Source organism: Nonomuraea typhae (genome assembly GCF_009760925.1).
Taxonomy (GTDB): Bacteria; Actinomycetota; Actinomycetes; order Streptosporangiales; family Streptosporangiaceae; genus Nonomuraea; species Nonomuraea typhae.
Genome location: NZ_VRLV01000017.1, coordinates 1 through 57671, shown reverse-complemented (window position 1 = coordinate 57671; position 57671 = coordinate 1). Strand labels below are relative to the sequence as shown.

The window sequence follows — 57671 nt, the reverse complement described above, 5'->3', positions numbered from 1 at the left end:
GGTGTTGCAGGTCCGGGCGTGCTGGTCGGTGACGTGCGGAACGCCCTGGTATCCGGCCAGCAGGATGCCGCCCTCGCGGTCGACGGCCAGTTCGTTGAAGGTGGACGCGCCGCCGTGGTCGCGTAGCGCCCGCCGGATGTCCTCGACGGTCCTGGCCGTGCCGAACTCGGCCACCGCGTTGGGGCCGCGCATGGTCTGCGCGTTGGCGTCGGCCAGGGCGTAGGCGCGCTCCGTGGTCCAGGGGAGGTCCTGGCGCTGCTGGCCGCCGAGCCAGGCGTTGACGGACATCGAGGTCAGGACCGGGCCGTAGCGGGTGTGCCAGACCGAGCGGGTGACGGGAGTCCCCAGGACGTCCACCGTGACGCGGCGTTCTGTCATGCGTTCCGGCTCGCCGTCCACCAGGTAACTGGCCGGGTCGCCCGGGACCAGTTTCAGCTCGAACAGGGAGTAGGTGACCGTGGAGGCGACCGTCCCGGTCCAGGCGGTGTTCCTGGTGTAGCCGGTGGCGGTGATGGGCGCGCCGATCATCTGGACGCCGTCGAGGTCCATCGTGCCGGGGATGGTCAGCCTGGCCTGCCAGAACGAGGCCGGGCCGCGCCACGGGACGTGCGGGTTGGCCAGCAGGAGCCCGCCGCCGCCCCGGGTGGCCTCCGGGCCGGTGGCGATGGCGTTGCTGCCGCGCTCCGGAGGCGGGGCGGGGGTGGCTGTGGGCTGGTCGGGGCGGTTCGGGGGCGTGGCCGCGACGATGCCGGCCAGACCTCGGTTCAGGCCGTCGGTGCCCCCTTGGTACATGTACCGATAAATGTCGATTTCCCGGATGGGCACCAGCCAGCTAGCACCCCCGCATTCCGATGTCCCGCCTTCCACCAGATACCGGTTATATCCGGATACATAACCGCGAACCAGTGCACGCACTTTCGCACTCGGCCCCACCGGCGGCGCCTTGGCCACGATCCTCTCGACGACTCCCCGGTCGATGAGATCCCGGGCCGCCACGTCGGAGGCGAGGTTCTCCCCCGCTGCCCCCGCCCCGAGATGACGTGCCAGCTCACCCCGGACGCCCAGGAAGATCATCCCCAGCTCGCACAGCCGGTCCTTGGCCTGGGCGTACCCGATCCCCCGCCCCAGCCCGGCCTCGTCGCCGGCCACGATGTGCGGCACACCGTCACGGGCGGCGGCCGGCGCGGACATTCCGCCGAGAACCAACGCCACCAGCGCCGTCCCCCAAGTAATTTTTCGCACAGAAAACAAGCCTAGAAAGACGCCTTCCGGCAATCCTCCTGCCGCGGAACGAATCCACCTACACCCTTACACTTACCCCGAAGGATGTACGGCGCCGCCGCCCTCATGGCCGCGCCGTCAGCGGTCCGAGGTGGACGCTGGCCACTCGCCACCCGTCGCCCTGGCGGACCGCGGTGAGCGTGAGCCGGAACCGCCCCGAGTTGTCGGTCCCCCCGAAGGAGGTCTCCTGGGCGTCGACCCCCACGACCACGGCCGCCGGGCCGTGCTCGTGCACCTGCGGCTCCTCGACCGCGACGGACCGGTTGACCAGCCCGTTGCCGAAGCGGAGCAGCCACTGCTCCCGGGTGAGCACGAACCCGAGGGGCCCGACGCCGACGAAGCCGTCGGCCAGGAGCCCGTCGAGCGCCTCGGGGTCGTTGGCCGCCTCGGCGCCGGCCCAGCGGTGCACCAGTTCCAGAACGTCTGCGGACATGTTCTGCCTGCTCGACTAAACTTATAGCTACTATGTGTTTAGAGTAACTCTAAGATTTAGGCAAGGGGCAAGCGTGGGCCTGCGCGAGCGCAAGAAGGAGCTGACCCGGCGGCAGATCGCCGAGGCGGCCTGGCGCCTGTTCGCCGAGCGGGGCTTCGACCGCGTGACGGTGACCGAGATCGCCCGCGAGGCCCAGGTGGGCCCAGCGACGGTCTTCAACTACTTCGCGACCAAGGAGGACCTCTTCTACTCCGGCCTGGACGAGTTCGGCGCCCGCCTGGTCGCCGCGGTCGAGGAGCGCCCGGCCGGGGAACCCGTGATCGCCGCCGTCCGCCGTTTTCTCCTCGGCGCCGGGGGACTCCTGGACGCCATCGCCCAAGGCGACGAGGAGGCACTGTCCCGGGCCCGCACCCTGCACCGCGTGATCTCCGGCAGCGCCTCCCTGCAGGCCCGCGAGGCGCAGGCGTTCACCCGCCTGAGCGTGAACCTCGCCGCGGCCATCGCCGGCGAGGGTGGCGAGGAGGTCACCGCCCGCGTGGCCGCAGGGGCGCTCGTCGGCGTCCACCGCGCGATGGTCGACCTCACCCGCGCCCGCGTCCTGGCCGGCGAGCGCCTGCCCGCCCTGGCCGAGGACGTCAGGCGGTACGGCGAGCGCGCCTTCGCCCTCCTCGGCCGGGGCCTGGACGACTACGCCCGCAAACCCGGCTGAGCGCGGGCTTCACCGGGCAGGCGGGCCGCCCTTGAGAGCGCGGGCTTCACAGGGCGTGCGGGCCGCCCTTGAGCTCGTGGAAGCCGGGCGTCCCGGCTACCACCACGGTGGCGTCCCACAGGGCGCCGGCGGCCTCGCCCGCCGGGACCTGGGAGATGACGGGCCCGAACCAGGCGGGGCCGTTCTCGACGGCGATGATCGGAGTGCCCACGTGGCTGCCCACCTTGGCCACGCCCTCGGCGGTCGAGGCGCGCAGATGGTCGTCGAACTCGGTCGAATCCGCAGCGGCGGCCAGCGCGGCGGGCAGCCCGGCCGCCTCCAACGCCTTCGCCCAGTCCCAGTCCCAGTCGTCCAGCTCGTGCAGCCGCTCGTAGAACCGGCGCAGCGCTTCGGAGCCGTGCGCGAGTTCCACGGCCGCGCACACGCGCGCGGGCAGCCAGAGGTGGCCCTCGGTGTCCCCCTCCGGGTCCACGTCCAGGTGCTCGTTGAGCGCCGACAGGCTCAGCAGCCGCCACGTGATGGAGATCGGCCGGACGGCCGCCGCCTCGACGAGCCACCGCGACGTCAGCCACGTATACGGACATGTCGGGTCAAACCAAAAATAAGCCTGCATGTCTAGAAAAGTACCGACATGAAGGTGTCAACCTCGTGGAAACCGACCTTCCGGTACACCGACCTGGCCGTGTGGTTGAAGTCGTTCACGTACAGCGTCACCACCGGGGCGAAGTACTGCAGCGCGGCCTCCACCACGGCGGCCATCCCGGCCGCCGCGTGCCCGCGCCCCCGCAGGTGGGGATCCACCCAGACGCCCTGGATCTGGCACGCCTGCGGCGTCACGGCCCCGATCTCCGCCTTGAAGACCACGCGCCCGTCGTCGATGCGGGCATAGGAGCGCCCGATCCGGATCAGCTCGGCCACCCGGGTGCGGTACAGGGCGCCCCCGTCACCGACGTTGGGCGAGACCCCCACCTCTTCGGTGAACATCGCCACGCAGGCGGGCAGCAGCCGGTCGAACTGGTCCGGGCGGACCCGCCGTACCAGCGGATCCGGAGGGACGGACGGGCGCTGCGCGGTGGCCATGACCGGCTGCGCCCAGCGGATGGCGCGCGCCCGCCCCCAGTGAGGCTCGAGGCGTTCCCACAGCAGCGACACCGCCTCCTGGGGGCCCACGATCGACGAGCACCGGCGCCCCTGCTTGCGGGCGCGGTCGGCGAAGGCGTGCACGGCCTCGGGACCGGCGTTCACCGGGACCAGGTTGGCCCCGGCGTAACAGAGCGAGACGAGACCGCCACGCGGCCCGAAGCCCCACATCTGACCACCCAGCCGCGCCGGATTGAGCCCGACGGTCCGCACCCGGGAGGCGACGAAGACGTTGGCGACCGGATCGGTGTCGAGCAGGTCGAGCACCTCATCGCGATCGCTGTCATCGAGCACGCGCGACGCCGTTGTACGCAGCATCACACGGTCAGACTACGCGAAGGCCCCCCGAATGGCTCATCTGCCGATGACCTCGGTGAGCCTTTCGTGGCTCTGCGGCAAACCCGACGACATCCGGGCAGCCGGGCGAGGTGACGGCAAAGCAGGGCAGGCGGCTCCCGGACGGGGCAAAGTGCCGTCGGTCAGGTAGTCGGCCAGCGCCCGGTCCACGCACCGGTTCCCGGCCAGCGAGACGCCGTGGTTGCCGCCGGACTCGACGAGCATCCGGGACGTCGGGAACAGGCGGCGCATGTTCAGGCTCCCGACGTACGGCGTGGCCGCGTCGCCCTTGGACTGCACCATGAGGATCGGCGGCAGGTCCCTCGACCCCTGGAGCTTGACCGGCGTGCCCCCGGGCACCGACCAGAAGGCGCACGGCGCGTTGTACCAGGCGTTCGGCCAGGTCATGAACGGCGCCCTGCGGTGCAGCTCGGTCATGTCCTTGCGCCAGTCCGCCCAGTCCAGCGGCCAGGCGGCGTCACGGCACTGCACGCTCAGGTAGACGGCGTAGCCGTTCTCGTCGTCGGCCTCGCGCGCGCCGTGCTGCTTGTAGGCGTTGACCAGTTGCTCCACCTCGCCCTTGCGGACGTACCGGGACCACGCCTGGGCCAGGGCGGGCCAGACCGCGTCGGTGTAGCCGCCGACGGCGAAGGTGTCGTCGAGCTCGCTCGGTCCCACGACGCCTCCGGCGGGCCGCTCACGCAGCCGCGAGCGCATCTGGTACCAGGCGAAGGAGGTCTGCTTGACGGTCCGGCCGAGCTTGTAGACCTTGTTGTTCTCCGCCGCCCAGGTCAGGAAGTCGCGGTGGCGCCGGTCGAAGGAGCGGTCCTGGGCCAGGTTGGCCTCGTACCAGACGGCCTTGGGGTCCACGCTGCTGTCGAGCACCAGGCGCTTGACCCGCTCGGGGAAGAGCGTGGCGTAGGCGGCGCCGAGGTAGGTGCCGTAGGAGTAGCCGAGGTAGCTGATCTGCCGCTCGCCGAGCTCGGCGCGGATGCGGTCGATGTCGCGGGCGGCGTTCTCGGTGTTCATGTGCGGCAGCATCCAGGCCCACAGGTTGCCGCACCGCTCGGCGTAGGTGCGGGCGCGGTCGAGCAGCAGTTGCTCGTCGGCCTTGGTGCGGGGCACGGCGTCGGCGCGCGGCGGCTTGTAGAACTCGGCCGCGTCGACGCAGCGCAGCGCGGGCTCGCTGGCGCCGACGCCGCGCGGGTCGAACCCGACGATGTCGTAGCGGGCGGCCAGCTTGGGCGGCAGCGCGGCGGCGACGTACTTGGTCAGCTCCCGCCCGGAGGCGCCGGGTCCGCCCGGGTTCACCAGGAGGGTGCCGAGGTGGTTGTGGTCGCGGGAGACGCTGCCCTTCACCCGGTTGAGGGCGATCTTGATGGTCTGGCCCATGGGCTCGCGGTGGTCGAGCGGCACCCTGACCATGGCGCACTCGACGGCGGGAGCGGGCGCCTCGGCCCGCGCGGTCCCGCCCGCCTTCGCCCCGCCGAGGGCGTCGTCGGCGGAGGCTTCCTTCTCGCACGGCCCCCATGTGAGGCCCGCGTGCGCCTGTGGCACCGGAGCGGGCGCGGCGAGCGCGCCCTCCGTCCCGGCGGTTCCCACGGCCAGCACCGCCAATGCGGCGACAATCCCGACAATCCGCTTCACCCGGCTGCTCCCCCCACTCCCACTCGTACGGCAGAGCGATGTTCCCTTGTGCAACCGCCCCACTACAGTACGTATGGAAGAAGTCTTACCGTGATGTAACTCCTTGCTTACCACTTGTCACGCCCCCAGAATCAGATCATGGTGATCGGTTCCAGAGCTCCACGACGCGAGGACGCCCGGCTGCTGACGGGCAGGGGACGGTTCGTGGGCACAGTGCGCCTGCCCGGCATGGTTTACGGATTCGTGGTCAGAAGCCCGATCGCGCACGGCCGCCTGCTGGGCCTCGACGTCAAGGCCGCGCGCGCCTGCGACGGGGTCCTCGACGTGATCACCCCCGCGGACACGGCCGGCGTCACCCTGCCCTGCGTCTCCCTCGCCCCCGGCCAGCAGCAGACCTCCTACCCCGTGCTCGACGACACCCTGCGCTACGTCGGCCAGCCGGTGGCCATGATCGTGGCCCTCACCCCGGAGGCCGCCCGCGACGCCGCCGACCTCCTCGACCTCGACCTCGACGAGCTCACCCCCGTCGTGGACGTCGAAGAGGGCAGCGTGATCACCGAGTTCACCCTGGGCGACGCCGGCGCCGCCGACGTCCAGTCCGCCCACGTCGTGGAGATGACCTTCCGGTACGGCAGGGCCGCGCCGTACCCGATGGAACCCCGCGGCGTCGTGGCCGAGTACACCGGCGAGCAGCTCACGCTGTGGACCACCACCCAGGCGCCGCACCAGGCCCGCGACCACCTGGCGGAGGCGCTGGGCCTGTCCATCGACCGGATCCGGGTGGTGACCGGCGACACCGGCGGCGGGTTCGGCGGCAAGGAGCACCTGTATCCGGACGAGACGCTGGCCTGCGTCGCGGCGATGCGGCTCGGGCGGCCGGTGGCCTGGAGCGAGGCGCCGGGCGACAAGCTGGTGGCGACGCTGCCGGCGCGGGCGGCACGCCACCGCGCCCGGCTGGCCCTGGACGAGGACGGCCGGTTCCTGGCCCTGTACGCGGACGTGCTCGGCGACCTCGGCGGGCACCCGTCGAACGTGGGCATCTCGCCGTTCGCGGTGACCGCGTCGATGCTGCCGGGTCCCTACCGGTTCCCGCAGGCCGGGGTCCGGCTGCGCGGCGCGCTGACCAACACCACGCCGACCGGCTCCTACCGGGGCTTCGGCCAGCCGGAGGCGGCGATGACCCGGGAGCGGCTCATCGACGAGGCGGCCAGGCGGCTCGGCCTGGACCCGGTCGAGCTGCGGCTGCGCAACCTGATCGGCCCCGAGGAACTGCCGTACGCCAGCCGCACCGGGCCGGTCTACGACTCCGGCGACTACCCGCGGGCGCTGCGGACCGTGCGGGACCTGGCCGCCGCCGTCGCGCCGGCCGACGGCAGGCGGCGCGGGATCGGGTTCTCCTGCCAGGTCGAGGGCACCGGGCTCGGGCCGTCGGAGGCGATGCGCCAGATGGGCATGCTGGTGGGCGGCTTCGAGAGCGCGATCGTGCGCATGGAGCCGGACGCCTCGGTGGTCGTGCACTCGGGCGTGGCCGTGATCGGCCAGGGGATCGAGACGACGCTGGCGCAGATCGCCGCCGAGCGGACCGGGGTGCCGCTGGACAGCGTGCGCGTGCTGCTGGGCGACACGGCCAGCGCGCCGTACTCGGGGGTCGGCTCGATCGCCAGCCGTTCGCTGGTGGTCGGCGGCGGCGCGCTGGCGCGGGCGGCCGACCGGCTGCGGGAGAAGGTGTTCGCGCTGGCGGCGCACCGGCTGGAGGTGGCGCCGGAGGACCTCGAGCTGCGGGGGCAGGAGGTCGGGGTCAAGGGCGATCCCCGGGCGGCGCTGACGCTCAAGGAGATCGCCACCTCGGCCTGGCGCGGCTGGGACCTGCCCGAGGGCTACTCGCCCGGCCTGGAGGAGCGGGCCACCTACGATCCGCCCGACAGCACCTACGCCTACGCCGCGCACGCCGCCGCCGTCGCCGTGGACCCGGAGACCGGGAAGGTCGAGGTGGAGCGCTACTGGGCCGTGGCCGACTCGGGCGTGGTCGTGAACCCGGCGATCGTGGAAGGACAGCAGGTCGGCGGCATCGCCCAGAGCATCGGCATGGCCTTGAGCGAGGAGATCGTCTACTCGGCCGAGGGACAGCCCACGCTGGACTACCTGCCGCCGACGGTACGCGAGGTGCCCGACATCACCGTGGTCATGCAGAGCACGCCCTCGCCCATCACGCCCGGCGGCATGAAGGGCGCCGGGGAGTCGGGCACGATCGGGCCGCCCGCGGCGATCGCCAACGCGGTCGCCGCGGCCCTGCCCGAGATCGCCGAGCGGGTCAACCGGACGCCGATGACGCCCGAGGTGGTGTGGGGCTGGCTCAACGAGTGAGGGTCAGCCGACCGTGACCTGGGGGCCCGGCGCGTCCTCGTCGTCCAGGTCGATCTCGACGCCCATCTCCTCGGCGATGCGCAGGGCCTCCTCGATGAGGGTCTCCACGATCTGCGACTCGGGCACGGTCTTGATGACCTCGCCCTTGACGAAGATCTGCCCCTTGCCGTTGCCGGAGGCCACGCCGAGGTCGGCCTCGCGGGCCTCGCCCGGGCCGTTGACGACGCAGCCCATGACGGCCACGCGCAACGGCACCTTCATGCCCTCGAGACCGGCCTGCACCTGCTCGGCCAGCGTGTAGACGTCCACCTGGGCCCGTCCGCACGACGGGCAGGAGACGATCTCCAGGCCGCGCTCGCGCAGCCCGAGCGACTCCAGGATCTGGGTGCCGACCTTGACCTCCTCGACGGGCGGGGCCGACAGCGAGACGCGGATGGTGTCGCCGATGCCCTCGGCCAGCAGGGCGCCGAAGGCGACCGCCGACTTGACGGTGCCCTGGAAGGCCGGCCCGGCCTCGGTGACGCCCAGGTGGAGCGGGTAGTCGCACTGCTGGGCCAGCAGCCGGTAGGCGTTGATCATCACGACCGGGTCGTTGTGCTTGACCGAGATCTTGATGTCGCGGAAGCCGTGCTCCTCGAACAGCGAGCACTCCCACAGCGCGGACTCCACCAGCGCTTCGGGGGTGGCCTTGCCGTACTTCTGCAGCAGGCGGGGGTCGAGCGAGCCGGCGTTGACGCCGATGCGGATCGGCACCCCCGCGCCGGCGGCGGCGCGGGCGATCTCGCCCACCTTGTCGTCGAACTTCTTGATGTTGCCGGGGTTGACCCGCACCGCCGCGCACCCGGCGTCGATGGCGGCGAAGACGTACTTCGGCTGGAAGTGGATGTCGGCGATGACCGGGATCTGCGACTTCTTCGCGATGATGGGCAGCGCTTCGGCGTCGTCCTGGGACGGCACCGCGACACGGACGATCTGGCAACCGGAGGCGGTCAGCTCGGCGATCTGCTGGAGAGTGGCGTTGATGTCGGCGGTGACCGTGGTCGTCATCGACTGCACGGACACCGGCGCGTCGCCGCCCACCGGCACACTGCCGACCATGATCTGGCGGGAGTGCCGGCGTCGGGCGAGCGGCTTCGGACGGACCGTCGGAATGCCGAGTGCTACAGAAGTCACGGATAACAGTTTAGGCAACGCCGGTGAGCTCACCGGCACGCGCTCGGGCCCAGGCGTCGGCCGCGAGTACCTCTTCCACCGATTCGGCCGGGGTGACCTGGTGCTCGGCGACCACGTTCGCGACGGTGTCGACGATGGCGAGGAAGGGCAGGGCGCCGCGCATGAACGCGTCCACGCAGACCTCGTTGGCGGCGTTGTAGACGGCCGGGGCGGTGCCGCCCTCGGCGCCGACGTGGCGGGCCAGTTCGACGCTGGGGAAGGCGTCGTTGTCCAGCGGCTCGAACGTCCAGGTGCAGGCGGTGCTCCAGTCGATGGGGCGGGCCGCGCCGGCGATGCGGCGGGGGTGGCCGAGTGCCAGGGCGATCGGCAGGCGCATGTCGGGCGGGCTGGCCTGGCACATGGTCGAGCCGTCGACGTACTCGACCATGGAGTGGACGATCGACTGCGGGTGGACGACGACCTCGATGCGGTCGAAGCCGATGTCGAACAGCAGGTGCGCCTCGATGACCTCCAGGCCCTTGTTGACCAGGGTCGCGGAGTTGATCGTGATGACCGGGCCCATCGACCAGGTCGGGTGCGCCAGGGCCATCTCGGGGGTGACATCGGTCAGCTCCGCGCGCCGCTTGCCGCGGAAGGGCCCGCCGGAGGCGGTGACGATGAGCTTGCGGACGGCGTCGGGGTCGTAGCCGCCCGGCCCGGACGCCCACAGCGACTGCTGCAGCGCGGAGTGCTCGGAGTCGACCGGCAGGATCTGCCCGGGCTTGGCCCGCCGCTTGACCAGCGGGCCGCCGATGATCAGCGATTCCTTGTTGGCCAGCGCGAGCGTGCGCCCGGCGTCCAGGGCGGCCAGTGTGGAGGTCAGCCCGAGCGCCCCGGTGATCCCGTTGAGCACCAGCGGCGAGGCCCCTTCCACCCACGCGGCGCCCGGCAGACTCGCGGTGGCGGATCCAGCCGGGCCGGGCGCGGTCCCGGGCGTCCAGGTGGCCGCCTCGGCGACGCCTTCGGGCCCGGCGAGCACCTCCGGCCGTGCGCCGCGGGCCGCCAGCGCCTCCTTCAGCGCGGGTACGGCTGCCGCGTCGGCGACCGCGACCGCCTCGGCGCCGAAGCGGGCGGCCTGCCCGGCCAGCAGCTCGGCCCGGCCGCCGCCGGCCGCCAGCGCGACCACCTGGAAGCTCGCCGGGTTGGCCGCGATCACGTCGAGCGCCTGGGTGCCGATCGAGCCGGTGGAGCCGAGCACGACGACGGGGCGGGAGATGTCTGCATGCACGGCCCCATTCTCCCGCCCATCGGCCCCGCCCCGGTCACCAGTTGGTGAAAGCACCGTCCGGGCTGCGCAGATGTGGCCGTTCCGCGGCGACCGCCCGGTAGCGCCTGGCCGCCTCCCGATCGATGTCCACCCCGATTCCCGGCAGGTCGGACACCTCCACGCGCCCCGCCCGGATGACCGGGCGGACGGTGAACAACTCGGGCAGCTCCGGCTCGGCCTGGTGCTCCTGGACGGCCACGTTCGGGCAGGCGAGGTTGAGGTGCAGGGAGGAGGCCGCGGTCACGGGCCCCAGCGGGTTGTGGGTGGCGAGCTTGACGTAGTGGGTCTCGCACATGGCGGCGATCTTCTTGGCCTCGGTCAGCCCGGCCGCGACGCCCACGTCGACCCGGGCGTAGTCGATGAGGTCGGCCTCCACCAGCCGCTGGAACTCCCACTTCGAGCCGAACTGCTCCCCGGCCGCCAGCGGCGCCGCCGTACGGGAGCGGAGCATGCGGTAGGCGTCGAGGCCCTCGCTGCGCAGCGGGTCCTCCACGAAGTAGGGCCGCGCCGCCTCGATCTCGCGGCACAGGGTGAGCGCCTCGGGCGGGTCGAGCCGGGTGTGGATGTCGAGGATGAGCTCGACCTCGTCCCCGACGGCCGCCCTGACCTGGTGGAACAGCTCGATTCCGGCCCGCATGGAGGCCCGCTGGTCGAGTGTCCCGTCCGGTGCGTGGGGTACGGCGAAGCGCAGGTGTCCCCAGCCCTCGGCGGCCAGGGCGCGGGCCTTGTCCAGGAAGCGCTCGCGCTCGTGGTAGTCGTCGCCCAGGTGGACGTAGGCGGGCACGTGGTCGCGGACCCGGCCGCCGAGCAGGTCGTAGACGGGGACGCCGAGGGCTTTGCCTTTGATGTCCCAGAGCGCCACGTCCACGGCGGCGATGGCGGCGCTGACGAAGCGGTCGGCGGGGAAGAACCCGCGCCGGAACATGACCTGCCACAGGTGCTCGATCCGGTGGGGGTCCTCGCCGATCAGCAGGTCGCCGAGGTGGTCGAGGGCGCCGGCGACGGCCTTCTGGCGGGAGCGGATGCCCACTTCGCCGATGCCGTGCAGGCCCTCGTCGGTATCCAGGACCAGCAGCATCATGCTGTCGCCGTGGTCGGGCAGGGTCAGCACTTCCCAACCGGTGATCTTCACATCCAGCTCCCATGAAAACGTTCCCGCAACTCTCAGCACCGCATCATGACATCTCATCGCAACGAAGAAAAGATCTGGATTTATCACCCTTGACGGATTCCGGTAACGTTTGCGAGCATCCTGCGTACCAACGACACGGGAGGCCGGAGTGGCGGTAACCATCAAGGACGTGGCGAGCGCCGCCGGCGTCTCCGTCTCGACCGTCTCGCGCGCCTTCACCGCGCCCGACCAGGTGCAGCCGCAGACCCTGCAGCGCATCCTCGACACGGCCGCCAAGCTCGGCTACGCCCCCAACCCCGCCGCCCGCTCCCTGCGCGGCGGCCGGACCGGCTCGCTCGGGCTGATCATCCCCGACATAGGCAACCCGTTCTTCCCGCCGATCTTCAAGGCCATGCAGGCCAGGGCCCGGCGCCAGGGGTACACGATCCTGGCCGCCGACACCGACGAGCGGGAGTTCGACGAGATCGAGACCATCGCCGCCGTCTCCAAGCGGGTGGACGGCATGGTCCTGTGGGCCTCCACGCTGGGCGAGCAGCGGCTGCGCGAACTGGCGGAGGAGATCCCGCTGGTGCTGGTCAACCGGCACCTCGAGGGCATCCCCGAACTGCGCGTCTCGCTGTCGGCCGGCATCTCCCAGGCCGCCGAGCACCTCAAGGCATACGGCCACACCCGCTGCGTGTTCGTCAACGGCTCGCGACCCGAGTTGAGCCGCGGCAAGTCGATAAGAGAGTCGTTCGAGGCGCACGAGCTGGCCCTGGCCGAGCTCGGCCCCTACGAGCCCCGCTTCGAGACCGGCGTGCACGCGGCGACCCTGGTGGCCGCCGGCGAGGCCACCGCCGTGCTCGCCCACAACGACCTGGTCGCCCTCGGCGTGCTGCACCAGCTCGCCAAGCTCGACGTGAAGGTCCCCGGCGACGTCAGCGTGATCGGCATCGACGACACGCTGCTGGCCGCCACCTCCACCCCGTCCCTCACCACGATCAGGATCTCCGCCGACGAGATCGCCACCCAGGCCGCCGACCTGCTCATCGACACGATCGCGGGCAAGGGCGGGGGCCGGGTCGTCGAGATCGGCTCCCGCCTGATCCCCCGCGCGTCCACGGGCCCCGCCCCGCGCTGACCACCCCTCCGGCCAAGGTACGGCGGCGCCGTACCTCTATCCCCCATGCCCGAAAGAGCCCGATAGCGGGAGTCACCATGAAACACACCGCCGCCCTCCTCGGCTGTGCCGTACTGACGACGGCGCTCGCGGCGTGCGGATCGTCCGAGGCCGGAGACGGCACGGTCGTGATCCGCGTCCAGGGCATGCCGCCCGCGACGGACCAGCCCGGCCTGGAGCAGTTCAAGAAGATGGTCGCGGACTTCGAGCGGCAGAACCCCGGCATCCAGGTCGAGGGCTCGACGACCGTCTTCGACCCGCTGACGTTCTCGGCCAGGCTCGCCGGCGGGCGGGCCGAGGAGGTCATCAAGGTCCCGCTGACCGAGCCGCAGGGGCTCATCGCGCGCAAGCAGGTGCAGCCGCTGACCGGCGAGCTCGGCAAATGGGCGCACTACAAGGAGTTCAACCCGCAGGTCCTGCAGCCGCTGAGCGACGCCTCCGGCCAGGTGTACGGCGTGCCGCAGGCGCCCTTCGCGCAGGGCCTGGTCTACAACCGGGAGCTGTTCACCAAGGCCGGACTAGACCCCGGCAAGCCGCCGGCCACCTGGGACGAGGTGAGAACGGCCGCCAAGAAGATCAGCGAGAAGACGGGCAAGGCCGGATTCGTCCACGAGTCGAAGAACAACCAGGGCGGCTGGCAGCTCACCATGCTCACCTACACCCACGGCGGCGAGATCGAGAAGGAGGGCGGCGGCGGATACGTGGCCGCGTTCAACGCCGAGCCGGCGAAGAAGGCGCTGACCCTGCTCAAGGAGATGCGCTGGAGCGACGACTCGATGGGCAGCAACCAGCTCAACGACCAGAACGACGTGATCAAGCGCTTCGCCGCCGGCGAGATCGGGATGTACATGGGCACGCCGGGCACCTATCGGCTGGCCAAGATGACCTACGGCATGGAGAACACCGACGCGTTCGGCATCGGCCCCCTCCCCCAGGCCGGCGGCAACGCCACGCTGACCGGCGGCGACGTCTACCTGGTGCCCAGGTCGGTGAGCAAGGAGAAGGCCGCCGCCGCGGTCAAGTGGCTGCTGTTCGCCTACGCCCAGCCCGCCTACGACGCGACGGCCGCCGCCGAGCGTGCCAGGCAACTGGCCGCCGATCCGAAGTCCGCGGTGGGCGTGCCCACGCTGCCGATGTTCGACGCCGCCCAGCAGGCCAAGATCGACGCGGCGATCAAGCCGTACGTGAACGTCAAGCTGGAGCATTTCAAGCCCTGGCTGGAGGGCACGCCCGCGCTCACGCTCCGGCCCGAGCCGCCCGCGCAGGCCCAGCAGGTCTACGCCGTGCTCGACACCGTCGTCCAGGCCGTGCTCACCGACGCGGACGCCGACGTGGACGCCCTGCTGGCCAAGGCGGAGACCGACGTGAACGCCAAGCTCGCCGCCGCGCGACGATGACCCGCAAGAACGCCCTCACCGCGCTGGTCTTCCTGATCCCCGCGCTGCTCGTCTTCGGCGCCTTCTCGTGGTGGCCGATCGTGCGGGGCCTGCTGATCAGCTTCCAGGACACCAACCTGGTCGACCCCGCGCGGTGGGTCGGCCTGGAGAACTTCACCGCGCTCTTCGCCGACCCGCTGCTCGGCACCGCGATCGGCAACACGCTGCTGTTCGTCGGGCTGGCCCTGGTCATCGGCTTCCCCGCGCCGCTGGTGCTGGCCACCGTCATGTCCACGGTACGGCGGGCCGCCGGCGCCTACCGGTTCCTGGTCTACCTGCCGGTGGTGGTGCCGCCGGTGGTGGCGATCCTGTTGTGGAAGTGGTTCTACGACCCCGGGCACGGGCTGTTCAACGAGCTGCTGGGCCTGGCCGGCCTGGGCCCCTTCCCGTGGCTGGACTCCCCCGACAGCGCGATGCTCAGCCTGGTGCTGCAGTCCACGTGGGCGGGCATGGGCGGGGCGGTGCTCATCTACCTGGCGGCCATCGTCGGCATCCCCTCGGAGTTGTACGAGGCCGCGCAGATGGACGGGGCCACCATCCTTCAGCGCATCTGGCACATCACGCTGCCGCAGCTGCGCCCGGTCATCGGGCTGCTGCTGCTCATGCAGCTCATCAACACGATGCAGGTCTTCACCGAGCCGTACGTCTTCACCGGCGGCGGCCCGGAGAACGCCACGCTGACCGTGCTGCTGCTGATCTTCCGCTACGCCTTCCAGGACGGCGCGTACGGCCAGGCCGCGGCGTTGTCGCTGCTGCTGGCGGTCGTGCTCGGCATCCTGTCGGCCGTCTACCTGCGGGCCACCCGGAGCTGGAGCGCCTCATGATGATCTCGCCGGTCGAGGAGCGGCGGCCCGCCGTACGGGCGGCGCTGCGCTCGATCCAGTGGGCGACGCTGGCCTTCCTGGTGGCCATCGGGATCGGGCCGTTGTACATGACGGTCAAGGGCGCGGTCTCGCCCTCGGCCGACCTGATCGCCCGGCCGCTGGCGCTGTGGCCGGCCGACCCCCGGCCGGAGAACTTCGCCCTGGCCTGGGCCGACCTCGGCGTCGGCGGCTACCTGCTCAACACCGTGCAGGTGGTCGGCGGGGCGTGGGCGGTGCAGCTCGTCGTGGCGGTGACCGCGGGGTTCGCGCTGTCGGTGCTGCGGCCGTGGTTCGGGCGCTGGGTCTACGGGGCGATCCTGGCCACGATGTTCGTGCCCTACACGGTCTCGATGGTCAGCCTGTTCATGACCGTCATCGACCTCGGCATGGTGGACACCTACTGGTCGATCTGGCTGCCGGCCGGGGCGAACGCGTTCAACGTGCTGCTGGCCAAGCGGTTCTTCGACGCGTTGCCGGCCGAGTTGTTCGCCGCGGCGCGCATCGACGGCGCGACCACCTGGCAGTTGCTGACCAGGATCGTGCTGCCGATGAGCCGGCCGATCGTCGCCGTCATCAGCCTCCTGGCCGTCATGCACAGCTGGAAGGACTTCATCTGGCCCCTCGTGGCCCTCACCGATCCGGACAAGCAGCCGATCAGCGTCGCGCTGGCCAACCTGGCCGAGCAGGCGCCGCAGGACGAGCTGATCGCCGCCATGGCGATGGCACTGGCGCCGCCGGTGCTGATCTTCCTGGTCTTTCAGAAGTACATCGTCGCCGGTCTGGGCTTCACCGGCGTCAAGGGCTGACACCTCGCTCGCGAAAGGCACCCCCCAATGCCCGAAATTTCACGCCGTATCGTCATCCAGGCCGCCGCGGCGGCTCCCGCCCTCTCCCTGGCCGCCGCCCTCCCCGCGACCGCTGCTTCGGCGGCGGCGCCCCTCACCATCTCCGCCGACGGCATCACGCTGGCCGCCGAGGCCGACGGCTCGATCGTCATCCGGGACACCGCCGACCGGGTCAGGCTCACCCACTTCATGATCAAGGACAGCGTCCTGGGGCAGCAGCGCACCTTCGGCGGCACGCCGTCCCTGGTCACCGTGGACGGGCAGCAGGCCATCCAGGTCGACTACGTCATGTCCGCCTCGGCCCAGGCGGTCAAGGTGCGCGGGATCTTCACCGTCGCCGCCCGCCGGGCCAAGCTGCGCTGGGAGGTCTCCGGCAGCGCGACCCTGACGCCGACCGGGTACATGTTCGCCCGGTCCGTCCTGGCCCCCTCGGCGCCCGAGCGGTACGTGCCCGCCACCCGCTGGACCCGCGATCCCAGGGGCGGCGTGCCGTACGAGGTCAACGACGGCGCGCTCTACCAGGAGACGTGGAGCGACACGCAGGCGTACTTCCGGCTGGCCAAGACCACGGTCGGGTTCACCAACGCCACCTGGATCCACGCGCCCGCCGGCGCCGACGGCGCGACCGAGGCCGAGCTGGTGCTGGGGGCGATGCGCCCGGCCGCCGCCAACGCGCTCGGCGCCGGCAAGCCGCTCAGCGTGGACGTGTGGAGCGATCAGCCGTTCGGCCTCTACGACAGCGGCGCGCAGATGACGCTGAAGACGCAGGTCGTGAACGGCGCCGCCGTACAGAGACCGGTGACGCTGACGTGGTGGGCCCGCGACTTCGACGGGCGGAAGGTGTGCGGCGGCACGCTGACCCGCACGCTCGCGCCCGGCGCGGTCTGGGACGAGGCGTTCACCGTGCGCGGCGCGCCGCAGGGCATCGTGTTCACCGAGGTCACGGTGGTCTCCGGGAGCGACGAGGCGTTCGCGCGGACCAACCTGGCCACGCTCAAGTCCCATGCCTACCAGGCCGAGGGCCGCTTCGGCATCGCCAACTACACCTGGATGCTCGTGCCGGACAAGGCGGCGGTCGGGCAGTTGATGCGGAAGATCGGCGTCAAGTCGGTGCGCATCGCCTACGACGGCGCCCCCGGACTGTCGCCCGCCGAGCTCGACGCGCTCGGCATCCCCCACAACGTGCAGCTCGGCGGCGTCATCTTCAACGGCGCCCCGGCGCAGATCGCCGCCTGGGCCGAGGAGAAGTCCGCGATCGTCCGCGCCTCCGGCGCCCGCTACTTCGAGGTGGCCAACGAGCTCAACCAGCCGTGGATGTCCGGGCAGAAGGCCGCCGAGTACGTGCGCGACGGCCTCAAGCCCATCTACGACCGGCTCAACGGCTCCGGCATCAAGCTCATGAACTGCGGCCTCGGCGGCATGGACGTCAACTGGACCGCCAACTTCCACAAGGCCGGCGGCTGGCCCATGATCGACGTCTTCGCCTTCCACCCGGGGCGCGGCAACTTCACCCCGGACTACGCGCCGCCGCCCTCGGAGTGGCAGCAGGGCGAGAACGGGACGTACTGGAACTTCCTCGGCGCGCTGCGCGAGGCCCGCAGGACCGTGGACCTGCACGGCGGCGGCAAGGAACTCTGGCTGACCGAGGCGTACGCCTGCACCCGGCCCAACCGCTGGTGGAACGACAACCACCGGCAGGCGGCCGAGAACGTGCTGCTCACGCTGGCCCTGGCGGTGTCGGAGGGCGTGGACGGGGTGAACTGGTACCAGCCCCACGACAGCACCATCCACCACCCGCAGGAGGCCGATCCGGACAACCCCGAATACCACTTCGGCCTGATGAACCGCGACACCAGCGTGAAGGCGGCGCTGCTGGCCTTCGCCACCGCCACCAGGACGCTGGAGGGCGCCACGTTCCTGCGCTGGATGACCTTCGCCGACCCGGACGTCAAGGGCCTGCAGTTCGACACGTTCGCCATCGTGTGGACCCGGAAGGACGGCTACATCCTCAACGCCGACCACGGCCCCGAGCAGTGGTATCCGCACAAGGAGGCATGGGTGGACACCTGGCTCACGAAGACGCAGATCGCGCTGCCCGCCAAGGGATCGAGCGTGCGGGTCGTGGACTGCGTCGGCCGCGAGACGTCGATCCCGGTGAAGGGCGGCAAGGCCCGGCTCACCCTGGACGGCGCGCCCCGGATCTACTACGGATTGAAGTAATGCGACAAGAAACGACAAAGCATGACATCACGGTGATCGGTGGCGGCCTGGCCGGAACGTGCGCCGCCATCGCCGCCGCCCGCCTCGGCCGCACGGTCGCCCTGGTCAACAACCGCCCCGTGCTCGGCGGCAACTCCAGCAGCGAGGTCCGCGTCTGGGTCTGCGGCGCCACCGGCCACGGCAAGAACCACCACGCCCGCGAGGGCGGCATCATGGGCGAGCTGTTCGTCGAGAACCAGTACCGCAACCCGCAGGGCAACCCCTACTTCTGGGACACCACCGTCCTCGACGCCGTCCGGAGCGAGCCGAACATCTCCCTGTTCCTCAACACCGACGTCCGCTCCGTCCAGGCCGGCTCCGGCGGCATCGAGTCGGTCACCGGCTGGATGATGGGCTCCGAGCGCGAGATCACCTTCGCCTCGCCGTACTTCCTCGACTGCACCGGCGACGGCCTGATCGGCCACCTCGCCGGCGCGCGGCACCGCATCGGGCGCGAGGGCTTCGAGGAGTACGGCGAGCCGTGGGCGCCGCCGGTCCCCGACGACATCACGCTCGGCAGCACGCTGCTGTTCTACACCAAGGACGCCGGCGAGCCCGTCCGGTACGTCCCGCCCTCGTTCGCCAAGGACATCACCCAGACCTCCATCCCCGAACGCCGCATCATCAAGGCCGGCGACAACGGCTGCGCCTATTGGTGGATCGAGTTCGGCGGCGAGCTCGACACCGTGCACGACAACGACCGCATCCGCGACGAGCTGTGGTCGGTCATCTACGGCATCTGGGACTACATCAAGAACTCCGGGAAGTTCGCCGCCGACACCATGACCCTCGAGTGGGCGGGCGCGCTGCCGGGCAAGCGGGAGTACCGCCGCTTCCTCGGCGACCACGTGCTCACCCAGCACGACGTGCTCGGCCAGACGCCGTTCGAGGACCGGGTCGCCTTCGGCGGCTGGTCCATCGACCTGCACCCGCCCCAGGGCATGTACGCGACCGAGGCCGGGGCCAAGCAGCGCTACGCCGACGGGATCTACCACATCCCCTACCGCTCGCTGTACTCGGTCAACGTCCCCAACCTGCTCATGGCCGGGCGCAACATCTCCGCCTCGCACGTCGCCTTCGGCTCCACCCGCGTCATGGCCACCTGCGCCACGCTCGGCCAGGCGGCCGGGACCGCCGCCGCGCTCTGCGTCGCCACCGGCGCCCGCCCGCGGGACCTGCCGGTGGCCGAGCTCCAGCGCACGCTGCTGCGCGAGGACGCCTCGGTGATCGGCCTGCCCTACCGGGACCCGGCCGACCTCTGCGGTACGGCTGCCGCCACGGCGTCAAGCACGCTGACCCGGCTCCTGGCCGACACGCCGCACGACCGGTGGCCGCTGACGGCCGACGCCGGGATCGTGCTGCCCGTGGACCCCGTGCTCGGCGGGGTCCGGTTGCTGGTGGACGCGGCCGCCGACACCGTGCTGACCGTCGAGGTGCACGATCCGGTGCTCGGGCAGAACTACGTGCCGCGCTCGCTGGTCGCCACCCGCGAGATCGCGCTGGCGGCCGGGGAGAAGCAGTGGGCCGACCTGGGGCTGGACTGGCGGCCTTCGTCGGCTCGCAACGCCTTCGTCCTGGTCAGGGCCAACCCGGCGATCTCGCTGCACGTGGCCGACCAGGCGGTCCCCGGGGTGCTCTGTTTCACCCGGGTGCCGCTCCGGCCGCAGGACGAGTCCCCCCAGCCGCTCCGGGAGTGGAGTGACAAGGGGCTGCTGCGCCGTACCTTCTGCCTGGAGACCGGGGAGACGGCGGCGTTCGCGCCCGGGAAGGCGCTCGACGGGTACCAGCGGCCCTACGCCGGGCCGCACATGTGGGTCTCGGCCACGCTGCCAGCCGCGCTGGAGGTGCGCTGGCCCGCGCCGGTGGTGGTGGGGCGCGTTGAGGTCATCGCCGATGACGACGTCAACGAGGACCTGATCAACCTGCATCACCATCGCACGCCGTTCGAGGTCATCCCCACCCTGGTCCGGGACTACCGGGTCGAGGTGCTGGCCGATGGGGAGTGGCGGCAGGTGGCCGAGGTGCGGGAGAACCGGCGGCGGCGGCTCGTGCACCCCCTGGACGAGCCGGTCGTGGCAGAAGGGCTCAGAATCCTGGTGGACAGCTCGAACGGCGCGCCATCGGCGCACATCGTGGCGGTCCGTGCGTACTGAAGGGGACGTATTCCGTGCGTACTGAAGGGGACATATGACGACTCGGGTGCTGGTGACGGGTGCGGCGGGGCGGATCGGGCGGGCGGTGCTCGACCTGCTGGCCGCGCGGGGTGACGAGGCGGTCGCGCTGGAGCGGAACGATCCCGGTGACCTGCCCACCGCGCGGGTGGTCGCCGGAGAGGCGGGCGACCCGGTGGCAGTACGGGCGGCGCTGGAGGGGGTGGACGCGGTCATCCACCTCGCGGCGATCGCCACGCCGGAGCGGCTGCCGGCCGAGCAGGTGTTCGGGCAGAACACCCTGGCCACCTTCACCGTGCTGGAGCAGGCAGGGCTGGCCGGGGTGCGGCAAGTTTGCTTGGCCAGTTCGATGGCGGCCGACGGGCTGCCGTTCGCGGGGCGGGAGCTGCATCCGGCCTACGTTCCCGTGGACGAGGCGGTGCCCGTGCAGGCCGAGGATCCTTACGCGCTGTCGAAGCTGGTGGACGAGGAGACGGCCAGGACGATGGCGCGACGGCACGGGATGGGGATCGTCGCGTTGCGCCTGCCGTACGTGGGCGGGTTCGAGGAGCGGCTCGACGACTTCGCCGCGGCGACGGCCGCCGATCCGGGCCACCATGCGCGCGGGTACTGGGCCTATCTGGAGACCAGGGACGCCGCGCGGGCCTGCGTGCTGGCGCTCGGGGTGCCGGGGCCGGGAGCCGAGGTGGTGTGCGTGTGCGCGCCGGAGACGCTGGCCAAGGAGCCGACCGCGGAACTGCTGGAGCGCTTCCATCCCGGGGTGGAGATCCGGGCGCCGCTGCCGGGGCGGACGGTGCCGGTGGACCTGTCGAAGGCGGAGCGCCTCCTGGGGTTCAGCGCGGAGTACCGGCTACAGGTGTGACAGCAGATAATTAACACGATTTATGCCCGAATATCGCTATATCTGTATGAGCAAAACTCGGGAAATGGCGATATTCGCCCCGCTACCTTTCCAAGCCGAGATCCGGTTTCGGGAGGTATGTAATGCACCGCAGAGTCACTCTGCTGTCGATCGCCGCCCTCGCGGCCGGGAGCGTCCTGCTCCCGGCCGGGGCGGCGCAGGCGGCGACCGCACCGGCCGCGGCGGGCCCCAAGCCCGTCGCGCGCACGGCCGCCGACAGCAAGTCCGAGCAGCGCGCCGTCCAGTCCTATTGGACGCCGCAGAAGATGGAGGACGCGCAGCCGCTCACTCCCCCCGCTCCCAAGACCGGCGGCAAGTACGGCCCCGGCAGCCCCGGCGAACCCACCAGAGGCATCCCCTTCACCGCCCCGCCCACCGACGCCACCGGGCAGCAGGCCGCCCAGGCCGGCGGCGGCGCCCCGTGGACCCGCGACGGCGCCGTCACCAGGACCACCGGCCGGGTCTTCTTCACCTACCAGGGACGCAACGCCTCCTGCTCGGGATCGGCCGTGACCAGCGCCAACAAGAGCGTCGTCATCACCGCCGGCCACTGCGTGAAGATGGGCGGCGCCTTCCACACCAACTGGGTCTTCGTCCCCGGCTACACCGCCGGCCAGCGGCCCCACGGCACCTGGGTGGCCACCAAGCTCCTCACCACGTCGCAGTGGAACGCCCGCGAGGACATCAACTTCGACATGGCCGCCGCCGTGGTCGCCCCGCTGCAGGGCAGGACGCTCACCGACGCGGTGGGCGGGCAGGGGGTCGCGTTCAACCAGGCCCGCCGGCTCCAGATGCACGCCTTCGGCTACCCGGCGGCGGCGCCGTACGACGGGTCGAAGCTGATCTACTGCGCCGGGCGCACGTTCGACGACTTCCTGCTCTCCAGGGATCACGGGCTGACGTGTAACATGACCGGCGGTTCGAGCGGCGGCCCCTGGTTCCAGAATTTCACCGAGGCGTCCGGGCTGGGCACGCTCAACTCGGTCAACAGCTTCAAATACAACTTCGCGCCGAACTGGATGTTCGGCCCGTATTTCGGGGCAGAAGCCCAAGCCGTCTACAACTCCGCCCAGACCACGGACGCCCTCTAACTCATTTACCGAAAGTAGTCACAAGACCACCCGACGTAGTGCACACTCGGGGGTCATGACCCTGAGCACCCCCCTGCTGGCGGCAGCCCCGCTCGTCGCGGGGCTGGTGGGCCCGGCCCTCATCGGTGCCACCCCCGCCCAGCAGCCGGCCGACCGCCCGTCCGTCTCCAGAGTCGAGCGCTCGGCCGCCCGCACCGAGGTCGTCGAGCACGTCGCCGCCCGCACCCCCGCGGACCAGCAGCGCGTGCTCGGCTACTGGACGCCCGGGCGCATGGCCGGCGCGCTGCCGATCGACATGCTCGGCATCGTCACCAAGGGCGGCGGCCTGCTCGGCGGCACCTCCAAGAACGGCGGCCCGTCCAAGAACGGCGGCCCGCTCGCCAAGAACGGTGACCTGCTCTCCAAGGACGGCGTGCTCAGCGGCATCTCCAGCGAATCCGGTCTCGGCGCCAAACCCGACGTGTCCGGCGGCAGCGCGCAGATCGTCATCCCGCGCCGCCAGTCGGCCCGCCCCCAGAGCACTACCTCCGGCTCCCGCTGGGTGACCGGCGGCCTGGTGTCCCAGACGACCGGCCGCGTCTTCCTCACCGTCGACGAGGTGGACTTCGTCTGCTCGGCGGGCACGATCCGCAGCGCCAACCGGGACGTCGTGGTCACCGCCGGGCACTGCGTCAAGGACGGGGCCGGGGAATGGGCCAAGAACTGGACGTTCGTCCCCGGTTACCAAGAGGGCGGCGGCCAGCCGTACGGCGCCTACACGGCGCGCCGCATGTTCGTGGCCGGGCCGTGGTCACGCGGCGGCGACGACAGCTACGACGTGGGCATGGTCGCCCTCAACACCTCCAACGGCAGGCACGTCACCGACGTGGTGGGGTCCCAGGAGATCGCCTTCAACGCCCGGCGCGGCGGGCAGGCGTACGGCTTCGGATACCCGGCCGATCCGCCCTACGACGGCGAGCACCTCTACTACTGCGCCGGACGGCTGCGCGAGGATCCCTACGGCCAGACGCGTGACCAGGGGCTCGGCTGTGACATGACCGCCGGGTCCAGCGGCGGGCCGTGGCTGACCCGCTTCGACCCGGCCACGGGCAAGGGCACGGTGACGTCGGTGAGCAGCTTCAAGTACTCCGACGACCAGGGCACGATGTACGGCCCCTACCTCGGCGACTCGGCCCGCGCCCTGTTCAACACCGCCCAGCGTTCCTAGGTGCTACCAAAGTAGGTTTCGCCCGTCCCGAACGTTGCCTGAAGCCGCCACGCCCTTGAGCCGCCGCCCGGCGACTGGTGAAACTCGCCCGGTATGGAAGAGATGCTTGCCCGGCTGGGTATCACGGGCGCCCAGGTAGCGGTGCTGGACGGCAACGGCTTGCGGGAGACCGCGTACGGCACGGCCAACGCCGAGCTGGGCCTGCCCATGACGACGGACACCCTGATCCAGGCCGGGTCCACGACCAAGTTGTGCACGGCCGCGCTGGCGATGATCCTGGTGGGCGAGGGCCTGCTCGACCTGGACGCGCCGGTGCGCGAGCACCTGCCCGAGCTGCGGGTGGCCCACGGCGACCGGGTCACCCTGCGCCACCTGTTGTCGATGACCGCCGGCATCGACAACGGCTTCTACGACGACCCCGCCGACTATCTGGCCACGCTGAGCGATCTGGAGCCGTTGTTCGAGCCCGGCGAAGGCTACAGCTACAGCAACGCCTCCACGGTGATCGCCGGAACGCTGGCCGCGCGGAGGGCGGGCACGAGCTGGGACCTGGCGCTGCGCGAGCGGGTGCTGGAGCCGCTGGGCCTGCGCCATTCGGTGACGCTGCAGGAGGAGTTGCCCTACCATCGCGTGGCGGTCGGCCACGGCCCGGACGGCGCGGTGGTGCGCCCCTGGACGTTCTCCCGCGCCTCCGGCCCGGCGGGGAGCACGCTGTGCACGACCGCGGGCGACCTGGCCAGGTTCGGTGAAGCGTTCCTGCGCGGCCCGGTGTTGCCGGCGAAGGTCAGGCAGGCGATGCAGGAGCCCCAGGTGACGCTCCCCACCCGGCGTTTCGCCGAGCAGTGGTGCCTCGGCCCTTACCGGCGCCGGCTTGGGAACCTGGTCGTCCACGGCCACAGCGGCACTAACCTCGGCGGCTCCTCCACCCTGGTGTGGACCGAGGACACGGTCGTGGCGGTGATCTGCAACTCGCCGCACGCCGGTTACCCCCTGGCCGCGGCGGTGATCGAGGAGGTGCTGGGCACCGGGTTCCACGACGTGCGGCCGGACGGGCGCCCGGTCGAGGACGCCACGCCGTACGTCGGCTTCTACGCGGCGTGCGACATGCGCTACGAGGTGAGCGCGGCCGGCGGCGAGCTGCTGCTGACGCTGCGCGATCCGGCCTCGGGCGAGGCCGGCCCGCCGGTGAGGCTGCTGCCGCTGGAGGGCGACCGGTTCCTGCCCGAGCAGGACCTGTCCGGCGGGCGGGGCTGGGACCTGGCCTTCGTGGTGCGCGACGGCCGGGCGGTGCGCCTGGTCAACGGCGCGTTCGCGGCCCGGCGCTACGAGCGCGAGACCAGGTCGGCGTCGTAGGCCAGCAACGCGGCCTGGGTGCGGTTGGCGCAGCCCAGCTTGGCCAGCATCCGTGAGACGTATCCCTTGACCGTCGTCTCGCTGAGGAACAACCGCGCCCCGATCTGCGCGTTGGACAGACCCTCGCCCAGGCAGACGAGCACGTCGCGCTCGCGCTCGGTGAGCCCCGCGACCGCGGCTCTGGCGGTACGGCGGGCGGGCTCGCCGGGCGCGAAGGCGGCGACCAGGCGGCCGATCACGACCGGGGAGAGGATCGCCTGGCCGTCGGCGGCCACCCTGACGATGTCGATGAGATCCTCCGGATCGGTGTCCTTCAGAACGAACCCGGCGGCGCCCGCGCGCAGCGCCCGCACCACGTACTCGTCGAGGTCGAACGTGGTCAGCATGATGATCTTCGGCGGGTACGGCAGCACCGCCGCGTGCTCGGTGGCGGTCAGGCCGTCCACGCCGGGCATCCGGATGTCCATGAGCACGACCTGCGGCGCCAGCCGGACCATCGCCTCGACGGCCTCGGCGCCGTCGTACGCCTCGCCGACGATCTCCAGGTCGCCCGCGCGGGACAGGATCGCCCGCAGGTGCGCGCAGACCATGCGCTCGTCGTCCACGAGCAGGACCCGGGTCACGCCGCCGCCCCCTGACCGGGCAGCACGGCCACGAGCTCGAAGCGGCCGGAGTCGGTCCAGCCCGCGCTGAAGGCGCCGCCGACGAGCTCCACCCGCTGGCGCAGGCCGAGCAGCCCGGAGCCGGAGGCGGGGAACGCGCCGGACGTCCGGCCCGCCGGGTTGCCGACGGTGACGCGCACCCCGCCTTCGTGGCCGCTCAGCCGTACGTCCACCTCGGCGCCCGGAGCGTGCTTGCGCGCGTTGGTCAGCGCCTCCTGGACCACGCGGTAGGCGGTGCGGCCCAGCGCGGCGGAGACCTCGAGGCCGGCGTCCTGCCGCAGCTTGACCCGCAGGCCGGACTCGGCGACCAGGCGGGAGACGTCCAGCAGGGTCGGCTGGGGCGCCAGCTCGGCCGGGCCGCTGTCGCGCAGCACGCCGACCACCTCGCGCAGCTCGCCGAGCGCCCGGCGGCCGGTGGCGCGGATCTCCTCGGCCGCCCGCCGTACCTCCTCGTCCGGCGCGGCCATGCGCAACGACCCGGCCTGCAGCACCATGAGGCTGACGTGGTGGGTGACCACGTCGTGCACCTCGCGGGCCAGCCGGGTGCGCTCCTCGGCCCTGGCCTCCCTGGCGGCCTTCTCGGCCAGCGCGGTGTCGAGGCGGCGGCGGCTGTCGATGTACAAGCCCAGCACACTGGCCGGGATCACGGCCAGGCCGCCGATCGACAGCAGGTGCACGGCGGTGGTCAGGTCGCGCGGCTCCCACAGATGCGACAGCACCGCCAGCCACAGCGCGGCGACCACGATCACCCGCCGCCGGTCGTCCTGATGCGCCCCCAGCGAGTACAGCGCGAACGGCATCGCCAGCGGGAGCTCGGCGTACCCCAGCGGCAGCATCGCCACCGCCACGGCCAGGGGGTGGCGCCGCCGGGCCAGCAGCATGAGCGCGGCCACCGCCTGGATCCAGACCCCCCGCCACGGCACCTCGGGCACCAGGACCATGGGCACGGCCCCGTTCATCACCAGGTCGCTGCCGACCCCCGCCACGCCCACCCCGACGGCGAGCGCGACGTCACCCAGCAGCCTGACGGCTCGCGCGTTCATGCCGACCACGCTACCCATGCAGGTCAGGGCCACGGATGCAACGAAAGTAGGTATCCGGTCAGTCCCTTCGGGGCTCGTGCCGCCCCCGCCGCTCACGTGATCCTCGACTGCCATGAACGATGGGCTGAGCAGGGATGACGCCCGGGCCGTCCTCGGGGTGACCGGGCGGGGCGACGACAGCGCGCCGCTGCTGCGCACCTTGCGGGAGCACGGCACCGGCCTGACCTTCCTCACGGCGCTGGGCGGGCTGGCCGTGGTGGACAACTTCCAGACCCAGGCTTTCGGGGTTCTGGCGCCGGAGGTCGCCGCCTCGCTGGGCCTGGAACCGGGCTCGCTGGCCACGATCCTCGCCGTGCAGGGCGTGGCCGCCGGAGCCGCGCCGTTCGCCGTGGCCGCGCTGCTGCGCCGCTATCCCCACCGGGTACGGCTGGCCGTCGCCACCGGCTTCGGCTGGAGCCTGGCCACGCTGTTCACCGGCCTGGTCGACGGGCCCGTGGCCCTGGCCGCGCTGATGCTGGTCAACGGCGCGAGCACGGGAGCGGTGGCGCTGCTGCACCCGCCGCTTCTCATGGACGCCTACCCGCCGCCCGCCCGGATGCGGGTGATGTCCTGGTACTCCTCGGCCTCCCCGCTGGCCGGCGCCCTGGCGCCGCTGGTGATCGCCGCGCTGGTGTCGTGGCTGGGCCTGGACTGGCGCGCGGTCTTCGCCTGCCTGGGCGCGGTCTCACTGCTGGCCTGCGTGTACGCGCTGCGGCTGCGCGAGCCGGTCCTGGGCCGCTGGGACGTGGCGGAACTGCGTTCCCGGGCCGGGCTCGGGCAGGAGCAGCCGCACGGCGAGCAGGGATTCTGGCGGACGGTCCGCCGCGTGCTGGCCGTGCCCTCGGTGCGCCGGCTGTGCCTGGGGCTGACCGCCCTGGGGACGCTGGCCGTGCCGTACGGCGTGGCCGTCTCGGCCCTCCTGGAGGGCGAGTACGCGCTGCCTCCCGGTCAGCGCGGCCTGTTCACCGGGGCGGCGGCGGTGACCTCGATCCTGGCGCTGGCCCTGTTCGGCGGCCGGGCCGAGGCGGCCTACCGGGCCGGGCCCGCGCGGTTCATGTTCCTGTCCGGCGGGGCGCTGGCCGCCTCGGCGCTGGCCTTCGGGGCGTCGGCGCTCTCGCCCGCGCTCTGGCTGATGCTCTGCCTGCTCGCGCTGGGCCAGGCGCTGCTGGCGGTGGTCGGGCCCTGCCTGTTCATCGGCGCCCTGTCGGTGATCAGGCCGGCCGACCGGGCGCACGCCATGGCCGCCCTGGGGCTGGTCGTCGCGCTCGGCGGGGTGCTGGGGGCCGGCCTGCTCGGGCTGGCCGCCTCGCCGCAGGCCGCGCTTCCCCTTCTGACGATTCCGGCGCTGCTGGGCGCCTGGGCCGTCGCGAGCATCCGCAAGACCCTCATGGGCGATCTGGACGCCCTCATCGACCACGCGATCGGAGAAAACCGATGAACGACCGTTTCCGCCGTGCCGCCGCGCTCCTGCCGGACCGCGAGCCCGACCTGGTACGCCTGGCGACGATCACACCTGTTTGGGAGGGGGACTCGTTCTGGTACACCGCGCCTGAGGGCCGGGTCCGGATTTTTCCTGAAACCGGGGAGCGGGTGACGGAACCCGCCGGCGAACCTGACGAGGGTGCCGGTGTCCCCGGGGAGGCCGCCGGTGAACGCTACGCCGTCGCCGTACGAGATGGAAACCTGCTGGTCAACGGCCGGCCACTGACCACCGACGGCGTGCCGGGACACGCCTACGGCCTGCCCAGCGACCAGGGCGCGATGCCGATCATGGCCGTTCAGCTGGGCATGGACACCCCGCCGGAGCTGGCCTGGGCGCCCGGCGGCCGCCGGTTCGTCACCCAGCGGGTGGACCAGCGGCACGTCCCCACGCTGACGCTCACGCAGTCCTGCCCGCCCGGCGGCGGCCCGCGCCCGCTGGCGCACACCCGGCACTACGAGATGCCCGGCGATCCCCTGCCGACCGTCCAGCACATGATCTTCGACGCGGCGACCGGCGAGCGCGTCGACGTCGATCTGCCGCCGCTGACCTTCACCCACGACACGCCGCTCGGCATCGGCCGCCTCTGGTGGTGCGGCGACGACACCCTGTGGCTGCTGTACGGCACGCGCGGCGCCAAGGCGGCCCGCCTCTACCGGATCGACGCCAGGACCGGCCACGCCGAGCGGGTGCTGGAGGAGAAGTCGGAGACCGTCCAGCTGTCCGGCCCGCTCCTCGTGGACGCGCCGCTGGTCAGGACCCACGGCGACGAGGTGCTGTGGTACTCGGAGCGGACCGGCTGGGGCCACCTGTACCGGTATGTGGACGGGCAGGTGGTGAACGCGGTGACCGAGGGCGAGTGGATGGTCCGCGAGATCCTTCACCTCGACTGGACGGCCAGGCAGGTCGTGTTCGCCTCCGGCGGCCACGGCGGCAACCCCTACGACCGGCGCATCTGCCGGGCCGGCCTGGACGGCGGCGGCGTCACCGTGCTGACGCCCGAGGACGCCGACCACCAGGGCCAGGTCTCCCCCGACGGCCGCTGGCTGATCGACACCTACGCCACGCCCGGGACCCCCGCCGTCACCGTCCTGCGGGACGCCTCCGGCGCCGTCGTCACGGAACTCGCGCGGGCCGACCTCTCGGCGCTGATCGAAGCCGGGTGGCGGGCGCCGGAGCGCTTCACCGCCAAGGCCGCCGACGGCGTCACCGACGTGCACGGGCTGCTCTACCTGCCGGCCGGCTTCGACCCCGACGGCAGCTACCCGATCGTGGACTCCATCTACAACGGACCGCAGCTCGCCCGCCAGGCGCGCATCACGGTCCGCGGCTACCCGATCGACCCGTGGCTGCTCGACCCGGCCGGGCACGCGCCCGCGCTGGCCGCGCTCGGGTTCGCCGTCGTGGTGATGGACGGCCGCGGCACCCCCTTCCGCGGCAAGCGCTTCCAGGACGCCTCCTACGGCGACCCGGCCTGCTCGGCGGGGCTGGCCGACCATGTGGCCGCCATCGGGCAGCTCGCCGCCGAACGCCCCTACCTCGATCTGACGCGCGTGGGCGTCACCGGGCACTCGGGCGGCGGCGCGGCCACCGCCCGCGCGCTGCTCACCTACCCGGACTTCTTCCACGTGGGCGTCGCCTCGGCCGGGGACTACGAGCACGACGCCTACTACGCCGTCTGGGGCGAGACGTACCAGGGACCGCCGCCCCAGGACTACGCCGCGCACTCGCTGGCCGGGCTGGCCGGGAACCTCCGGGGCAAGCTGATGATCGTCTTCGGCGAGATGGACGACAACTGTCACCCGGGCATGTCGCTGCGGCTGATCGACGCCCTGATCCGGGCCGACGCCGACTTCGAGATGCTCATGGTGCCGAACGCCGCCCACGGCTACCTGCACGCCGAGGAGTACGTGCAGCGCCGCCAGTGGGAGTTCCTGACCCGCCACCTGCTCCTAGAGGGATAGCCCGGTCAGGACCATCACCTTCTCGTAGGTGTAGTCCTCCATGGCCGAGTGCAGGCCCTCGCGGCCGACGCCGGAGTCCTTGACGCCGCCGTACGGCATCTGGTCGGCCCGGTAGGACGGCACGTCGCCGATGATCACGCCGCCGACCTCCAGCTCCCGGTTGGCCCGGAAGGCGGCGTCCAGCGACTTGGTGAAGATCCCGGCCTGCAGGCCGTACTTGGAGTCGTTGACCATCGCGTACGCCTCGTCGATCGAGGCGGCGGGCTGGAGGATCATGACGGGCCCGAACACCTCCTCGACGTTGACCTTGGCGTCGTGCGGCACCTCGGCCAGCACGGTCGGGGCGACCGTGGCGCCGTCGCGGGTGCCGCCGGCCAGGACCTTCGCCCCGGCGCCGACCGCCTCGCCCACCCACTGTTCCACGCGCTCGGCGGCGGCGACGGAGACGAGCGGACCCACCTGGGTCTTCTCGTCGGCGGGGTCGCCGGTGACGAGGGCTTCCACGGCGGGCAGCAGGCGCTCGACGAACGCGTCGTACACCGGCCGCTCGACGATCACGCGCTGTACGGCGATGCAGCTCTGCCCGGCCTGGTAGTTGGAGAACAGGGCGACGCGCTGGGCGGCCCAGTCGAGGTCGGCGTCGGCCAGGACCACCGCGGCCGCGTTGCCGCCCAGCTCGAGGGTGACGTGCTTGCGGGGGATCTGGTCGGCGATGGCGTAGCCGACGGGGGCGGAGCCGGTGAAGGAGACGACCGGCAGCCGGGGGTCGTTGACCAGGTCCCCGGCGCGCTCGTTCTCGATCGGCAGCACGGAGAACATGCCGGCCGGCAGGTCGGTCTCGGCCAGGATGTCGCCCAGCACCAGCGAGCTGAGCGGGGTGGCCGGCGCGGGCTTGACGATCACCGGGGCGCCGACGGCGATCGCGGGGGCGACCTTGTGGGCGACGAGGTTGAGGGGGAAGTTGAACGGCGTGATCGCCAGCACGGGACCCTTGGGCACGCGGGTGACGTAGGCCAGGCGACCGGCGGCGGCGGGTTCGGTGTCGAGCCGCTGCGTACCGCCGGACCAGCGGCGGGTCTCCTCGGCGGCGAACCGGAACGTCGCGATGGCCCGGTTCACCTCGCCGCGGGCCCACATGATCGGCTTGCCGTTCTCGGACATGATCAGGTGGGCGATCTCGTCGGCCCGCTCGGCCAGCCGGCGCGAGACGTGGGCGAGCGCTTCCGCGCGCACGTGGACGGGGAGGGCGGCGGCCTGCTTGGCCACCGCCGCGGCGGCCGCGACGGCCTCTTCGACCTGGGCGGCGGTCGGCACCGAATATCGCCCGACCTCGCGACCGTCGTGGGGATTGGTCACGGTGAGCTCTGCGTCCCCGGTGGCGGGGCGCCCGGCGAGCCAGAAGGTACGAACGTCCATACCCCGACGTTATGCCACGGCGTGGATCGTGGAACTGCACCGGGGTGCACAAGAGCCCCCCGCGCACTGGCCGTTGCGTACAACCGGCCACGTGGCGGGGGTGGTGTTCAGAGCCAGCCGATCCTGGCGTTCGTCAGCCGGGCGCCCGGCGGCGCGGCGCCCAGTTCGCCGGCGCGCACCCGCTCGAGCAGCCGCCCGGCCGCCTCGACGATCTCGGGCGCCGCCTCCCGCAGCGCCGTCCTGTCCTGCTCACCCAGCGCCGACAACGGCCCGTCGGCCTCGGACAGCCGGGTGGCCAGCCAGCTCAGCGGATCGGCCGACAGCTCGCGATCGAACACCCGCGAGCTCGGATCCCAGTCGGTGAACTCCGGGTGGTGATGGGTCCGGTCGAAGCTGCCGGGCCGGCCCGCCACGGACTCCAGCAGGTCCACCCGCCAGATCGGCCGGCCCGCGGAGAACGGCTGGGCGGAGTAGATCGACCCCTTGAGCTCGCCCCGGTCGAGTTCTCTCACCTCCAGCCGGACGCCGTGCTCGGCGCCCTCCTGTCCCTTGGCCGGGTTCGGGTCGACGAAGTACAGATCGCTCAGCAGGACACCGGTCTGTTCGAAGCCGAAGACGTACAGCACGGAGACACCCTCCTCCATCCATCCGGGCAGTCTCTGTGACGTTACTCCGGGGAAGAGTTCCCAAGGTGCGCAACACCACCGCTGACCTCGCCCGTTACCGTGAGCCCCAAGTGTTGACCTGCGTTGTAACAGAAGTAGTACTAAAGCGGGATGTTTACCTTGTGAAGCGGTTTGAACGGTCGTCGCCGCGGCTAAGTCAAGGTGTGCGGGTCTCCAGCGCGGTGGGCCCCCGAGCAAGAGAGGCGTGGGCCCCGTGACCGGACATCATGTGTCGGCCCCGCTTGGGCTCCAGGGCGCCTACCTTGTCGGCGAGCGCGCCGGGCAGGACGAACTCCGCTCGCGCCTCCTCGACGTCGCCGTCGGCCTGCTCGCCAGCGACGGCCCGGAGAGCCTCACCATCCGGAGGATCGCCGCCGAGGCCGGATGCACCGCGCCGGTGATCTACACGATGTTCGGCAGCAGGGAGGGCCTGGCAGAAGCCCTGTACCTGGAGGGATTCGAAAGGTTCCGCCGCTACCTCGAGGCCGTCCCGCACAGGAGGGACCCCTTCGAGCACCTCACCGCTCTCGGCCCCGCCTACCGCCAGGCGTGCCTGGCCGAGCCCGGCTTCTACTCGCTGATGTTCGAACGCGCCATCCCCGGCTTCGAGCCCAGCGAGCGCGCCAGAACCCTGGCCAGGGCCGCCCTGAACATCCTCGACCGGGTCATCGCCGACTGCATCGCCCAGGGCTACCTGATCCCCACCCAGCCCAGGAAGATCGCCGACGCGCTGTGGGCCGCCGCCCAGGGCGCCATCAGCCTGGAGCGCGCCGGGCACCTGCGCGACGGCCGCACCTACGAGGCGGTCACCACGGCCACCATCTGCTGCTACCTGGTCAACAAATAGCTCAACCAGTGGCTTCGAGCGCGATCCACAGCTCGGCCCGCACCCCGGGGTCGTCCAGGTCGCGCCCGAGCAGTTCGGCGACCCGTTTCATCCGGTAGCGCAACGTGTGCCGGTGAATGCCCAGCCGTTGCGCCGCCGCGTCCCAGTGCCCGTTGCTGGCCAGGTAGGCGCGCAGCGAGCCGACCAGGTCGGCGCGGGAGCCGTACCTGCTGAGCGGGGCCAGCGTCGCGGCCGAGAACGCCTGCGCGGCCGCCGGGTCCAGCAGCGCGAGCAGGCCCTGCCCGGCCAGGTCGGCGAAGCGCACGAGCCCGCCGTCGCTGGCCTGGAAGGCGCGCCTGGCCTGGTCGAGCGCGCCGCGCAGCTCGCCGTACGAGCTGGGTCCGCTGAGCCCGGCCGCTCCGGCGTGCGCGGCCACGCGCTCGGCCGCCTCCGCCGCGGCCACGGCCACGCTCAGCCCCGGCGCGGTCGTGGCGGTGAAGGCGTGGGGCTCGAGGAGGTCGAGCGCGTCCGGGGCGGCGGCGAGGACCGCCACCGGTTCCTCGGGCAGCCCGCCGCCGAGCGCGCCGAGGATCGCCCGCGCCTGCTCCACCGCGCCGGCGAGCAGCAGCTCCAGTACGGCGGCGCGCACTCTGCGCTCGGCCTCCAGGTAGGCGTTCCCCCGCTCGACGGCCAGCGTGAGCAGCGAGCCCGCGGCGTTGATCACGGTGTGGGTGACGGGTGAGAAGGCGTGGGCCGCGCCGACGGCGAAGAACCCGCGCGGCCGGGCCCCACCGCCCAGGGGCTGCACGACGACCTGTCCTTCGGGCCCGGAGATGGCCAGGCTCGCCGGGAAGCGGCCGTCGGCGTCGGGAGACAGGTCCGCGGCCACGGTCTCGGCTCGCGCGCCCGGGGTGGCGTGGCGGACCGCGCCGGTCTCGTCCAGCAGGGCCGCCCAGCCGTCCACCTCCTTGGCCAGGCGGTCGATGACGGCGTTCATGCCCTCGGGCCGGAGGGCGGCGCGGGTCAGGCGGCCCTGGGCGGCGAAGGCGCGGGTGATCTCCTCGTACTGCTCGGCGGCCAGCAGTTCGCTGACGACCTTGCCGATGGCGATGAAGGGGGTTTCCCGCGGCACTTCGAGCAGCGGCAGGCCGGCGGTCGTCGCGGCGGCGACCAGTTCGGAGGGCACGGTGTCGTGGGTGAGGCCCACGCCGAAGCCGAGCCCGGCGACGCCGCGCTCCACCAGGCGGGCGACGTAGGGTGTGAAGTTGCCGGTCAGCCGCATCCCGGTGGTCAGCAGCAGTTCGGAGCCCTCCAGGAAGGGCGTGGGATCCTCCAGCTCGCTGACCGCGACCCAGCGGACGGCGGGGTCCAGCGAGCCGGCCAGCGGCCGCAGGCCCATCCGTCGCACGACGGTCCGCAGTGAGGGTGCCATCTTTGTCCAGTCCGGCCTATTGAGACCCCTCAAGTGTGACATATCGACGTATCGGCGCAGGGCAGCGCCGGCCGTACCGTCGTCACCATGAGCATTCCGCAGGAGCGTCGTCTCGTCACCGCCATCCCCGGGCCCAAGTCCCAGGAGCTGCTGGCCCGTAAGCAGGCCGCCGTGCCCACGGGCATTGGCACCACGCTGCCCGTGTTCGTCACGCGGGCGGGCGGCGGCGTGCTCGAGGACGCCGACGGGAACGCGCTGATCGACTTCGGCTCCGGCATCGCCGTGACCAACGTGGGCAACGCCGCCCCGCGCGTGGTCGAGCGGGTGCGCAAGCAGGTGGCCGACTTCACCCACACCTGTTTCATGGTCACGCCGTACGAGTCGTACGTGCAGGTCTGCGAGAAGCTCAACCAGCTCACCCCCGGCGACCACGAGAAGCGCACGTTCCTGGTGAACTCCGGCGCCGAGGCCGTGGAGAACGCGGTCAAGGTCGCCCGCTACGCCACCGGCCGCCAGGCGGTCGTCGTCTTCGACCACGGCTACCACGGCCGCACGCTGCTGACGATGACGCTGACCGCCAAGAACATGCCGTACAAGCAGGGTTTCGGCCCCTACGCGCCGGAGGTGTACCGGGTGCCGCTGGCCTACCCGTTCCGCTGGCCCGGCGAGAACCCGGCCGAGGAGGCGTACGCCCAGGCCGTGGACATGATCGAGAAGCAGATCGGCGCGGGGAACGTGGCGGCCGTGGTGATCGAGCCGATCGCCGGCGAGGGCGGGTTCATCGAGCCGGCCAAGGGCTTCCTGCCGAAGATCGCCCAGTACTGCCGGGACAACGGCATCGTCTTCGTCGCCGACGAGGTGCAGACCGGCTTCGCCCGCACCGGCGACCTGTTCGCCTGCGAGGACGAGGGCGTGGTGCCCGACATCATCTGCACCGCCAAGGGCATCGCCGGCGGCCTGCCGCTGGCCGCGGTCACCGGCCGCGCGGAGCTCATGGACAAGGTGCACGCGGGCGGCCTCGGCGGCACCTACGGCGGCAACCCGCTGGCCTGCGAGGCCGCGCTCGGCGTGCTGGAGACGATCGAGCAGGACGACCTGGTGGCCAGGGCCCGCCGCATCGGCGAGATCATGCTCCCCCGCCTGCGCGCGATGCAGGAGCGCTTCCCGGTCATCGGCGACGTGCGCGGGCGCGGCGCCATGATCGCCGTCGAACTGGTCGAGCCCGGGACGAAGAACCCGAACCCGGCCGCCGTCCAGGAGGTCATCAAGCGCTGCCACGCCGAGGGCCTGGTCGTGCTCTCCGCGGGCACCTACGGCAACGTGCTGCGCTTCCTGCCGCCGCTGGTCATCCCGGAGCACCTGCTGGAGGAGGGTCTCGGCATCCTGGAGAAGGCGTTCTCCTGACATAGCTCGAAAAACAGGGCCATCCCCAATAGCCGGGGATGGTCCTGTTTGTTGCTGTACGGCAGGCCAAACAGCCGTGATTTCACCAGGGCTTGACGCTGTCCTAGCCGACGACCGGACCCCCCGGGGTTATAACGGATCCGGGTATGCGGGTGGGCGATCACCTGGGGGAGTGATGGACTGGGGCCCGATGCTGACGTTCGACCCTGACGGCCTGACCTTGGCCCAGCTCGACGGCGACGCCTGCGTGGTCTGCCACAAGCGGTGGCCCCGGCCACGGGTGCGCGTCGGGCGCTTCCCCGACGACTCCGCGGTCCTGGCCTGCCACGACTGCGCGGAGGCGGTCAGGCCCGCCCCGCTGGCGACCGTCGTCGCCTTCCCCGCGCGCTAAGCGGCCTGCCGCATCCCCCACGGCGAGCCGTACTCCTGGAGCAGGTCGAGGAAGGGCACGGCGTCGAACGCCTCGGGCCCGAGCACGCCCGATCCCTTCCAGCCGCCGGTCGCCAGCAGTTCCAGCGCCACGACCGGGTGGATGGCGGTCTGCCAGACGACGGCCTGCGAGCCGTACTCCTTCATCGACCACTCGTTGTCGACCACGTGGTACATGTACACCTCACGCGGCGTGCCGTCCTTGCCGGTGCCCTTGACCCAGGTCCCGGCGCAGGTCTTGCCGCGCATGCGCCCGCCCAGCGTGGCCGGGTCGGGCAGCCGGGCGGCGACGAGGTCGCGCGGCGCCACCTCGGCCCCGCCCACCTTCACCTTGTCGGCGCTGTCGAGCCCGAGCTTGTGCAGGGTCTTGAGCACGCCGATGAACTCCTCGCCGAGCCCGTACTTGAACGTCACGCGCCGCGCGTCGATCCAGCGCGGCACAAGCAGCACCTCCTCGTGCTCGACGTTGACGCACTCGACCGGCCCGATGCCCTCGGGGAAGTCGAAGATCTCCGGCTCGGAGAACGGCTCGGTGGTGCGCCACTCGCCGTCCTCCCAGACGACGGGCGGGTTGAGGCACTCCTCGATCGTGGTCCAGATGGAGAACGTGGGGGCGAAGTCGTAGCCGTCCACGACCAGGTTGGAGCCGTCGCGAACGCCGATCTCGTCGATGCTCGCGAAGAGGTGGTCGGCGGCGTAGCGGGCGAAGACGTCGGCCAGCCCCGGCTCCACCCCCATCCCGACCAGGGCGAGCGTGCCGCGCTCACGCCAGCGCGGGTCGAGCGCGAACTGCTGGTCGCCGAGCTTGACCCCGGTCTTGCGGTACGGCTCGCGCGGATGCGGCTGGGACAGCGACATGGCCATGTCGAGGTAGCAGGCCCCGGTCTCCAGGGCGGCCTCGAACAGCGGCATGGTGAAGCGGGGGTCGACGGCGTTGAACAGCACGTCGCAGTCGTGGGCCCGCAGCGCCTCGGCGACCTGGGCCCGGTCGGCGGCGTCGAGCTCGATGGCGCTGAACCTGGGGTCGTCGACCTGGGCGACCGCTCGCGCGGCCCGGCCCTGTTTGGAGTCGGCGACCACGATGTGTGCGAAGAAATCTCGGCGGGCGGCGATGGGCACGACGGCCGAACCGACGCCACCGGCGCCGACAAGGAGGATTCTCATGGCCACAGACTTTCACTGACTGGGTATTCAGTCAATCGCACGGCCAGCCGCTTGTCCCGATATTTCGTGAAAAGGGAGGCGCCCCGGGTCGGGGGGAACGCCCAGGGCGCCTCAGGCAGGCGCAACCCAGCGGGGGGACGGGCGCGCCCGCAGCATGGTCAAGCGGGGCCCCCGAGATCCCTCGCTCACTTCACAAGCTCACGCCACCGCTTCCGCCAGGTGGCATAGTCAGTGCATTCCCCTTCCGGCGGCCGGCAATCCCCCGGCGGCCGAACCGCGAACTCGATCCCGTCGAGTTTCGCGCCCTTGCCCGCCCCGTACGCCGCGCAGACGAGCCTGGCCTCGTCCTTGCACGCCTTCTCGCCGGCCGGCGCCAGCCCGTTCCAGCTCGCCGCGGCCTGCTGTGTCTTGGCCGAGGCCGTCCAGGCCAGCCACCGGTAGGCGCACTCCTGGTTGCCGCCCGCCCCGAGCATCCACGAATCCACCCAGCCGGTGGTCCGCGCCGTCTTGATCGCCTTCACCGGCTTGCCCGCCGCCCGCAACACCAGCCGCAGGTACGGCGTGGCCTGCGCATAGTCCAGCCGCCCGGTGGCGAACCCCTTCACCACGTCCACCGGGCTCCCCCAGTAGGTGCGCCCCGGCTGCCCCTCGAGCGTGGTCATCACCCGCTGCAGCTCCGCCGCCGTCAGCTCGTAGGGGCTGCCGGACGTCTTCCAGGCCAGCGCCGCGTCGGCGATCGTCAGCGGGTCGTCCTGGAGCGCCGCCTTGGGCGAGGTGAACACCTGCTCCAGGCTGGGCTTCTTGATCCGGTCGGCGTCGTAGAGGTACTCGTGGGCCCCCCACAGGAACGGCACGCCGTACACCTTGCCGCCCACGGTGGTGAGCTCGCGCAGCGGCTCGGACAGGTCGGCGTACCCGGGGACCTTGGCCTCGTTGATCGGGCTGACCTGCTTGCCGGCGATCAGCTCTCCCGCCAGGTCGGGCCCGGCGGAGATGACGTCGTAGGAGCGCTGGCCGAGCTGCGCCTCCATCTCCTCGCGGTTCTGGACCTGGTCGAGGCGGGCGATGCGGCAGCCGGTCTCCTTCTCGAACGTGCCGACCCAGTTGACCTTGGGGCTGGTGCCGCCGTACTCGGCGTAGCCGCGGTAGGTGAGGATCTGGAGGGTGCCGTCGCTCGGGGTCGGCGTCGACTTCGGGGACGGTGTGCCCGTCGCGGACGGCGTGGGCGCGGCCGAGGGGGAGGGCGCCTTCGACGCGGACGGCGCCTTCGACGTGGACGGCGACGGGATGGCGGCCGCCTGGCCGGCGCCGGCCGGGGTCAGGACCAGGGCCAGCGCGGCCAACGCCAGAGCCGGTGTGCGGCGCTTCAAACGGATGCCCCCTTCTCGTTCCGCTCGGCTGGAGCTTACCGGGAAGGGGGGACCGCTCACTTGTTGGTCGGGAAGCCCAGGTTCACCCCGCCGTGCGACGGGTCGAGCCAGCGCGAGGTCACGACCTTGCCGCGGGTGTAGAAGTGCACGCCCTCGGTGCCGTGCACGTGGGTGTCGCCGAACAGCGACGCCTTCCACCCGCCGAAGCTGTAGAAGGCCATCGGCACCGGGATCGGCACGTTGATGCCGACCATGCCGACCTCGACCTCGTTCTGGAAGCGCCGGGCCGCGCCGCCGTCGTTGGTGAAGACGGCGGTGCCGTTGCCGAACTCGAGCCCGTTGATCAGCCGCAGACCGTCCTCATAGGAGGAGACGCGCACGATCGACAGCACCGGGCCGAAGATCTCCTCGGTGTGCACGCGGGAGCCGGCCGGCACGTGGTCCAGCACGGTCGGGCCGAGCCAGAAGCCGGGCGTCTCGGCCGCGGCGGCGCCGCCGAGCACCTGCGTCCGCCTGCCGTCCACGACCAGCGTGGCGCCTTCCGAGACGCCGAGGTCCAGGTAGGAGGCGACCTTGTCGCGGTGCGGCCCGGTGACCAGCGGGCCCATCTCCGAGCGCGGGTCGTCGCCGGGGCCGATCACGAGCTTGTCCACCCGCTCGACGATCTTCTTGACCAGGTCGTCGCCGATCGGGTCCACGGCCAGCACGACCGAGATCGCCATGCAGCGCTCGCCCGCCGAGCCGAACCCGGCCGAGACCGCCGAGTCGGCCACCAGGTCGAGGTCGGCGTCCGGCAGCACCAGCATGTGGTTCTTGGCGCCGCCGAGCGCCTGGACGCGCTTGCCGTGCGCGGTCCCGGTCTCGTAGACGTAGCGGGCGATCGGGGTGGAGCCGACGAACGAGACCGCCTTCACGTCCGGGTGCTCCAGCAGCCGGTCCACGGCGACCTTGTCACCCTGCACGACGCCGAAGACGCCGTCGGGCAGCCCCGCCTCCTGCCACAGCCGGGCCATGAGCAGCGAGGCCGAGGGGTCCTTCTCGGACGGCTTGAGAATGAAGGCGTTCCCGCAGGCGATCGCGATCGGGAACATCCACATCGGCACCATCGCCGGGAAGTTGAACGGCGTGATCCCGGCCACGACGCCGAGCGGCTGCCGGATGGAGTACGAGTCCACCCGCGTCGAGACGCCCTCGGAGAAGCCGCCTTTGAGCAGGTGCGGGATGCCGCAGGCGAACTCCACGACCTCCAGGCCGCGGGCCACCTCGCCGAGCGCGTCGGAGTGCACCTTGCCGTGCTCGGCGGAGATCAGCGCCGCCAGCTCGTCCCGGTGGGCGTACATGAGCTCGCGGAAGCGGAACAGCACCTGCGACCGCTTGACCAGCGACGCGTCCCGCCACTGCGGCCAGGCGGCGACGGCCGCGGCCACCGCCGCGTCCACGTCCGCGGCCGTGGCCATCGTGACGGTCCCGCTGACCTCGCCGGTCGCCGGGTTGAAGATCTCCTGCGTACGGCTGCCGCCGTCCGCGGGAGAGCCGTTGATCCAGTGGGTGATGACCTTGCTCATGAGGTGCTTTCGTTGTCGATGGTCTCCAGGCAGTCGACGATGATGCCGAGTCCCTCGGCCGCCTCGTCGATCGTCAGCGTCAGCGGCGGCGCCATGCGGATGGCCGTGCCGTACAAGCCGCCCTTGCCCGCGAGCAGGCCCGCCTTCTTGCTCAGCTCCATGAAGCGCGCGGCCATCGCGGGCTCGGCCAGCTCGATCGCGAACATCAGGCCCCTGCCGCGCACGTCCTTCACGATCGGCAGGCGGGCCTGGGCCGCGCGCAGCCCGTCGATGATCAGCTTGCCGGTGCGGGCGGCGTTGGCCTGAAGGTCGTGATCGAGGACGTAGTCGAGGGTGGCGTTGGCGGCGGCCATCGAGATCGGGTTGCCGCCGAAGGTGGACAGGCCGACCGCGTGCAGTCCGTCCATGAGGTCGCCGCGGGCCACGAGGCCGCCGACCGCGAAGCCGTTGCCGAGTCCCTTGGCGAAGGTCATCATGTCGGGCGTCACGCCGTGGTTCTGGATGCCGAAGAACGCGCTGCCGGTGCGGCCCCAGCCTGTCTGCACCTCGTCGGAGATGAAGAAGACGCCCTCCTCGTCGAGCACCTCCTTGTAGGCGGCGAACAGCCCGTCGGGGGCCATCGTGAAGCCGCCGACGCCCTGGATCGGCTCGGCGATGAGCGCGGCCACGTCCTTGGTGACGGCGGTGGCCAGCACGTGGCGCAGGTCCTCGACGCACACCTTGATGTAGTCGGCGTCCGACAGCCCGCGGAACTGCCCCAGGTGCCGGTCGGCGCCGTGCAGGAAGTGCACGTTGAGCGGCGAGAGCGAGTTGTTCTTCCAGGTGCGGTTGCTGGTGACGCTGACCGCGCCGAAGCTGCGGCCGTGGTAGCTCTGGCGCATGGCGAGGACCTGGTCGCTCTTGCGCGCGTAGGTGGCCAGGAGCAGGGCGGTCTCGTTGGCCTCGGTGCCGGAGTTGGTGAAGAACACCTTCGCGTCCGGGATGCCGGAGAGCCGGGCGATCTTCTCGGCCAGCTCGATCTGCCCGCGCAGAAGGTAGACGGTGGAGGTGTGCACGACGCCGGTGGCCAGTTGCCGCTCGACGGCCTCGCGGACCTCCGGCACGTCGTAGCCGATCATGTTGGTCAGGATGCCGACGAAGAAGTCGAGGTAGCTCTTGCCGTCGCTGTCGACGACGCGGCTGCCTTTGCCGCTGACGATCTCGATGGGCTCGGTGTAGTTGAGGGCCAACCAGTTGGGCATGACCGCCCGGTGGCGCGCGAGAAGCTCCGACATGTTCCGAGTATCGCCGCATTTGGAAGTGGGTCATACACACAATCTGTCGGATTCGGGCTAGGAAGCTTTACAGAACGTCACTCTTGCGAAGGCGAGACAGAGGGGCGGATCACGAGGCACGCTGGAGTCCCCGCCGTGCGAGGGATCGATGATCATTCGACTGACCGTCCGTGACCCCGAGCTCGCCACCGAGCACGACCTCGAAGTCGTGGCCGAACCGGGCACGAAGCTGGCCTCGCTGCTGGGCGCGCTGCCGCCCCGTCCGTGCTACGCGGGGCGCGTGAAGCTCGACCCCGGCCAGTCCTTCGCCGAGAGCCCGCTGGTGCCCGGCATGGTGATCGGCGTCGGCGAGCCGGTTCCCGGCGGCCGGCCCGTCCCGCCCGCCGCGGGGGCACTGCGCGTGGTGGCCGGCCCCGACGTGGGGCGGGTGATCTGGCTGGCGCCGGGCGGCCACGTCGTCGGCCGGGATCGCGCGGCCGCGGTCCGCCTCGTGCGCGACGAGCGCATCTCCCGCATGCACGCCCGGCTGCACGTGGGGCTGACCGGCGAGCTGACCGTGACCGACCTCGGCTCCACCAACGGCACGCTCGTGGACGGCACGCCGGTGACCGGCGCCGCCCACCTGATCCCGCCCGCGCTCCTGGAGGTGGGCGACGACCTGCTGCGCTGGGCGCCGCTGCCGTCGGCCCGCCCGCGCACCGAGCGCGGCCCCGACGGCCTGATCGCCTTCGACCGCGTGCCGGGATCGCTGCCCGCAGCCCCCGACGAACTGGACCTGACCCTCGCCGCCCACTGCGCGGCCCCCGGGCTGTGGTCGCGCGACACCGCCGCGCCCGACGGGCTCAAGCTGCGCGTGGGCGCCGCCGGCGAGCCGGTGACCGTGAACCTGCGGGAGGTCGGCGTGCTGGGCGTGGTCGGGCCGCGCCTGCCCGCCGACGGGCTGGTGCGCTGGCTGCTGATCCAGCTCGCCACCCTGCGCCCGCCCGGCGACCTGCAGCTGGTGGTCATCTCCGCCGGCGGCGGCGAACACCTGACCTGGACCCGCTGGCTCCCCCACCTCACCGGGGACGCGGTGAGCTGCCTGGTGGGCAACACCGACCGCACCCGCGCCGACCGGGTCGAGGAACTCCACGCCCGCATGAAGTCCGGCGAGCGCGCCGGCGAGGTGGTCGTGCTCCTCGACGGCGCACGGACGCTGCGCGACCTGCCCGGCGTGCGGGAACTGCTGCGCAGGGGCCCCTCCGCCGGGATCTACACCATCTGCGCCGACCGCCGCGGCATGCACGAGTGCCGGGCCGCCTGCGAGCTGGACGGCACCGACCTGCTCCTCACCCGGCCCGGCGCCGACCTGCCCGAACCCGTCCGGCCCGAGCACCTCACCGCCGAGACGGCGGAGGAGATCGCCCGCGCGCTGGCCCCGATGCGCGACCGCGCCCGCCGCGCCGCGCCCGTGCGCCTGCTGGACCTGCTCACGCCCATGGAGCAATGGGGCCGGGGCCCGGTGACCTCGGTCGTGGTGGGCGCGGACGTCGCGGGCCCCGTGCACGCGGACGTCTCCGGCCCATCCCCTGTCGTGCGCGGCGCCGGGCCCGACGTGCCGCGCTCGCTGGTCCTGTCGCTGATGATGGCCAACCGGCCGGACGAGCTCGTGCTCGTGCTGGCCGGGGAGGTGTTCGCGCCGTTCGCCGCCTGCCCGCACGTCTCCGCCCTGCTGCCCGCCCTCGACGCGCCCGGCGCCGCCCGCCTGCTGGCCTCACTCAAGGCAGAGGTACGGCGGCGCGCCTCGCTTCCCGGTCAGCCGCATCTCGTCCTGGTCGCCGAGGAGTCGGAGGCCGCCCGCGAACTGGCCCGCGCCGCCGCCGGGCAGCCGGACATCCACGTGGTCAGGACGGCGTCCCTCGCCGCCGGGCCGCCCGGCGCCGGGGTGATCGAGCAGGACGGCGCGCCACCGCGTTTCTTCCGCACCGGCGGCCTGGACGAGCCGCCGCCCACATGCGACACCCCCGCCACGACCCGCCTGCTGACCTGGTCGGAGCTGGGCCTGCCCCGGCCCGCGGCGGCGCCCGCCCGCACCCAGCTGGAGCTGGCCGTCGAGCAGGTCATCCAGGCCGCCGCCGAGCTGGCCGTGGCGGCGCCGTACCGGCCCGTCCTGCCGCCGCTGCCGGGGCGGCTGGAAGGGGTGCGCCGGTCCGGGCGGGCCGTTCCGTACGGGCTGATGGACGATGCGGCGCACCAGGCGCAGCCGGCGCTCGCCTTCGACCCGCGCGGCACGGAGCGGCTGGTGGTGACCGGCGGGCCGGGCTCCGGCCGGACCACGTTCGCGCGGACGCTGATCAGCGGGCTGACCCGGCACTCCGTCTGGATCTACGCGATCGAGGACACGCCCGGCGATCTGGCCGCCTATGCGGCGCACTGCGGGGCCGTCGTCTCGCCCTCGGAACCCGACCGGGTCCGGCGGCTGGTCACCTGGCTGGCGACCGAGGCCGCGCGGCGCGCTACCGGTCGGCCGCCCGACCCAGTGATCGTCCTGGTGGTGGACGGCTGGGAGTCGCCCGGGATCGCGCCCGCGCTGCGCACATCCTTGCGGGAGCTGGCCGAGACCGGCCCGCCGCTCGGGATCCACCTGGTCGCCACCGGCGCGGGGCCGGGCGGTGCGCCGTTCACGCGCCAGCTGATGCTCGGCCACGAGGGCGCGGCGCCCGGAAGGGGCGTGGACGCGGGCAGCGCGCTGCCGATCCAGATCGCGCTGCCGCCCGAGCCGGGCCCGCCGCTGACGGCCGCCCGGCCGTTCCCGCCGATGCCCGCCGTCGTGGCGCCCGGCGAGCTCGGCCGCGTCACCGGCATCCCGATCGGCGTCGGCGGCCCGGACGTCACCACGATCGGGCTGGATCTGCTCGGCACCGGCCCGCGGACCGTCCTGGTCTCGGGCCCGCCGGGCTCCGGTCGCAGCAACGCCGCCCTGCTCTTCGCGCAGGCACTGGTGGAGCGCGGGGTGAACGTGCTGGCGCTGGCCCGGCCCGGTTCGCCGCTGGAGGGGCTGCCGGGCGCCCGGCTGCTGTCCGGCACCCGCTTCACCGACGACGACCTGCGCGCGGAGGCGAACGGCTGGGCGGAGTTCGCCGTGGTCGTGGACGACCTCGACCGGCTGGCCGTCACCGCCCACGCCGGCAGGCCCACGCTGCTGCAGGAGTCGGCGGCCGGATGCGGGACCCGGACGCTGATCCTGGCCGGCGACGCCACGCCGATCCTGGAGGGGCGGCGGCATCCCCTGGGCGAGGTGGTGACCTCGGTGTTCCGGTCGGGGGCGCGCATCGTGCTGGCCCCGACCGGGCTGGCGGCGGCGCTGGTGCACGGGCTCGTGCTGGAGCCGGACGAGTATCTCGGCGGGCCGCCGGGGCGCGGTTACCTGTCGGCGCCGGGGCGCACCACGCTGGTTCAGCTCGCGCGGGCGTCCAGGGCGTGGCGGTCGGCGTAGTCGATGCGCTCGACGAGCTGCGAGAGGCCGTCGTAGAGGTAGACGGTGTGGTCGCCGCGGGCATCCCTGACCGAGGTGCCGCGGCACTCGTACTCGAGCGTGAGATCCGTGTTCGGCCCCTGCGCCCGGACGCAGCGGCCGAACACGTCATAGGTGTAGAGGTGCACGCCGTCGGCGTCCTCCCACCTGGTCACCCGGCCCGCGGGGTCGTAGGCGTAGCGGCGCCCTCCCCCTGGCAGGGTGGTCTCGGTCAGGTTGCCGGCCTGGTCGTAGGCGTAGGCGGCCAGGGTGCGGCCGCCCTGCCGTACCGCGACGATCTTCCCGTCGGCGTTCTCGACCTTCACGCTCACGCCCGCCGACAGCACCTCGGCCAGGCTGCCGTCCGGGCCGCGGCGCAGCTCGGTACGGTGTCCCGCGGCGTCGGCCAGTTCGGTGAGCGCCAGCCGGTCGCCGGCACCGCGGAAGCGCGCGGTCAGGCCGGTAGCCGGGTCGGTGACGGCGTAGCCCCGCGCGATCCTGCGCAGCTCCGAGCCGGGGCCCGCGTAGGGACCCACCGGCGCGTAGCCGGGATGCGGATAGACGAGCACGCCCCCGTCGGCCGCGACCACGTGCACGCCTTCGGAGTGGACCTCCACCCTCTGGTCGAAGGTGGAGGCCCAGGCGGCCCCGAAGCCAGGCCCCCCGCGCGTGCCCGATCGGTGGACCCGCCGCAGGGCGAGGCCCGGCGGTCCGGGAAGGGCGAAGTCGGAGTGCGGCAGGACCACGGTCCCGGTCGCGTAGTGGATCGGGTCGGCGCCGACGGCCACCCGCTCCGATCCAGCCCCCGATGCGACCCGCTGACGGCCTGTGGAAACCCCGGCTCCCATGTGTCTCTCCCCGGCCCGGAATTCGGCTGTCCCGTTGTACGCATGCGGGCATGGGAACGGTTCAACGCCGGCGCGAAAATCTTCTCCCCCTAGGGGTCATCCCGTGCGCCGGGCGGCGTATCCGCAGGCCCGTCACTACTGCCGGGGAGGCACCGCGAGAGCCGTCCACGGGCCGACGACCGGGAGGGGGCCGGTCGGCCACGATCGGATCATCACCGAGAACACAAGGAGATCCGAAATGTCGACCACCACCACGCTTCCCCGCCCCGAGGTTCTGGCCGGCCCGCCGAAGCTCGACCCCGAGGCGCTGCTCCGCGCCCAGCAGGAGACGCTGGACACCCCGCGCATGAACTACAGCCTGCTGGCCAAGATGATGTTCAAGCCCGTGGACATCATGTACGGCAAGCAGGGCTCGTTCACGAAGTTCGCCATGCTGGAGATCATCGCCCGCGTGCCGTACCAGGCGTGGGAGCGCATGGGCTACTGGGCGGTTCATCGGCACCGCACCCGCTCGACGCTGGCCCGGCGGGTCTTCGACCGGATCGTGGAGGCCCGCGCCGATCAGGACAACGAGCAGTTCCACCTGCTGATCATGGAGGACCTGATCGACCGGCAGGGTCTCAAGCGCAACTGGCTGCTGCACCGGGCGGCGCCCTGGCTGATCGCGCTGTTCTACTACCACGTGTCGTGGGTGTTGTTCCTGGTCCGGCCGGACTGGAGCTACCGGCTCAACGCCGAGTTCGAGGATCACGCCGAGCACGAGTACATGACGTTCGTGGCGGAGAACCCGGATCTGGAGTTCGTCCCCGACCCGGGCACCTACGCCGCCGAGTACGGCCACTACCGTTCGGTGGCCGACCTGCTGCGGCAGATCGGCCACGACGAGCGGGTGCACAAACTCGACAGCGTGGTGAACATGCGCGAGCCGCGCGTGCGGGCCTAACCGGTGGCCTCCTTGACGCGCTCGTCCGCCTGGGCGGGTGCCGGCGCGCGCAGGACGACCAGCGCGAGCACGGCGGCCAGGAGGCAGAAGATCGCGCCGATCCAGGAGCCGACGTGCATCGCGGTGGTGAACGCCTCGCGCGCCGGAGCGTCCCAGCCGCCCAGCTTGAGCGCTTCGCCGATCGACGACCTGACCTGCGCGGGGGCCTCGGCCGGCATGGCCGAGGTGTACACCCCGGCCAGCACGCTGCCGAGCACCGCGATGCTGAAGGCCATGCCGATCTGCTGGACGGTGTCGTTCATGGCCGAGCCGACCCCGGCGTGCTCGACGGGGATGGCGCCCATGAGCGTGGCGTAGGCGGCGGGCGCGGCCAGGCCGCCGCCGACCCCCATGACCAGCAGGCCGGCGAGCATCGGACCGTAGCCGGTGGTGGTGGCGAGGATGACGAAGCCGGCCCCGAGGACGAGCATGCCGCCGGCGATGAGCGCGCGGTTGCTGACCCGCTGGCCGAGCCCCGCCCCGACCCCGTTGAAGATCGTCGCGGCGATCACGTACGGCAGGAGCGCCAGGCCCGCCTGCATGGCCCCGTACCCGAGGACGAACTGCAGGTACTGGGTGAGCATGAGCATCAGCGCCCCGGCGCCGAAGGACATCAGCAGGACCGAGAAGGACGCGCCGCTGAAGTTGCGGTTCCTGAACAGCTCCAGCGGCATCATCGGGTGGTCGGAGCGGCGTTCCCAGACCAGGAAGGCGCCCAGCGCGAGGACGGCCAGGCCGATCGCGACCAGGTTCCACTCCCGCTCGATGATGACGAAGACGACCGAGGTCAGGCCGACGACGGACAGGATCACCCCGACCGGGTCGATCTTGCGGGCGGGCGCCTTGGACTCGGGCATGAGCACCAGGGCCGCGACGACGGCCAGCAGCGCGATCGGCACGTTGATGAGGAAGACCGAGGCCCAGCCCCAGTTCTCCAGCAGGAGGCCGCCCAGTGTGGGCCCGGCGACCACACCGATCATGGAGACGGCGCCCCAGGCGGCCATGGCCTTGCGGCGTTCGTCCTCGTCGAAGACGGTGATGAGGATGGACAGGGTCGAGGGCATGAGCACGGATCCGCCGACGCCCATGAGCGTGCGCATGGCGATCAGGTGCCACGGCTCGCTGACCAGGACGGCCAGGGCGGAGGCGCCGCCGAAGAGCAGCAGGCCGATGATCAGCATCTTCCTGCGCCCGAACCGGTCGGACAGGCTGCCGGCGGTGAGCAGGAGCCCGGCGAAGACCAGCACGTAGGCGTCGAGGATCCACTGGATCTCGGAGGGCGTGGCGCCCAGGTCGCGCACGAGGGTCGGGATCGCCAGGTTGAGCACGGTCCCGTCCACGGCCAGCACGAGGGTGGCGAGGCAGAGTACGGCGAGCGTCCACCAGCGGCGGGGGTCTCGCACAGCGTTCGAGTTCACCAGAACACTGTACGACACTTCTCGCACAGTGTGCGAGTTGATTTATCCTGGGAGCGTGAGCAAGGGATTCTCCTCTGTCTGGACCCGCGAGGGACGGTCGGCCAAGTCCACGCCCGGCCTCAGCCGCGAGCAGATCGTCCGCGCCGCGCTGGAGCTCCTCGACGCCGAAGGCACCGACGGCCTCAGCATGCGCAAACTCGGCGCGAAGCTCGGCGCGGGGGCGACCAGCATCTACTGGTACGTCGCCAACAAGGACGAGCTGCTGGAGCTCGCCTACGACGAGATCTGGGGCGAGATGGTGATCGCCGACGCCGAGGAGGTGAGCTGGCGCTACTCGGCCGCCTCCTTCGGCAAGAGCATGCGTCAGACCATCCTCCGCCACCCGTGGGCCTCACAGCTCATCGGCCGCATACCCGCCATCGGGCCCAACGCGCTGCGCGCCACCGACCGGCTGCGCCACGCCGTCACCGTGGCCGGATTCGAGGGCCTGGAGATCGACTACGCGATCAGCACGCTCACCGCCTACATCTTCGGCATGACGATCCCGGAGACCGCCTTCAACGAATACCTCACCAAGGAGGAGCCGGACCAAGAGGCCATGCGGGCGGCCGTGGTCAAGGCCGTGGCCGACTATCCGGAGATGGCCAAGCGCATCACGACGGTCTACGACGCCGACCCCGTCGAGATCCGGGAGATGAGCTTCGACTTCGGCCTGTACACAGTGCTCGACGGTCTTGAGGCGCGCCTGGTCACGTAGCAGGATTCCGGGCATGAGCGAATTCCGCGCCGCGCGTGACCTCCTGCTGCAGTCCGACTACGACACCGCCCGCCGCGACTTCCGCTGGCCCGAGCTCGATGAGTTCAACTGGGCGCTGGACTGGTTCGACGGCGTGCTGGCGGCCGAGACCCCGGACGCCGTCGCCCTCAAGATCGTCGGCAGGGTCACGTACACCTTCGCGGAGCTCTCAGAACGCTCCAACCGGCTGGCCACCTGGCTGCGCTCGACCGGGGTACGGCGGGGCGACCGCATCCTGCTCATGCTGGGCAACCAGCCCGAGCTCTGGGAGACGATGCTGGCCGCGATCAAGCTGGGCGCGGTCGTCATCCCGGCCACGACCCTGCTGACCGCCAAGGACCTCGACGAGCGCATCACCCGTGGCGGGGTCGCGCATGTCATCGCCAACGCCGCCGACGCCGACAAGTTCTCCGGCGGGCCGTACTCCAGGATCTCGGTCGGACCGGCCGAGGGCTGGCAGACGCTCACGTACGGCGAGGCCGGCTTCACCCCCGACGCGCCCACGCGGGCGGGCGACACGATGCTGCTCTACTTCACCTCGGGCACCACCTCCCAGCCCAAGCTGGTCGAGCACACACACGCCTCCTACCCGGCCGGGCACCTGTCGACGATGTTCTGGATCGGGCTGCGCCCCGGCGACGTGCACCTGAACATCTCCTCCCCGGGCTGGGCCAAGCACGCCTGGAGCAACGTCTTCGCGCCGTGGAACGCGGGTGCGACCGTGCTGGTCCACGACTACCAGCGCTTCTCCGCGCAGGCGCTGCTGGAGGTGCTGCGCGACGAGCGGGTGACGACGTTCTGCGCGCCGCCGACCGTGTGGCGCATGCTCATCCAGGAGGACCTGTCCGCGTGGCAGCTTCCGCTGCGTACGGCGGTGGCCGCCGGTGAGCCGCTCAACCCGGAGATCATCGACCAGGTCGCCAAGGCGTGGGGCTTGACGATCCGCGACGGATACGGGCAGACCGAAACCACCGCGCAGATCGGCAACACTCCGGAGGCGCCGGTCAAGCCGGGCTCGATGGGCCGGCCGCTGCCCGGGTACGACGTGGTGCTCGTGGACCCGATCACCGGCGAGCCGGGGGACGACGGGGAGATCTGCCTGCCGCTGGACGAGCGCCGCCCCTTGGGCCTCATGTCTCGATATGTCGGCAAGGAGTCGGGCATGTCGGATGGCTACTACCACACCGGCGACGTGGCCACCCGGGACGCCGACGGGTACATCACCTATGTCGGGCGTACCGACGACGTGTTCAAGGCGTCGGACTACCGGATCTCGCCGTTCGAGCTGGAAAGCGTCCTGCTGGAGCACGAGGCCGTCGCCGAGGCCGCGGTCGTGCCCGCCCCGGATCCGGTACGGCTGGCCGTACCCAAGGCATATGTGAGCCTCGCCCCCGGGTTCGAGCCGACGGAGGAGACCGCGCGCTCGATCTTCGAGCACTCGCGGCGGGAGCTGGCGCCCTACAAGCGGATCCGGCGGCTGGAGTTCGGCGAGCTGCCGAAGACGATCTCCGGCAAGATCCGGCGGGTCGAGCTGCGTGAACAGCAGGCGGCGAACGAGTTCATCGAAGAGAGTTTCCGCTAGAAAACCGACATAGTGGAGATAACATAATGTAAAGGGCTAGGTGGCCATAATTACAAGATGATTGGATAGGCTCTGCCCGTGCTGCCCACTATCGCCGATGTCCTGGCTCTGGAGACCGTGCGCCGGGGGAACCCGCGCGTGGTCGCCGGAGCCGATCGGCTCGACACCAAGGTGCGGTGGGTGCACGTCGGCGAGATCGCGGACATCGCGCACCTCCTGCGCGGCGGCGAACTCGTCCTCACCACCGGCGTCGCCCTGCCCGACGACCCCGAGAAGCTGGCCGACTACATCGCCGACCTGGCCCAGGTCGGCGCGTCGGGACTGATCGTGGAGCTCGGCCGCCGCTTCGTGCGCGAACTGCCCCGCGCGGTGGTCAAATCCGCCGAGGAACATGGGCTGCCGGTGATCGTGCTGGCCCGCGAGACCCCGTTCGTGCAGATCACCGAATCGGTGCACGCCCGCATCATCGACATCCAGCTCGAAGAGCTGCGCGCCTCCGAGCAACTACACGAGGTGTTCACCGAGCTGTCCGTCGAGGGCGCCTCACCGGCCGACGTCCTCGCCCAGGTCGCCCGGCTGTCCAACCGTCCCGTGCTGCTGGAGAACCTCGCCCACCAGGTGCTCGCCTGCGAGTCGGCCGGACGCGACATCGGCGCGCTGCTGGCCGGCTGGGAGACCAGGTCACGCGGCGTGGCCCCGGCCGAGCGCACCGCCTACGACCCCGCCTCCGGCTGGCTCGTCACCACCGTCGGCGCCCGCGGCCAGGACTGGGGCCGGCTCATCCTGCTCTGCGACGTGCCGCCGAGCCCGCGGGACATGGTCCTGGCCGAACGCGCCGCCACCACCCTCGCCCTGGGCCGCCTGCTCGAACGCCACCAGGAGTCGCTGGAACGCCAGGCGCACGGCACGATCATCACCGGCATCCTCACCCACGCCTACGCCGACCCCGACGAGGCCGCCGCCCGCGCCCGCGCCGTCGGCGTGCCGCTGACCGGCCGCAAACTCATCTGCGTCGTCATCAGGCCCACCGACCCGATCGAGCAGGCACTCGACGGCCAGGCCCTGCTCGGCGAACTGGCCGAGGCCACCGCCGCCGCCTGCCGCGACGCCCGCCTGCCCGCCCTCGTCGGCGCGCTCGACCAGGACCGCGTCGGCGTCCTGCTGCCCCTGCCCCCGCGCACCCACGCCGAACCCGCCCTGACCACGCTGGCCGACCGGCTGCGCATGCTGTGGAAGTCCGGCAGCGCGTTCGTGCTGGCCGCCGGGTCGATGGTCGAGTCGATCCGCGACGTGCGGCGCAGCTTCCTGGAGGCCGAGCAGGTCGCCGACGTGGCCGTGCGCCGCCCCGACGGCCGCGCCTACTACCGCCTGCCCGACCTGCGCCTGCGCGGCCTCCTCCACCTGCTGCGCGACGACGCCAGAATGCAGACCTTCGCCGAACGCGAACTCGGCGCGCTCCTCGCCCACGACGCCCAGCGCGGCGGCGACCTCACCCGCATCCTGCGCATCTACCTCGACGCCGGCCGCAACAAGGCGGTCGCCGCCCAGAAGGCCCACCTGTCCAGGCCCGCCTTCTACGACCGGCTACGCCGCCTGGAACGCATCCTCGACACCGACCTCGACGATGTCGAGTCCTGCCTGTCACTGCACGTGGCGTTGCTGGCGCTCGAGTCGTTCCGTCGCGAGAATCGCTGAAGCACCAACGGACCAAGGACGTTCATGCCTGACCTCTTCGTGCCCGAACCCGCCGCCCTGGCCCCGATGCTCGCCACCGCGGGCGCGTTCGCCGTCCCCGTCCACGAGGTACGACTGACGCCCGACGAACTCGACCCCGCCCAGATCGTCGCCGGCGATCCGGCGACCTCCTCCATGGACCTCGGCAACGGCCGCGGCATCTGGGAGATCACCCCGGGGGTGGTCACCGACATCGAGGCCGACGAGCTCTTCGTCGTGCTGTCCGGCCGGGCCACGATCGCCGTCGAGGGCGGCACGACCATCGAGGTGGGGCCGGGCGACGTGGCCTTGCTGGCCGAGGGGGCCAAGACGACGTGGATCGTCCACGAAACCCTCCGCAAGGTATACCAATCCCGCTGACCCACCCATCACCACCCGCCACCCCTCCCCCGGCCACCCGCCCGCTTCCATCCTGACCACCCATGTCCCAGCCAAGCATTCCCCCGGGCCACCTCCTATTCCAGCCGCCCACCCGGTCACGCGTTCCCGTCACCTCCCCCTCCGGCCACCCACCTACCGGCCACCTGTTCCCCGGCTAACGCCTTTCCCGGTCCCCCTCCGGCCACCTGCCCTCCCGGCCAGCTGTTGCCCGGCTAACGCCTTTCCCGGTCCCCCTCCGGCCACCTGCCCTCCCGGCCGCGCGTTCCCCGGGTCACGGGTTTCCCGGTCACCCCCTCCCCGGCCGGTTCCTTCCCCCGGCCACTTCCTTCCCGGTCACCTGCTTGTCCGGTCTCCTTGGCCGGGGGGGCGAGGTGTACTGGGCCGACCCCCTCCGCCTACCGTTCGATATGTGCCGCTATTTCCCAATCCGTTGGAGGCCGCGGCCTTCCGGCTCTCGGTTGTGCCGCCCATGCTCGCCGACTACTTCGGTGTGCTCGGCTTCCACGCCCTGATCGCCGGCGCCCGCCTCGGGATCTTCGATGCGCTCGCCGCCCGCCCCCAGACCGCCGCGCACCTGTCCACCACCCTCGGCCTCGACCCCCGCGGCACCGCCGCCCTCATGCGCGCTCTGGCCGGTCTCGGATACGTGCGCGAACGCCGCGGACGCTACCGGCTGACCCGCCCCTCGCGTGCCTGGCTGGTCACCGGCGCCCCCGCCTGCCTGACCGAGGGGCTGGAATTCTGGGCGCGCAACGCCGCCACCTACTGGACCGACCTCGCGACCACCGTCCGCGACGGCAAACCGGCCGTCCCCTTCTACGCCGCCACCGAAGCCGACCCCGAGCTGTCCCGGTCCTTCCAGGCATGGACCGCCGCCCTGGCCCGCCACCAGGCTCCGGCGGCGGCCGCCGCGATTCCGGTCCCCCGAGGGGCCGAGCAGGTGCTCGACCTCGGTGGTGGCCACGCCGTCCACAGCCGGACCCTGCTGACCCGCCACCCCGGCCTGTCCGCGACCGTCCTCGACCTGCCCCAGGCCCTCGCCTCGGCCGAGGCCCACCCGCGCATCACCCTGCGGGCGGGCTCCTTCCTCGATGACGACCTCGGCACCGGCTACGACGTGGTCCTGATGTTCAACATCCTCCACGGCCTCACCGACGCCGAGGCCGCCCTGCTGCTGGCCCGCGTGTCCGCCGCCCTGCGCCCGGGCGGCGTCGTGGTCATCGGCGACCAGTTCCGCGGCCCCGCCCCGGGCCGGGCCAGCCGTACCCTGATGGACCTCCTCGACCTCAACTATCTGATCGCGCTCAGCGGGCGCATTCGCACGTTCTCCGAGGTGAAGAAGCTCCTGGTGACCGCCGGTTTCTCCCGCCCACGGCACCGCCGCCCCCTTCGCTCCCCCGCCACCGAACTGGCCATCGCCACCAAACGGGTCTAGAACCCCATCGCCCGCCGTACCTCGTCAAGGGTCTGCACCGCCCGCTCCCGCGCCCGAGCGTTCCCCGCGCGCAACACCGCGCGGGCGTCCGCCTCGTCCAGCTCCGCCCGGCGCGCCCTGATCGGCCGGAGAAAGTCGTTGACCGCGTCCGTGGTCACCGCCTTCAGCCGCGCCGCCCCGCCGTCCCCGATCTTCTCGGCGATCTCGTACGGCGGGCGGCCCAGGCAGAGCCCGGCCAGCGCGAGCAGGCCCGCCACCCCGGGCCGCGCCTCCTCGTCGAACGTGATGCGGCGATCGGCGTCGGTCACGGCACGGCGGATGAGCGCGGCCGTCTCGTCCTCGGCGGCCTTCAGGGGGATGGAGTTGCCCCGGCTCTTGCTCATCTTCCCGCCGTCCAGCCCTCTCAGCTGCGGCTGGGCGCCCATCATCGCCTCCGGCACCGGGAAGACCCGGCCATACCGTTCGTTGAACCGCCGGGCCACCAGCCGGGTCACCTCGACGTGGGGCAACTGGTCCTTGCCGACCGGCACCAGCGTGCCCTTGCAGAACAGGATGTCGGCCGCCTGGTGCACCGGATACGTGAGCATCAGCCCGCTCACCGCGCTTTGCGAACTGTGCAGGATCTCGTCCTTGACGGTTGGATTGCGCTGCAGCTCGGCCATCGACACCAGGCTCAGGAACGGCAGCAGCAACTGGTTGAGCTCAGGAATAGAACTGTGCTGGAAGATCGTCACCTTGGCCGGGTCCAGCCCGATCGCCAGGTAGTCGAGGAGCAGCTCGGTGATGTTGCGCTGGATCTCCCCGGGCAGATCGCGATCGGTGATCACCTGGTAGTCGGCGACCAGCACGTACATCGGATGCACGTGCTGCAACTCCACGCGGTTGGCGAGCGAGCCGAAGTAGTGGCCGAGATGGAGCGGGCCGGTCGGCCGGTCGCCGGTGAGCACGACGTGGTTCATTCTGGGTCCTTCCCGAACGTCCCCAGACACCACGAAAGGCCGTCCGAGGACGGCCTCTCTCGCATGCGGATATCAGCGGCCGTCTGTCGGCCGCCACCACATGCTGATCCGTGTCATGGACTCATTGTAAGGCGCAAGCCGTACAGGACCCAGATTCCGTACGGCTTGCGCCGGCTCATGGCTACCTACGGTGATCGTGCGACATATCAGCATGAATCGTGTCATCTGCGCAGACGTACAGATCCCACCGACGCGGTCGTGCCACGAACGCCCCGAGGATGAATCCCAGGACGACGCTAGCGATGATCACAAGGAGGATGCTCAGCCCCATAACGGCTGCCTCTCGGGGAAAGTTCGTGCCGCTCGAAATGCGGCCTACCGAAAGGTAACGCTGGTAGGCGGTGTGCCGCAGCCGAATCCGCTGCACTCCCCCATTTTGACCATTCCGTCATCCGGAGACCTGGTGTCTTTTGCGGGTTTCCGGGTGTCAATCTCGTAACCACGGGCGTGTTCCACCCACGCCGTCAGGTCAGGGTCGCCAAGATAGTCCGGATTGTTATCAGCACCCTGGAGAACTCTTGATGTCTCGACGTGCCCTCGTCGCCGGCTTGTCCCTCGCCACGGCGATCACGGCCACCACCATGCCCGTCGCCGCCAGAGAGCTGACGACGACGTTTCCCTCGACGAAGTTCCCGCTGGGAACGCCTGCCGTACCGACGAAGACGCAGAAAGCCGTCGGCCAAGGCATTGACCTCTACAACGTCCGGGCGGGCAGCGCCACTCAGGGCTATTCCGTGACCGTCCTGATGCCCAGCGGACGCGACTACGGCAAGCGGGAAACCGCCGACGCCAAAGCCGCCGAAGTGGAAGCCGCCGGACAGACGCCCAGCGTCCAGCAGATGACCCGGCCCGGCGTCGCCGACTCCCCCGCCCAGGAGATCTTCATGGTCCGGGTCGGCCTGTGGTCGCTGCAGGACAAGAAGAAGGCCGAAGAAACCGTCAAGGCCCTCAAGGACGCCGGCATCAAGGCCAAAGTGGACTACCTCGGCGACGACGGCGTCGAGACCACCGGCCCGTGGAACATGAACGTCCTCATGATCGACGCCAAGAAGTTCGCCGGCTCCTACGGCGCCAGCCTCGGCGCCAGCGTCGCCAAGCGGGAGACCACCTCCGCCATGGCCAAGGCCGCCGGCGCCCTGGCCGCGATCAACGGCGGCTTCTTCAACATCCACGCCCCCCAGGCCCTGCGCGGCGACCCGCTCGGCGCCTCCGTCGTCGCCGGCAAGCTGCTCAGCGAACCCGTCGCCGGCCGCGCCGCGATCGTCCTCAGAGGCCGCAAGGCGACGATCACCGAGCTCAAGTCCACCATCACCGCCCGCTCCCAGGACGGCCAGCGCCTGCCGGTCAACGGCGTCAACCGCCCCGCCGCGGTCGACGAGTTGGTCCTGTACACCGAGGAATGGGGCGCCAAGACCCCCGCCGTCGAGGGAGCCGACGCCGTCCTCGACGCCAACGGCAAGGTCGTCGCCCTGCGCACCCCCGGCGCCGCCATTCCCGCCGGACACCGGGTCCTGCACGGCACCGGCATCGCCGCCACCTGGCTGCAGGAGCACGCCCTGGAGGCCGGGACCGTCCAGGTGGACACCAAACTGATCGACGTACGCTCCGGCCGCCGGATCGCCCTCACCCCCGACCTCAACGTCGTGGCCGGCGGCGTCGGGCTCGTCCGGAACGGGCGCGTGAAGGTCATGGCCAAGCGGGACGGGCACGACTCCGTCAACATGATCCTCCGCCGGCACCCGCGGACCCTCGTCGGAACCACCCGCAACGGCTCCCTCATCCTCGCCACCGTGGACGGGCGCAAGCCCGGGGAGACCATCGGAGCCAACATGGTCGAGGCGGCGGAGCTGATGCGCTGGCTCGGGGCCGTTCAGGCGATCAACCTGGATGGCGGCGGGTCCACGGCGATGGTGGTGGGGAACAAGGTGGTCAACAAGCCGTCGGACGGCAATGAGCGGGCTGTGGGGGACGCCTTGCTGGTGCTGCCCAAGAAGTAGGCCGGCCTTTGGTGAAGGGGGCGTTCGGTTCGAGGGACGCCCCCTTCACCATGAACGCAAAAAGGGGCCGTCCCGGCACGGGACAGCCCCTCACGTGTAACGCAGAAAGGGCCACCCCGTGCCGGGATGGCCCTTTCTGATCAATATTTGTGCGGCGGCGACCTACTCTCCCACACCCTCCCGAGTGCAGTACCATCGGCGCAGAGAAGCTTAACTTCCGGGTTCGGAATGTAACCGGGTGTTTCCTTCCCGCCATAACCACCGCAACATCTTGAGACCGTTTGTTGTCTCAGAATTGCGTAGTGGACGCGAGCAACGACCTTGAAAAAGTCTGCTTTGTGGTCAAGTCCTCGGCCTATTAGTACCGGTCAGCTCCACACGTTACCGCGCTTCCACCTCCGGCCTATCAACCCGGTCGTCTACCGGGAGCCTTACCCCCCTCACAGG

45 protein-coding genes and 2 rRNA genes (1 of these 47 running past the window's edge) are annotated in these 57671 nt (G+C 71.6%); 25 read left to right on the top strand and 22 right to left on the bottom strand.

What is annotated here, in order from left to right:
* Positions 1 to 1242 carry the 5' portion of a penicillin acylase family protein gene (locus FVE25_RS43695; protein ID WP_157253421.1) on the bottom strand. The gene continues 1005 nt to the left of window position 1, outside the view, so 1242 of the gene's 2247 nt are visible here — the first part of the coding sequence; its start codon is at positions 1240 to 1242; its stop codon lies beyond the left edge, outside the window.
* Positions 1243 to 1345: 103 nt separating this feature from the next.
* Complete coding sequence (locus FVE25_RS43690; RefSeq protein ID WP_157253420.1) at positions 1346 to 1714, bottom strand: nuclear transport factor 2 family protein; 369 nt, start codon at positions 1712 to 1714, stop codon at positions 1346 to 1348.
* Between the two features lie 73 nt (positions 1715 to 1787).
* Between FVE25_RS43690 and FVE25_RS43685 the strand changes: the two genes are divergently transcribed.
* Positions 1788 to 2423, top strand: coding sequence for a TetR/AcrR family transcriptional regulator (locus FVE25_RS43685; protein ID WP_157253419.1), 636 nt, complete (start codon positions 1788 to 1790; stop codon positions 2421 to 2423).
* 46 nt (positions 2424 to 2469) lie between these two features.
* Here FVE25_RS43685 and FVE25_RS43680 read toward each other — a convergent pair whose 3' ends face one another.
* The 3 genes from FVE25_RS43680 to FVE25_RS43670 are packed head-to-tail and all read right to left on the bottom strand — an operon-like array spanning position 2470 to position 5546.
* Entirely contained in the window at positions 2470 to 3036 is a 567-nt protein-coding gene (locus FVE25_RS43680; protein ID WP_157253418.1) for a mycothiol-dependent nitroreductase Rv2466c family protein, read from the bottom strand.
* 2 nt (positions 3037 to 3038) lie between these two features.
* Complete coding sequence (locus FVE25_RS43675; RefSeq protein ID WP_157253594.1) at positions 3039 to 3881, bottom strand: GNAT family N-acetyltransferase; 843 nt, start codon at positions 3879 to 3881, stop codon at positions 3039 to 3041.
* A 36-nt stretch (positions 3882 to 3917) separates the two neighbouring features.
* Complete coding sequence (locus tag FVE25_RS43670; RefSeq protein WP_157253417.1) at positions 3918 to 5546, bottom strand: alpha/beta hydrolase; 1629 nt, start codon at positions 5544 to 5546, stop codon at positions 3918 to 3920.
* A gap of 138 nt (positions 5547 to 5684) precedes the next feature.
* Between FVE25_RS43670 and FVE25_RS43665 the strand changes: the two genes are divergently transcribed.
* Complete coding sequence (locus FVE25_RS43665) at positions 5685 to 7910, top strand: xanthine dehydrogenase family protein molybdopterin-binding subunit (RefSeq protein ID WP_157253416.1); 2226 nt, start codon at positions 5685 to 5687, stop codon at positions 7908 to 7910.
* A gap of 3 nt (positions 7911 to 7913) precedes the next feature.
* Here the strand turns inward: FVE25_RS43665 and ispG are convergent, their stop codons facing one another.
* From ispG to FVE25_RS43650, 3 genes are read right to left on the bottom strand one after another with little or no spacing between them, the layout of a single operon-like run.
* Positions 7914 to 9083: a flavodoxin-dependent (E)-4-hydroxy-3-methylbut-2-enyl-diphosphate synthase gene (gene ispG, locus FVE25_RS43660; protein WP_157253415.1), complete on the bottom strand. Its 1170-nt coding sequence runs from the start codon at positions 9081 to 9083 to the stop codon at positions 7914 to 7916.
* A 10-nt stretch (positions 9084 to 9093) separates the two neighbouring features.
* On the bottom strand, positions 9094 to 10350 hold the full coding sequence (gene dxr / locus FVE25_RS43655) for a 1-deoxy-D-xylulose-5-phosphate reductoisomerase (RefSeq protein ID WP_157253414.1): 1257 nt from the start codon (positions 10348 to 10350) through the stop codon (positions 9094 to 9096).
* Between the two features lie 34 nt (positions 10351 to 10384).
* On the bottom strand, positions 10385 to 11521 hold the full coding sequence (locus FVE25_RS43650) for a mandelate racemase/muconate lactonizing enzyme family protein (RefSeq protein WP_181019904.1): 1137 nt from the start codon (positions 11519 to 11521) through the stop codon (positions 10385 to 10387).
* A gap of 148 nt (positions 11522 to 11669) precedes the next feature.
* On the opposite strand from FVE25_RS43650, the gene FVE25_RS43645 reads away from it, so the two are divergent.
* From FVE25_RS43645 to FVE25_RS43600, 10 genes are all read left to right on the top strand, one after another.
* The gene (locus tag FVE25_RS43645; protein ID WP_157253412.1) at positions 11670 to 12641 is read left to right on the top strand and encodes a LacI family DNA-binding transcriptional regulator; all 972 of its coding nucleotides are present in this window, start codon (positions 11670 to 11672) and stop codon (positions 12639 to 12641) included.
* 77 nt (positions 12642 to 12718) lie between these two features.
* On the top strand, positions 12719 to 14077 hold the full coding sequence (locus FVE25_RS55740) for an ABC transporter substrate-binding protein (protein ID WP_157253411.1): 1359 nt from the start codon (positions 12719 to 12721) through the stop codon (positions 14075 to 14077).
* Entirely contained in the window at positions 14074 to 14940 is an 867-nt protein-coding gene (locus FVE25_RS43635) for a carbohydrate ABC transporter permease (RefSeq protein ID WP_157253410.1), read from the top strand. Before FVE25_RS55740 ends, FVE25_RS43635 begins: the two co-directional genes overlap by 4 nt.
* A complete protein-coding gene (locus FVE25_RS43630) occupies positions 14937 to 15785 on the top strand; it encodes a carbohydrate ABC transporter permease (RefSeq protein ID WP_157253409.1) in 849 nt (282 codons plus the stop codon). The genes FVE25_RS43635 and FVE25_RS43630 overlap by 4 nt, the downstream gene beginning before the upstream one ends.
* Positions 15786 to 15812: 27 nt before the next feature.
* Entirely contained in the window at positions 15813 to 18044 is a 2232-nt protein-coding gene (locus FVE25_RS43625) for a hypothetical protein (RefSeq protein WP_157253408.1), read from the top strand.
* 32 nt (positions 18045 to 18076) lie between these two features.
* Complete coding sequence (locus FVE25_RS43620) at positions 18077 to 20236, top strand: FAD-dependent oxidoreductase (protein ID WP_219825918.1); 2160 nt, start codon at positions 18077 to 18079, stop codon at positions 20234 to 20236.
* Positions 20237 to 20270: 34 nt separating this feature from the next.
* Positions 20271 to 21116 (top strand): NAD-dependent epimerase/dehydratase family protein, encoded by an 846-nt coding sequence (locus FVE25_RS43615; RefSeq protein ID WP_181019903.1) that lies wholly within the window; start codon positions 20271 to 20273, stop codon positions 21114 to 21116.
* Positions 21117 to 21238: 122 nt separating this feature from the next.
* Positions 21239 to 22246, top strand: coding sequence for a trypsin-like serine peptidase (locus FVE25_RS43610; protein ID WP_157253406.1), 1008 nt, complete (start codon positions 21239 to 21241; stop codon positions 22244 to 22246).
* Positions 22247 to 22301: 55 nt separating this feature from the next.
* Positions 22302 to 23453 carry a trypsin-like serine peptidase gene (locus FVE25_RS43605; protein WP_246268385.1) on the top strand — a complete coding sequence of 384 codons (1152 nt, stop codon included), beginning with the start codon at positions 22302 to 22304 and terminating at the stop codon, positions 23451 to 23453.
* Between the two features lie 93 nt (positions 23454 to 23546).
* Positions 23547 to 24806, top strand: a complete 1260-nt coding sequence (locus FVE25_RS43600; RefSeq protein ID WP_157253405.1) for a serine hydrolase domain-containing protein — start codon at positions 23547 to 23549, stop codon at positions 24804 to 24806.
* Here the strand turns inward: FVE25_RS43600 and FVE25_RS43595 are convergent.
* Together FVE25_RS43595 and FVE25_RS43590 are read right to left on the bottom strand one after the other, a co-directional pair.
* Positions 24776 to 25429, bottom strand: coding sequence for a response regulator (locus FVE25_RS43595; protein ID WP_157253404.1), 654 nt, complete (start codon positions 25427 to 25429; stop codon positions 24776 to 24778). The genes FVE25_RS43600 and FVE25_RS43595 overlap by 31 nt on opposite strands.
* Complete coding sequence (locus FVE25_RS43590) at positions 25426 to 26511, bottom strand: sensor histidine kinase (RefSeq protein ID WP_157253403.1); 1086 nt, start codon at positions 26509 to 26511, stop codon at positions 25426 to 25428. Before FVE25_RS43590 ends, FVE25_RS43595 begins: the two co-directional genes overlap by 4 nt.
* A 112-nt stretch (positions 26512 to 26623) precedes the next feature.
* Between FVE25_RS43590 and FVE25_RS43585 the strand changes: the two genes are divergently transcribed.
* Positions 26624 to 27988: an MFS transporter gene (locus FVE25_RS43585; RefSeq protein ID WP_157253402.1), complete on the top strand. Its 1365-nt coding sequence runs from the start codon at positions 26624 to 26626 to the stop codon at positions 27986 to 27988.
* Positions 27985 to 29994: a S9 family peptidase gene (locus tag FVE25_RS43580; RefSeq protein ID WP_157253401.1), complete on the top strand. Its 2010-nt coding sequence runs from the start codon at positions 27985 to 27987 to the stop codon at positions 29992 to 29994. Before FVE25_RS43585 ends, FVE25_RS43580 begins: the two co-directional genes overlap by 4 nt.
* Here the strand turns inward: FVE25_RS43580 and FVE25_RS43575 are convergent.
* The gene (locus tag FVE25_RS43575; RefSeq protein ID WP_157253400.1) at positions 29983 to 31410 is read right to left on the bottom strand and encodes an aldehyde dehydrogenase family protein; all 1428 of its coding nucleotides are present in this window, start codon (positions 31408 to 31410) and stop codon (positions 29983 to 29985) included. The genes FVE25_RS43580 and FVE25_RS43575 overlap by 12 nt on opposite strands.
* Before the next feature lie 107 nt (positions 31411 to 31517).
* Complete coding sequence (locus FVE25_RS43570; protein ID WP_219825917.1) at positions 31518 to 32054, bottom strand: hypothetical protein; 537 nt, start codon at positions 32052 to 32054, stop codon at positions 31518 to 31520.
* A 250-nt stretch (positions 32055 to 32304) separates the two neighbouring features.
* Here FVE25_RS43570 and FVE25_RS43565 point away from each other — a divergent pair, with 250 nt between their 5' ends.
* Complete coding sequence (locus tag FVE25_RS43565) at positions 32305 to 32922, top strand: TetR/AcrR family transcriptional regulator (protein WP_157253399.1); 618 nt, start codon at positions 32305 to 32307, stop codon at positions 32920 to 32922.
* A 1-nt stretch (position 32923) separates the two neighbouring features.
* Here the strand turns inward: FVE25_RS43565 and FVE25_RS43560 are convergent, their stop codons facing one another.
* On the bottom strand, positions 32924 to 34333 hold the full coding sequence (locus FVE25_RS43560; protein WP_157253398.1) for a PucR family transcriptional regulator: 1410 nt from the start codon (positions 34331 to 34333) through the stop codon (positions 32924 to 32926).
* A gap of 87 nt (positions 34334 to 34420) precedes the next feature.
* Here FVE25_RS43560 and gabT point away from each other — a divergent pair, with 87 nt between their 5' ends.
* A complete protein-coding gene (gene gabT, locus FVE25_RS43555; protein ID WP_157253397.1) occupies positions 34421 to 35737 on the top strand; it encodes a 4-aminobutyrate--2-oxoglutarate transaminase in 1317 nt (438 codons plus the stop codon).
* Between the two features lie 175 nt (positions 35738 to 35912).
* Positions 35913 to 36128 carry a hypothetical protein gene (locus tag FVE25_RS43550; RefSeq protein ID WP_246268383.1) on the top strand — a complete coding sequence of 72 codons (216 nt, stop codon included), beginning with the start codon at positions 35913 to 35915 and terminating at the stop codon, positions 36126 to 36128.
* On the opposite strand, the gene FVE25_RS43545 is transcribed toward FVE25_RS43550, so the two are convergent.
* The 4 genes from FVE25_RS43545 to FVE25_RS43530 form a co-directional block, all read right to left on the bottom strand.
* The gene (locus FVE25_RS43545; protein WP_157253396.1) at positions 36125 to 37330 is read right to left on the bottom strand and encodes a saccharopine dehydrogenase family protein; all 1206 of its coding nucleotides are present in this window, start codon (positions 37328 to 37330) and stop codon (positions 36125 to 36127) included. The genes FVE25_RS43550 and FVE25_RS43545 overlap by 4 nt on opposite strands.
* A 185-nt stretch (positions 37331 to 37515) precedes the next feature.
* The gene (locus FVE25_RS43540) at positions 37516 to 38700 is read right to left on the bottom strand and encodes an extracellular solute-binding protein (protein ID WP_157253395.1); all 1185 of its coding nucleotides are present in this window, start codon (positions 38698 to 38700) and stop codon (positions 37516 to 37518) included.
* A 56-nt stretch (positions 38701 to 38756) separates the two neighbouring features.
* A complete protein-coding gene (locus FVE25_RS43535) occupies positions 38757 to 40265 on the bottom strand; it encodes a CoA-acylating methylmalonate-semialdehyde dehydrogenase (RefSeq protein ID WP_157253394.1) in 1509 nt (502 codons plus the stop codon).
* Positions 40262 to 41539, bottom strand: a complete 1278-nt coding sequence (locus tag FVE25_RS43530) for an aspartate aminotransferase family protein (RefSeq protein WP_157253393.1) — start codon at positions 41537 to 41539, stop codon at positions 40262 to 40264. The genes FVE25_RS43535 and FVE25_RS43530 overlap by 4 nt, the downstream gene beginning before the upstream one ends.
* A 148-nt stretch (positions 41540 to 41687) precedes the next feature.
* Here FVE25_RS43530 and FVE25_RS43525 point away from each other — a divergent pair, with 148 nt between their 5' ends.
* The gene (locus FVE25_RS43525; protein ID WP_157253392.1) at positions 41688 to 45014 is read left to right on the top strand and encodes an FtsK/SpoIIIE domain-containing protein; all 3327 of its coding nucleotides are present in this window, start codon (positions 41688 to 41690) and stop codon (positions 45012 to 45014) included.
* Here the strand turns inward: FVE25_RS43525 and FVE25_RS43520 are convergent.
* Positions 44975 to 45880 carry a DUF6531 domain-containing protein gene (locus tag FVE25_RS43520; protein WP_157253391.1) on the bottom strand — a complete coding sequence of 302 codons (906 nt, stop codon included), beginning with the start codon at positions 45878 to 45880 and terminating at the stop codon, positions 44975 to 44977. The genes FVE25_RS43525 and FVE25_RS43520 overlap by 40 nt on opposite strands.
* 238 nt (positions 45881 to 46118) lie before the next feature.
* On the opposite strand from FVE25_RS43520, the gene FVE25_RS43515 reads away from it, so the two are divergent.
* On the top strand, positions 46119 to 46823 hold the full coding sequence (locus FVE25_RS43515; protein ID WP_157253390.1) for an alternative oxidase: 705 nt from the start codon (positions 46119 to 46121) through the stop codon (positions 46821 to 46823).
* Here FVE25_RS43515 and FVE25_RS43510 read toward each other — a convergent pair.
* Complete coding sequence (locus FVE25_RS43510) at positions 46820 to 48280, bottom strand: MFS transporter (protein ID WP_157253389.1); 1461 nt, start codon at positions 48278 to 48280, stop codon at positions 46820 to 46822. The genes FVE25_RS43515 and FVE25_RS43510 overlap by 4 nt on opposite strands.
* A 55-nt stretch (positions 48281 to 48335) precedes the next feature.
* Between FVE25_RS43510 and FVE25_RS43505 the strand changes: the two genes are divergently transcribed.
* The 5 genes from FVE25_RS43505 to FVE25_RS43485 all read left to right on the top strand — a co-directional run bounded on the left by FVE25_RS43505 (position 48336) and on the right by FVE25_RS43485 (position 54208).
* A complete protein-coding gene (locus FVE25_RS43505) occupies positions 48336 to 49037 on the top strand; it encodes a TetR/AcrR family transcriptional regulator C-terminal domain-containing protein (protein WP_157253388.1) in 702 nt (233 codons plus the stop codon).
* Positions 49038 to 49050: 13 nt separating this feature from the next.
* Positions 49051 to 50658 (top strand): AMP-binding protein, encoded by a 1608-nt coding sequence (locus tag FVE25_RS43500; protein WP_157253387.1) that lies wholly within the window; start codon positions 49051 to 49053, stop codon positions 50656 to 50658.
* A gap of 78 nt (positions 50659 to 50736) precedes the next feature.
* On the top strand, positions 50737 to 52353 hold the full coding sequence (locus tag FVE25_RS43495; protein WP_157253386.1) for a PucR family transcriptional regulator: 1617 nt from the start codon (positions 50737 to 50739) through the stop codon (positions 52351 to 52353).
* Between the two features lie 24 nt (positions 52354 to 52377).
* Positions 52378 to 52752 carry a cupin domain-containing protein gene (locus tag FVE25_RS43490; RefSeq protein ID WP_157253385.1) on the top strand — a complete coding sequence of 125 codons (375 nt, stop codon included), beginning with the start codon at positions 52378 to 52380 and terminating at the stop codon, positions 52750 to 52752.
* 430 nt (positions 52753 to 53182) lie between these two features.
* The gene (locus FVE25_RS43485) at positions 53183 to 54208 is read left to right on the top strand and encodes a methyltransferase (protein ID WP_157253384.1); all 1026 of its coding nucleotides are present in this window, start codon (positions 53183 to 53185) and stop codon (positions 54206 to 54208) included.
* On the opposite strand, the gene trpS is transcribed toward FVE25_RS43485, so the two are convergent.
* The gene (trpS, locus tag FVE25_RS43480; RefSeq protein ID WP_157253383.1) at positions 54205 to 55167 is read right to left on the bottom strand and encodes a tryptophan--tRNA ligase; all 963 of its coding nucleotides are present in this window, start codon (positions 55165 to 55167) and stop codon (positions 54205 to 54207) included. The genes FVE25_RS43485 and trpS overlap by 4 nt on opposite strands.
* A 581-nt stretch (positions 55168 to 55748) precedes the next feature.
* On the opposite strand from trpS, the gene FVE25_RS43475 reads away from it, so the two are divergent.
* Positions 55749 to 57224 (top strand): phosphodiester glycosidase family protein, encoded by a 1476-nt coding sequence (locus FVE25_RS43475; RefSeq protein WP_157253382.1) that lies wholly within the window; start codon positions 55749 to 55751, stop codon positions 57222 to 57224.
* Between the two features lie 149 nt (positions 57225 to 57373).
* Here FVE25_RS43475 and rrf read toward each other — a convergent pair.
* Both rrf and FVE25_RS43465 read right to left on the bottom strand, forming a co-directional pair.
* Positions 57374 to 57490 (bottom strand): 5S ribosomal RNA (gene rrf, locus FVE25_RS43470).
* 72 nt (positions 57491 to 57562) lie between these two features.
* Positions 57563 to 57671, bottom strand: a 23S ribosomal RNA gene (locus FVE25_RS43465); the annotation flags it as partial.

Coding starts and splice junctions, on each gene's coding strand:
- FVE25_RS43690 (WP_157253420.1), bottom strand. CDS start 1,714: ATGTCCGCAGACGTTCTGGAACTGGTGCACCGCTGGGCCGGCGCCGAG.
- FVE25_RS43680 (WP_157253418.1), bottom strand. CDS start 3,036: ATGCAGGCTTATTTTTGGTTTGACCCGACATGTCCGTATACGTGGCTG.
- FVE25_RS43675 (WP_157253594.1), bottom strand. CDS start 3,881: ATGCTGCGTACAACGGCGTCGCGCGTGCTCGATGACAGCGATCGCGAT.
- FVE25_RS43665 (WP_157253416.1), top strand. CDS start 5,685: ATGGTGATCGGTTCCAGAGCTCCACGACGCGAGGACGCCCGGCTGCTG.
- FVE25_RS55740 (WP_157253411.1), top strand. CDS start 12,719: ATGAAACACACCGCCGCCCTCCTCGGCTGTGCCGTACTGACGACGGCG.
- FVE25_RS43635 (WP_157253410.1), top strand. CDS start 14,074: ATGACCCGCAAGAACGCCCTCACCGCGCTGGTCTTCCTGATCCCCGCG.
- FVE25_RS43630 (WP_157253409.1), top strand. CDS start 14,937: ATGATGATCTCGCCGGTCGAGGAGCGGCGGCCCGCCGTACGGGCGGCG.
- FVE25_RS43625 (WP_157253408.1), top strand. CDS start 15,813: ATGCCCGAAATTTCACGCCGTATCGTCATCCAGGCCGCCGCGGCGGCT.
- FVE25_RS43615 (WP_181019903.1), top strand. CDS start 20,271: ATGACGACTCGGGTGCTGGTGACGGGTGCGGCGGGGCGGATCGGGCGG.
- FVE25_RS43610 (WP_157253406.1), top strand. CDS start 21,239: ATGCACCGCAGAGTCACTCTGCTGTCGATCGCCGCCCTCGCGGCCGGG.
- FVE25_RS43605 (WP_246268385.1), top strand. CDS start 22,302: ATGACCCTGAGCACCCCCCTGCTGGCGGCAGCCCCGCTCGTCGCGGGG.
- FVE25_RS43600 (WP_157253405.1), top strand. CDS start 23,547: ATGGAAGAGATGCTTGCCCGGCTGGGTATCACGGGCGCCCAGGTAGCG.
- FVE25_RS43590 (WP_157253403.1), bottom strand. CDS start 26,511: ATGAACGCGCGAGCCGTCAGGCTGCTGGGTGACGTCGCGCTCGCCGTC.
- FVE25_RS43585 (WP_157253402.1), top strand. CDS start 26,624: ATGAACGATGGGCTGAGCAGGGATGACGCCCGGGCCGTCCTCGGGGTG.
- FVE25_RS43580 (WP_157253401.1), top strand. CDS start 27,985: ATGAACGACCGTTTCCGCCGTGCCGCCGCGCTCCTGCCGGACCGCGAG.
- FVE25_RS43575 (WP_157253400.1), bottom strand. CDS start 31,410: ATGGACGTTCGTACCTTCTGGCTCGCCGGGCGCCCCGCCACCGGGGAC.
- FVE25_RS43570 (WP_219825917.1), bottom strand. CDS start 32,054: ATGGAGGAGGGTGTCTCCGTGCTGTACGTCTTCGGCTTCGAACAGACC.
- FVE25_RS43560 (WP_157253398.1), bottom strand. CDS start 34,333: ATGGCACCCTCACTGCGGACCGTCGTGCGACGGATGGGCCTGCGGCCG.
- gabT (WP_157253397.1), top strand. CDS start 34,421: ATGAGCATTCCGCAGGAGCGTCGTCTCGTCACCGCCATCCCCGGGCCC.
- FVE25_RS43550 (WP_246268383.1), top strand. CDS start 35,913: ATGGACTGGGGCCCGATGCTGACGTTCGACCCTGACGGCCTGACCTTG.
- FVE25_RS43545 (WP_157253396.1), bottom strand. CDS start 37,330: ATGAGAATCCTCCTTGTCGGCGCCGGTGGCGTCGGTTCGGCCGTCGTG.
- FVE25_RS43535 (WP_157253394.1), bottom strand. CDS start 40,265: ATGAGCAAGGTCATCACCCACTGGATCAACGGCTCTCCCGCGGACGGC.
- FVE25_RS43530 (WP_157253393.1), bottom strand. CDS start 41,539: ATGTCGGAGCTTCTCGCGCGCCACCGGGCGGTCATGCCCAACTGGTTG.
- FVE25_RS43525 (WP_157253392.1), top strand. CDS start 41,688: ATGATCATTCGACTGACCGTCCGTGACCCCGAGCTCGCCACCGAGCAC.
- FVE25_RS43520 (WP_157253391.1), bottom strand. CDS start 45,880: ATGGGAGCCGGGGTTTCCACAGGCCGTCAGCGGGTCGCATCGGGGGCT.
- FVE25_RS43515 (WP_157253390.1), top strand. CDS start 46,119: ATGTCGACCACCACCACGCTTCCCCGCCCCGAGGTTCTGGCCGGCCCG.
- FVE25_RS43500 (WP_157253387.1), top strand. CDS start 49,051: ATGAGCGAATTCCGCGCCGCGCGTGACCTCCTGCTGCAGTCCGACTAC.
- FVE25_RS43490 (WP_157253385.1), top strand. CDS start 52,378: ATGCCTGACCTCTTCGTGCCCGAACCCGCCGCCCTGGCCCCGATGCTC.
- trpS (WP_157253383.1), bottom strand. CDS start 55,167: ATGAACCACGTCGTGCTCACCGGCGACCGGCCGACCGGCCCGCTCCAT.
- FVE25_RS43475 (WP_157253382.1), top strand. CDS start 55,749: ATGTCTCGACGTGCCCTCGTCGCCGGCTTGTCCCTCGCCACGGCGATC.